The sequence below is a fragment of the Streptomyces sp. NPDC056486 genome (genome assembly GCF_042795295.1).
Classification (GTDB): domain Bacteria; phylum Actinomycetota; class Actinomycetes; order Streptomycetales; family Streptomycetaceae; genus Streptomyces.
This window is the reverse complement of record NZ_JBHTSF010000056.1, coordinates 1-52,783: the sequence shown is the minus strand read 5'-3', so window position 1 is coordinate 52,783 and position 52,783 is coordinate 1. Positions and strand designations below refer to the sequence as shown.

Here is a 52,783-nt window from a genome sequence, read left to right as displayed (position 1 = left end):
GGGGGGGGTGGTGGGGGGGGGGGGGTGGGGCCCCCCACCCCCCCCTACCAATAAAACTCACACGCCCCATCCGCTCCGCGGCCCCCCCCGCGGGGGGGGGGGGGGCCCGCCGCAGTGGGACGCGATCAGCCGCGAAGGCTACAGCTCCTTGATCCGGATGTCCCGGTACGAGATCACGTCCGTGACCCCGTGCACCTGCACCCCGACATAGCCGGACGAGTACCGCCGTCCGTCCGTGCCCGGGTCGTCGCCACGGGGCGGTGTGAACTCCTGGCCGCCCGTGTTGTCGAACTCGTTGATCAGGACGCCGTTGCGGTAGATCGAGTAGTGCTGGTCCACCACCTTGACCTCGTAGTCGTTCCACGTGCCCTTCGGGGTGACGCCGGCGCCGGCGAGACCCACCCGGTCGAAGCCGTAGATGGACCCCGTCTTGTACATGTCGCCGTCAGGCTTGTCGAGCGCCTGGATCTCGTGCCCGTACTTGATGGCGACCCACTCCGGACGCGACTCCTCCGGGTGGTCGTGGACCTGCGGGAAGCGCACGAAGACACCGCCGTTGGCGTTGCCGTTGCCCGGCGCGTCGTCCCGCCACTGGAGCTTCAGCGAGAAGTCGCCGTACTTGCGCTCCGGGAACCACAGCATGCCCATGCCCTCGACGGTGGTGCTGCTGGTGATCGAACCATCCGCGTTCAGGCCGAACTTGCCGCCGCCGACCTGCTCCCACTTGTCCAGGGAGTCCTGGGTGCCGTCGAAGATCTTGCGGTAGCCGTCCGTCTGGCCCGGCTTACCGATGCCGGACTGCTTGGCGGCCTTGTTGATCTTGTTGTACTCGCGCTGGTCGATCTCACCGGCCTTCAGGAGCTTGTCCGTGACGCTCTTGACGTGCTTGAGGAAGAGCGCGTGCGATGTCCACTCCTTCTCGTCCTCGATCAGCTCGTTGATGCGGCAGCGGTTGTTGGTGACCCGGTTCGGGATGCCCGTGTCGACGGTGCCGACGATGACCGTCAACCGCTCGTCGAACTCCGCGCAGTTGGGGGCCGGGACGCTGCCGCCCTCCTTGACCGTGAACGAGACGTTCTTGGCCGTCGACGTGTTGCCCGCCTTGTCGCTCGCGCGGTAGGCCACCGTGTGCCGGCCCACGCGGTCGACGACGACCGGGGTGGAGTACGCGAGGTACGGGCCGCCGTCGAGCGAGTACTCGACCTTGTCGACACCGGAATCGGCGTCGGTCGCGGTGACCGTCACCTTCGCCTTGCCGACGTACGCGCCGTCCGAGTTCTTGTCGCCCTCGACCTTCGCGGCGGTCTCCGGCGGCGTCTTGTCCTGGACCGGCGGCGTGACCACGGTGAACTCGACGGCCTTCTCCGCCGCCTGGTTCCCCGCCTTGTCGGACGCGCGGTAGCGGATCTTGTACGGGCCCGCCGCGTGGACCATGACCGGCGCGGTGTACGCCGTCCACGCTCCGCCGTCACCGATCGCGTACTCGATCTTGTTGACACCGGAGCCGGTGTCGGACGCCGTCACGGTGACGGTCGCCATCCCGAGGTACTCGCCCTTGTCGTTCTTCTCGCCGGTCACCGTGGCCGAGGTCTCCGGAGGCGTCTTGTCGTTCGTGTCCGGCGCGACCACCTTGAAGTCGACGGCCTTCTCCGCCGCCACGTTGCCCGCCTTGTCGCTCGCGCGATAGCGGATCTTGTGGGTGCCGACCTGGTCGACGACCACGGGCGCCGTGTACGGCTGCCAGGCGCCGTCGGCGCCGACCGCGAACTCGGTCTTGTCGACGCCCGAACCCGCGTCCGTCGCCGTCACCGAGACGGTGGCGGAACCGACGTACGCGCCGTCGGCGTTGGTCTGGCCCTCGACCTTGGCCGCCGTCTCGGGAGCGGTGGTGTCCTCGCCGCCGCCCTCGGTCACCACGAGGATGCCCTGCATCGAACCGTGGCCCGGGATCGTGCAGTGGTAGCGGTAACGGCCGGGCGTGAGGGTGACCTCCGCCGTGTGCTTGCCGCCCTGGTCGTCGTTCGGGTTGGCCAGGATGTTCAGCGGTACGTCGTTGTTGTACTCCGGGTCGGAGACGTCGAACGTCAGCGTGTGCGGCATGCCGGTGTCGTTGCCGGTCGCCTCGCTGTTCTCGAAGACGATCGTCGTCGCGCCCGCGACCGCCGTTGCGGGCGCGGAGGCGTACTTGTCGATTCCGTTGTTCGCGGTCCAGGTCAGGGTCTGGGCGGCCGCGGCGCCGGGGTTGTCGGGCTGGCTCGCCGCCGTCGACGTCAGGCCGAGCACCATGAGGAGCGACGCGACAAGCGCCGTCCAGAGTCTTCGCTGTCGCAGCGCTGGCATCATCCGGCCTTCCTTGCCAGGTCCTTGGCGGCCGGTGTGGCCTCGCCGCCCGAGTAAGTGACGCGCCACAGCGCCGACTTGGAGTCCGAGGTGAAGAACCCTCGGCCGTAGTCCAGGACGTACAGCGAACCGTCAGGAGCGAACTTCCAGTCCATGAGGTTCTTGATGCCGTCGTTACCGATCGGGATGATCTTCTTCAGGGATTCGGCGTGCGTGGGCAGGCCGCCGCTGCCGACCGTCTTCGGGTCGGTGAGGACCGCGTGCCGGGGCTGGTCGGCGTCGTAGAAGTCACCGACGAACCACTTGCCGTCCCAGTACGAGGGCCACTTGTCGGCGCTCGTGCTCGTCGCGTCGTAGCGGTAGACCGGGCCGTTCATCGTGGCCTGGCCGCCGCCCTTGAGCCACGGCAGGAGGATCTTCTGCTCCTCCGTCTTGTAGCTCGGGACGCCCTTCGCGTCGCGCGGGTAGTCGACGCCGCCGCCCTGCGGCGAGTACCAGATGTTGTTCGGCTCGGCGGGCGGGATGTTCACCAGGCCGTCGTTGTTGGGCGACTCGTTCTTGAGGTTCTTGCAGTCGTACCAGCCCAGCGGCTTCGTCGGGTCCGGCAGATTGCGGTCGCGGTAGGGCTGGTTGTTGCCCATGCAGTACGGCCAGCCGCGGTTGGAGGCGTGGGTGATCGCGGCGAACGTGTCGTACTTCGCCGGACCCCACGTCGTCGAAGGCGCACCGGCGTCGGGGCCGACCCAGCCCGCGTAGAGCGTGTCGGTCTTCTTGTCGACGGAGATGCGCGCCGGGTTCCTGACGCCCATCACATAGATCTCGCCGCGCGTCTTGCCGCCGCCCTCGTCCGGTTCCTTGCCGGTGAAGAGGTTGCCCGAGGGGAGTGTGTACGTCCCGTCGTTCTCCGGGTGGATGCGCAGGATCTTGCCGTTGAGGTTGTTCGTGTTGCCCGCGGTGCGGCGCGCGTCGGCGAAGGAGACACCCTTGAAGTTGGGCTGCGGGTTGTTGCCCGAGTAACCGTCGCTGAACTGCGAGGAGTTGTTGTCACCGGTCGCGATGTAGAGGTTGCCCTTGGAGTCCCAGGCCATCCCGCCACCCGCGTGGCAGCAACTGTGGATCTGCACCGGCCACTTGAGCAGGACCTTCTCGCTGCCCATGTCGAGCTTGTCGGTGGCGCGGTCGAGCGTGAAGCGGGAGACGTAGCGCTCGGCCATGTGCGTCTCGCGGTTGATCTTCGAGTGGGGTGTGTAGTGCAGGTACACCCAGCCGTTCTGCTCGAACTTCGGGTCCAGCTCGATGCCGAGCAGACCCTCCTCGACCTTGATCAGCTCATCGCCGCCGCCCTTGTTGCCGAAGACGGTGAGCGCTCCGGCGAGCGTCGACTTCTTGGTCTTGGGGTCGTAGACGTGGATCTCGCCCTTGCCCTTGCCGATGTCCGGGTTGTTCCAGTCGGTGATGACCGGCTGCGAGGAGTCCGCGCCGCCGCGCCCGATGTAGATGACCTTGCCGTCGGGCGCCGTGACCAGGCCGTGCGGCTCGCCGATCTGGTCGTTCTGGCCCGGCTGGTTGGCCTGGGTCAGGCGCTGGGCCTTGTAGTTGGCGGTGATCGTTGACTTGCAGTCGGCGCGTGAGATGCGGGTCGTCCAGTTCAGTGCGCCCCGCAGGTGCTGGCGGAAGTCAGTCTCGTCGTACGAGGCCGCCGTGCCGCCCATGCCGGTGTAGAAGGAGCGTCCGCCGTCGTAGTCACGGCACCAGGAGACCGGGTGGTCGGCGCCGTTCTTGCTCGCGCCCGGCTGGTACGTCGACTCCCGTACGCGAGCCACGGTGTGGACCTCGCCGGTCGGGTTCTTGGTCCAGTTCAGCCACTGGTCGGGGCGCTTCCACTGGAGGGGCAGATCCTTGGTGGCCGGGTTCTCCCGGTCGCCCACCTCGACAGTGGCGCGCTGCACGTTCGTCGGGCTGGAGTCGGCGGGACGAGCGCCGATCAGGCCGGTGAACCAGGTCGAGTACGGCTCGGCGCGGGCCGCGTCATGGATGCCGAGGAAGCCGCCGCCCGCCTCCATGTAGGCCTCGAGGCCCGCCTCCTGCTCGGAGTCCAGGACGTCGCCGCCGCCGGTCAGGAAGGCGACGGCGTTGAACTTGCCGAGCTTGGCCTCGTTCGTGAAGACCGCAGGATCATCGGTCGCCACGATCTTGAACCGCTCGGCGGCCGGGCCCGACTGGCCGATCTTCTCGATGGCCTCGATGCCGGCGTTCACGACCGGTGACTCGTCGCCGTCCGCAGCCGAGCCGTGGAAGACGAGCACACGGACATTCGCCTGGCCGGGCGGCGACGGCAGGGACATCGTTGTCAACGGCGGTTCGGGAAAGGGCCGCGCGGTGGCGGCCTGTGTGGAGAGCGCGCCGGTGACCATGGCTCCGGAGAGCAGGGCGGCGGCCCAGGCGCGGCGGGAGCCGACCCGGTTCCGTTGCTTGCTCCGGCTCTGGTTGTCGCTCTGGTTCTGGTCGTGGCGGTTCGATCTGCGTCTGGCTCTGCTCAACCCTCGTACAGCCAAGGGCTCTTGATGCGGTGTGAGCCGCATGAGTACACCCACCCCTCGTCGGTCACAGCAACAGGCGCGGATGAAGCTAGACCTCTTTTGGCCAGTCGCCAATAGGTACGGACGGAATTCCGCGAACTTTGTCCTGCGTGTGGATAAACGAGGATCCCCCCGATACCGTGTGGCCGTCTCGGGGGCCACCTGCGCCCCGTCAGTCTCGGTACCGCAGTGGGGAGTTCGGCATGGACCGACGGAGCTTCAACCGGCGGATGCTTGTGGGCGGGGTGGCCGCGACGGCCGGGGTGACATCGTTGTCCCTCGCTTCCGCGCCCGAGGCGAGCACGGCCGAGAGCGCACCGAGGACAGCGCCCGCGGGCGGCGAGGTGCGCCGCATCAAGATGTACGCGGAGAAGCTGCCGGACGGACAGATGGGCTACGGCCTGGAGAAGGGCAAGGCGTCCATACCCGGCCCGCTCATCGAGCTGAACGAGGGCGACACCCTGCACATCGAGTTCGAGAACACGATGGACGTGAACGCCAGCCTGCACGTCCACGGCATGGACTACGACATCTCCAACGACGGCACCAAGCACACCAAGAGCGATGTCGAGCCGGGCGGCAAGCGCACGTACACCTGGCGCACGCACGCGCCGGGCCGCCGCAAGGACGGCACCTGGCGGCCGGGCACCGCGGGCTACTGGCACTACCACGACCACGTGGTCGGCACCGACCACGGAACGGGCGGTGTGCGCAAGGGGCTCTACGGTCCGCTGATCGTGCGCCGCAAGGGCGACCTGCTGCCGGACAAGACCTTCACCATCGTCTTCAATGACATGACGATCAACAACAAGGCCGGTCACGACAGCCCCAACTTCGAGGCCACGGTGGGCGATCGGGTCGAGTTCGTCTCGATCACGCACGGCGAGTACTACCACACGTTCCACATCCACGGTCACCGCTGGGCGGACAACCGCACGGGCCTGCTCACCGGTCCCGACGACCCGAGCCAGATCCTCGACGACAAGATCACCGGGCCGGGGGACTCCTTCGGCTTCCAGGTGATCGCGGGGGAGGGGGTGGGGGCGGGCGCCTGGATGTACCACTGCCATGTGCAGAGCCACTCCGACATGGGGATGGTGGGGCTCTTCCTGGTGAAGAAGCCGGACGGAACGATTCCGGACTACGAGCCGCACCATGCTTCCGGGGCGGCCGAGAAGTCATCCGGGGAGGCCAAGAAGTCATCCGGGGTGGAGAAGGAGTCCGCAGGCGCCGGAGAGGCCGGGGCGTCCGGGGCGTCCAGCCATGATCACGATCACGGCTAGAGGTCGTTCAAGGTCTCCAGGAGGTCGGTGAGCAGCTCCGCCCGGTCGTCCGCGTCGGGGAGGACCGCGGCCGCGTCCCGCTCGGCCCAGCCCGTGGCGCGCAGTGCTTCGAGGCGCTCGATGAGCGCCTTGCGCACGGAGCGAGACGGGAGGGCGAATCCGGACCCGCCGGGCATGTTCATCAGACCGGACAGCAACTGCCAGTGCGCGTCCGGGGATTCGAGCCCGGTCAGCAGCCGCTCGTACGCGTCGGGTGCGCCCCGCTGCAGGGCGTCGGCGACGCTGTGCGCGCGGATCTCCGGGTCGGGCGAGTCCGCCTGGCGTGCCAGGGCGTCGGCGGCGATGCCGGAGTGCTGTTCGTCGCCGTACTTGAGCCACCGCAGCGCGGTGGCGGCATGCCTGCGTACGTCGACCTCCGGATCGTGCTCCAGGAGTCCGACGAGGCCCTCGACGGCACGGCCCTCCACGGGGGAGCCCGTCGCGATCGGGTCGAGGCCGTCGGCCGCGGAGGCGCGGACGGCGGGGTCGGGGTGGCGCAGCCCGTCCAGGAAGAGGTCGAAGGGCGGATCGTCCAGGGGCAGCGGGACGTGCAGGTGGCTGTAGCAGGCGAGAATCTGGCTCAGGAGGAAGGGGTCCAGGGCATCTTGGGCGTCTTGGTCTTGCTGTGCCCCGCGTGGCTCCTGACCTGCGGCTTGGCCTGCTGACTGGCCTGCTGCCTGTCCCGCCTGGCCTGCTGCCCGTCCCGCCTGTGCGACGAGGCGGTCGAGTGTCTCGCGCACCTGGTCACGCCGGACCACCTCGCGGAAGGAGAGCTTGGCCAGGGCCTCCGTGCCCAGCGCCACCAAGTCCCGCTCCCCGCCGGCGCACAGGGCCAGCGCTTCGTCGGCATACAGGCCCGCACGCGCGCGGTCGGTCCAGGACCGCACCGCCGGTGTCCGGGTCAACGGGGCCAGCACCGCGGCTCGTTCGTCGCTCCCCGGCGCGTGGGGCAGGGCCTTCTTGAGGGCCGCGCGCATCTCGGCGCGGACCTGGTTCGCCTCGGCCTCGGGCACCGGTGTGTTACGGCGCATCACGAGCGAGGCCAGAAGGGCCGTGATGTCGAACGCCAACTCGCGCGCGAAGGTGAGGGGCTGCCCGATGCCGGACAGCACCTCGGCCGCATGGCCCTCGTCGCGCAGGTAGGTGAGGCGGGCCCGCATGTCGTCGCGCAGTTCGCCCTCGACCTCCCGAACGGCCGGGCCGCCGCCCAGGTCCTCCGTCAGCTCGGTCCAGGCCCGCACGAAGCCTTCGGGATCGTCCAAGTGTGTCGCGAAGATCCGCTGCGTACGCTCACGGACCCCTTGGTCGCGGCGGAGCACGGTGACGAAGCCGACCACCACGGTCTCGTCGAAGTCCTCCGTCCACGGCTCGCGCTCCACCGCCCGCGTCAGTTCGCGCAGCGCCCACTGGAGTTCGCCGGCCCCGGCCGCGGCGATCGCCGCCTTCCGGCGGACCTCCGCGTCCGGGGCCCGCAGCGCGGCGCCCAGCTCCTCGTGCAGCTCAGCCTGCTTGCGCGCTCTCCGCTTCGTGAACATCCCGACAGCCTAGGTGCCCTGCCCCGGGTGCCCGATGCGGGTCGGACCGTCGGCGAACAGGCCCGCCCGAAGGCGCCGACGGAGCTGTGCTCGGCGTCGGCCCTTCTGGTCGTTATGTGGAGGTCGTGTAGGTGCCGCCGATCCACGGCGCCATCCCTTTACCCAGAGGTACACGTTGGGTGTACTCCTTGTACGCCTCATGCACGCGCCACGCCCGTACGTCCCCTGTGAGCATCCTCCGCGAACTGCCCTTCAAAGGAGTCGAGTTGAGCAAGGACAGCGTGTACGACTACGTCATCGTCGGTGCCGGTTCCGCGGGATGCGTTCTCGCCGCCCGGCTCTCCGAGGACCCCGCGGTACGGGTGGCGCTCGTCGAGTCGGGGCCGCGCGACCGGAAGCCCGAGATTCGTATCCCGGCGGCCTTCCCGAAGCTGTTCAAGACGCCCTACGACTGGAACTACTCCACCGCGAAGCAGCCCGCGCTCGACGGCCGCGAACTGTACTGGCCGCGTGGCCACGTCCTGGGCGGCTCGTCCTCGATGAACGCGATGATGTGGGTGCGGGGCCACCGCGACGACTACGACGCGTGGGGCGAGGCCGCGGGGCCCGAATGGTCCTACGACGCGTTCGAACGCTACTTCCGGCGCGCGGAGCGGTGGTCGGGCGGTGCGGGCACGGCAGGCGTCAAGGCGGGCGGGACAGGCGGGACAGGCGGGGCAGATGACGCGGGCGCGACAGGCGCCGACAGCGGATACGGAACCGGCGGCGGCAGCGGGAGCGGCTACGGAACCGACGGGCCGCTCTGGATCTCCCCGCCCCGCGCCCTCAACCCGACCACCACCGCGTTCCTTGACGCCTGCCGTGAGGCGGGCCTGCGCGAGCTGACCGAACTGAACGAGCCCGACCACAGCGGCTTCGCGCTCACCCCGGTCAACCAGCGCCGCGGTCGCCGCTGGAGCGCGGCCGACGGTTATCTGAAACCGGCAAGGCGCCGCCGCAACCTGCACGTCCTCACCCAAGCGCGGGTCCGCAGGCTGGAGTTCGACGGGACGCGCGTGGCCGGTGTCATCGCCGACGGTGTCCCGGGGAAGCTGATCGCCCGCCGCGAGGTGATCCTCAGCGCGGGCGCCATCGGCTCCCCGCAGCTCCTCCAGGCCTCCGGCGTCGGTGACCCGGACGACCTGTCGAGGGCGGGCATCGAGACACGCGTCGCGTCCCGGGGCGTGGGCCGCCACCTCCAGGACCACCTTTCCTACGTGGTCACCATGCGCTGCCCCGAGCCCATCACGCTGACCGGTGCGGACTCCCTCGCCAACGTCGGCCGCTTCCTGCTCGGCGGGCGCGGCCCGCTCACGTCGAACATCGGCGAAGCCGTCGCCTTCATCAAGACGAGGCCCGAACTGACCGCTCCTGACATCGAGTTGATCTATGCGCCGGTCCCCTTCGTCAATCACGGCCTGACTCCGCCCACCGAACACGGCATCACCATCGGCGTGGTGCTGCTCCAGCCGCAGAGCGAGGGCCAGATCACCCCGAAGGGCCCGGGTGTCGGCTCCGCGCCCTTCATCGATCCCGGCTACCTGACGGCGGAGGCCGACATCCGCACCCTCGTCGCCGGGGTGCGCCGCGCGGAGGAACTTCTCGCGGGCCGCGCCTTCGCCCCGTACACAACGGGGCCGCTGGCCCCGCATCCGGGCACGGTCGACGACGGGACCCTCGCCCGGGCGATCCGCGGGGCGTCCGAGACGCTCTACCACCCGGTCGGCACCTGCCGGATGGGCAGCGACGAGGATTCGGTCACCGATCCGGCGCTGCGGGTGCGGGGGGTGACGGCGCTGCGGGTCGTGGACGCCTCGGTCATGCCGCGGATCACGCGCGGCCACACGCACGCTCCCACGGTGGCGCTCGCGGAGAAGGCGGCCGACCTGATCAGGGAGGACGCGCGGAGGTGACGCGGGCGGGGGTATCTCCGCACCCCGCCCGCCGGTCGTATCCTGACCGGCGCACACCAGCAAGCCGCCCCCGAGGAGCCTTCACGTGACCGAGCCGTCCAGCGCCGCCCCGCGCCCCACCCTGGAGGCCGTGGCCGCACGGGCCGGAGTCTCCCGGGCCACGGTGTCCAGAGTCGTCAACGGCGACACGGGCGTACGCGAGGTGCTCGCCGAGAAGGTCAGGCTGGCGGTCGACGAACTCGGCTACGTGCCGAACCGCGCCGCCCGCAGTCTCGTGACCCGCCGCCACGACGCGGTCGCCGTGGTGATCGCCGAACCGGAGACGCGGGTGTTCGCCGACCCGTTCTTCGCGCTGCAACTGCGGGGCATCAGCAAGGAGCTGACCTCTCGTGACGTGCAACTCGTGCTGCTCCTGACGGAGGGACGGGACGATCACGAGCGGGTCGGCCGCTATCTGGCGGGTGGCCATGTGGACGGCGCCCTCGTCTTCTCCCTGCACCTGGACGATCCGCTGCCCGGCATCATCCAGGGCGCGGGGGTGCCGACGGTGTTCGGCGGTCGTCCGGGATGGCAGGACGGGGCAGTGGCGTCTCCGTACGTCGACTGCGACAACCGGGGCGGGGCGCGGGACGCGGTGCGCCACCTGGTCTCTCTGGGCCGCACCCGCATCGCGCACATCAGCGGGGCGCTCGACCAGACGTCGGCGGTGGACCGTCTCGACGGCTTTCGCGACGTCCTGCCGGAGGCGGGGGAGAGGTTCGTCGCGCAGGGCGACTTCACCCCGGCGGGCGGCGAGCGCGCGATGCGCGAACTCCTCGACCGCGTCCCTGACCTCGACGCGGTCTTCGCCGCCAACGATCTGACGGCGTCGGGCGCGCTTCGGGTGCTCCGCGAGCGGGGGATGCGGGTGCCTGAGGACGTCGCGGTGGTGGGCTTCGACGACATGCTGGCGGTGGCCGAACAGGTGGAGCCGCCGCTGACGACGGTGCGCCAGGACATCGAGGAGATGGGCCGGCTGATGGCCCGGATGCTGCTCGCACGGGGCGAGCTGCCGACGGAGAGCGTGGTCCTGCCGACGAAGCTGGTACGGAGGGGGTCGGCGTAAGGGGGCGGCCCTCTCTTACCGACCCACTGAGTCTTACCGACCCACTGAGCGGGCCGACTCCCGGGCCGGAGCCTCTCGCCGTCCTGCGAGTGTCCGGCCTGCGTCTTCTCGGCGACCGCGAGGTCGGGATGTGCCTCGGTCGGTCCCTGGAACGTGCGGACCCGTCCCTGTCGGGACGGGTCCGGCGCAGGGTATGCCGCCGCCCTGCGAGTGTCTGGCCTCGCGCCTTCCCTGTCGGCGGCGGGGCAGGCCGGGTCCCGCCATGCACGTCCCCGGAACGACCCGCACCTCCCTGGGCGAATCAGGGGCCCTCCGGCGTTCCGCCGTTGCGTGAATGTCTGGCCACGGGTCAGGGGCTCTCGCGGCCCCGCGGGGTGTCCGGGTTCCGCCCCGTTCTCCGGCGCTCCGAGGCTCAAAACCTCCCGGCGTTCCACGAACGGGTGTCCTCGTTCCCCCGCACGGTCCACCCGCGTTTTTGTCGGGCGGTGACCGGGTGAGGCTCGGATCAGTACTTTCCCTCATCGGAGGTAACACCATGCGCAAGCGCGCGATCCTGGCAGCAGCGGCCTTCGCCGCGGTCACCGTCATCGGCGGGGCCGGTTCCGCCATCGCCGACCCCGGCCCCGGCGCCAACGCCGAGGGCACGGCGCAGAACTCGCCCGGCGTCCTCAGCGGCAACCTCCTGCAGGTTCCCGTCGACATCCCCGTCAACGTGTGCGGTGACTCCGTGAACGTCATCGGCCTGCTCAACCCGGCCACGGGCAACAGCTGCAAGTAAGCCCAGCCGAACGGCACACCGCCGCCCCGTCGCGACCAGCGCGCGACGGGGCGGCGTGAGTGTGATGCGGGCCGGGGAATCGGCCCGGGCTACGCCCCCTACGCCCCCACGCTCACCGTGAACCGTCGCGGGTTGCCGTCGTGCGCCGCGCCGGACACATCAGGCTCCCCGTCAGGACGGACGTCGTCGTACGGGAACGCGTATCCGATGGGCGAGTTCGCGTGCACCACGCGGGACCAGTGGTTGGTCACATCGCCCTTGTAGTAGTCCCCGGAACCGGCCCCGTTCGGCTGCTCCGCGTGCGTCAGCATGATGCTGCGGTTGAACCCCGCCGCGAGCCGCGAGAGCAGGCCCTTCTTGTCGTCGTTGTCCCCCGGGTCATTGGTGAAGGGCCCGTGGTTGCAGGTGAAGATGTCCTTCGACGTCGGCTTCGAGAACGTGTGCCCACCGTTGAACGTCAGCGTGTCGCCACTCACCCGTCCGGTGAACACGCCACGGCCGCCCTGGAGGTCGATCTTCAGGTCGGTGCCGCGGTACTTCTCCCACACCTCGTCGATGTAGCTGCTCCACACGTCCCGGAACGGCATCTCATCGGGGCGGTCGAAGAACGGAGCCATGAGGTTCTGCGGCGAGATGACCCGCAGTACGTCATCGCCCTCGCCGCGGATCACCAGGTCGCCCCAGGGCTGCCCGTCCTTCTTCCCCTGGGCGACGAGGTCCGAGGCGATCTTGTCGACGGCTCCGTCCGGCAGTGGAGCCACCTTGTGCGTGTCGTCCCCCTCCAGGGTCAGGCCGATGGGGAGGGCCGTGACGAGGTCGACGTAGCTGATGTTGGAGTACAACTGGTCGTTGTTGAAGGTGAATTCGCAGAACGACCAGGTGCGCCCGTAGTTGGCGTCCTCCTTGGTCGCGAAGGCGGGCTCGACGAGCGAGGGCCCCGGGTTGAGGAAGAAGTCCAGCTTGTCGTCTCGCACGAAGTAGACCCGGGCGCCGTACATGTGAGGAAGCGTCAGGATCTTCGGCGCGGAACCGGCCGCGCCCAGCGGAATCGCGCAGTCGACGGGCAGCGGGGTCTCCGGGGCCGACGGCGAGTCGGGCCGGTAGACGCCGCCGTCCGGCTTCAGCAGGACCCAGCGGTCGGTGCCCTCCTCGTGTCCGGTGACGTAGGCGTTCACCTTGCCCGGCAACGACTTGTTCTGGAGGGCGAGTTCACAGGTCGCGGGGGCTGCCTTGGCGCGGGGGCTGAGGGCACTTCCCCAGACGGGGTAGGTGAGGGCTCCGGCGGCACCGGCGGCAGTGGACAGGAACACTCGACGCGATATCACGGAAGGTCTCCCGGGATGTGTGGGGGGATATGTGGGGGATGTTGTGCGGCCGTGGGGGGTGGTTGGCCGTGTGGGTGCGACCACTGTTGCGTCGGCGAATCCAAGCGTCAAGAGTTGTGGCTGAGAGCGCTCTCAGAATTTTGGTTCTTTCACAAGGTGGCAGCATGCGCGCACTGTCAGTGCCGAGTGCCAGACTTGGAAGGACGGAAGAGAGATGCGACAAAGGAGTCGATCATGCTCAATACCCGTTATGTCGTGGGCGCCCCCACGTGGGTGGACCTCGGCACCCCGGATCTGGAAGGCGCCCACGCCTTCTACCGCGCACTCTTCGGGTGGGAGTTCAGTTCGGGCGGCGCCGAATTCGGTGGATACGGCATGTATCAGGCGGACGGGAAGACCGTGGCCGGCGCCATGACCGTCACCGCCGATCAGGCCCCTCCGGCCTGGACGCTCTACTTCAAGACGCAGGACGCCGACGCGACGGCCAAGGCGGTCGAGCAGGCCGGCGGCAGCACGGTGTACGAGGCCATGGACGTCGGCGACCTCGGCCGCATGGCCGTCTTCAGCGACGCCCAAGGCGTCGGCTTCGCCGTGTGGCAGCCGGGCACGAACAAGGGCCTCGACCTGGTGGACGCGCCGAACAGCATGTGCTGGACCGAGCTCTACACGCCGGACATCGAAGCGGCCCAGGAGTTCTACGGCTCCGTGTTCGGCTGGGGCACCTCCACCCAGGCCTTCGAGGGCGGTTCGTACACGATGGTGCATCCGGCGGGCGGCACTGAGAACGACATGTTCGGTGGCCTGTGGCCGCTGTCCGAGGCCCCGGACGAAGCCGAGGCAGGGGCGTACTGGACTCCGTACTTCCAGGTGAGCGACATCGACGAGGTGCTCGCCGAGGTCGAGCCGTCAGGGGGCACGGTGCGGGTGGCACGCATGGACCTCGCGGGCGTCGGCAGCTTCGCCAAGCTCGCTGACCCGTCCGGGGCGCGGTTTGCGCTGATGCAGCCGGAGGCGCCGAGTACGGGCTGAGACGAGTACGGGCTGAGAGGAGAAGCCGGAAGGCCGACGGCTTGCAGGCCACGGCCTTCCGGGGCCGGCACCGGCGGGCCAGGAGGAGCTGGACACAGTCGCCCCGTGCCGCACATGATCCGCCCGTGAAACGTTTCGCTGTGTTCCCCGCGGGCAACAAGGAGAAGCTTGAAACAGTGCACGTCGCGGCGTTGATCGTTCGTTGATCCGTTGTTTCGCGCCCGCTGCCAGCATCGACCGCATGCAGATCCACACAACGGCCGAGCCGGAACTCGACTGGCAGAAGCAGGCCCTGTGCGCCCAGACGGGATCCGAGTTCTTCTTCCCCGAACCGGGCAGCTCGGTGCGCGAGGCGAAGTACATCTGCCAGCTCTGCGAGATGCGCACGGCGTGCCTCGATTACGCCCTGGCCAACGACGAGCGGTTCGGTGTCTGGGGCGGCCTCTCGGAGAAGGAGCGGCTCAGCCTCAGGCGCGGCTGACCAGGCGTACGCGACCACGCACACCGGACAGGCGTACGTGACCACGCGCACGTGATCAGGCGTACGTGACCGTGAACCTCCTCGTCCCCGCCGGAATGTGCACGTCGTCCCCCGTCACCGTCAGGTCGCGGCCGTCCGCCGTCACCCCCCGCACCGGGCCGAACCGGCACGGATAGACGTACCGCACGCGTTCCGGCGCCCGTGTGATGTCCACGGTGACCTTCCGGCCGCCCGCGTCATGGGTGAGCCGGTAGCCGAAGGGCGCGCCGAACAGGTTCGGGGCGTCGTCGACGGCCACCGACGTGCCGTCCGGCACCCAGTGGGGACGTACGCCCGGAGCGATGTAGAGATGCGGGTCGTGGTCCTCGTCGGCCTCGAAGAAGAGGATGTCGCGGATCAGGAGCAGATACTCGGCCGCCGCCCAGCCGTGCGGGATGTCCCCCATGTACCAGTGTCGGGAGGGGACTTCGCGGTAGTCGGAGGCGATGGGGAAGGCGTGCTGCTCGTTCCACGCGCCTAGCGCCACCGCCCTTTCCTCGGTCCGCGGCAGCGAGGCGCCCACGATCCAGCCGAGCAGCGTGTCCATCCGGGCGGCGTCGCCGGACAGCAGATAGGCGTGCGCCAACTGCGTCGTGAGATAGGGGCCGTAGGCGTTCCAGGCCGCCTCGTGCCGGTAGCCGCCGGTCACGAAGTGCGCGTACATCGTGTCGAGCGTCGAGCGGGCCGCCCGGTCGATGTCCTCGCCCAGCTTGCTGCCCATGTGCAGCCGCAGCGGGTGGAAGAACGCCGCCGTGCCGATCATCGTCGAGTCGAGCCGACCGACGTCACCAGGACCGGTCGGGATGTACGTCTCCCAGGCGCCGCGCCTGCGCTGTTCCTCCAGGACCCAGCGGATCGACGCCGCCGTCGCCCGCTTCAAGTCGTCGAAAGCGCCCCAGAGTTCGGTCACGTCGGGGGAACCGATCCGCTCCGCGAGCCGCGCGGCCTCGTAGAGACCCGCGAGGCCCCACAGGTCGTCCCAGTAGTGCGGCTTGTCGCGCTCGCCGAGGTGCTCGGCGCTCCACCCGCTGTGCAGCAGGCCGTACTGGTCGCGGTTGTCACGCAGCCACCGGGCGCCGTCGATGACGTACGGCGTGTAGAGCTTCGCCCCGAACGCGGTGGAGCGGCCGTGCGTCCGGTCGAAGCGGCCGATGGCCCACAGCGCCTGGCCGTTGCTGTCCCACTCGCGGTCGTCCATCTCGTGCGGGCCGCCGTAGAAGCCGTACTCGGCACACGGCCCGATCCGCCCAGAGCCGCGGTTGAACTTGAGCGGATAGTGCGTGCCCAACTGGCGCTCGGCCAGAGCCGAGTCGCCGACCAGTGAGCACGCGGTGGCCTCGACGGAGGAGTCACGGATCCAGAAGGAGTCGTACACGGTGGGGCCCGGATGGATCTCGCCGTGGTCGGAGAGGATCAGGAGCTGCGAGCGGCACTGACGGAACTGGTCCGCCAAGTGTGCGACAGTTCGGGGCAGTTCGGGCTGAACGCCCTGCGCGATCAGCTTGCCCGTCCAGAAGACGCGGTTGGCCTCCTCCAGAGCGACGGCAGGAGTGGCCCTGATCTCCGCCAGGTCGGTGGCACCGCTGTAGAGGTCGACGGGCAGCCGTACATCGAGCTCGAACAGTTCGTCGTCCACGACCCGGTAGGGCCAGGCGAACGCCGCACTGCACAGTCCCGCGATCTGGTCCTGCGCCTGAAGCGCGCCGTTCAGCTTGCCGCCCATGACGAGATCGTGGAACGGGCTGCGGGTCAGATAGGAGTCCGGGTCGTACGTGAAGTCCGGGTTGCCGTACATCCCGTACTGCTCGGGCGGCGTGTCGAACACCGGCCCCCAGCCGCTGTTGGTCTCCACCCTCCCCTCACCGGGCAGATGGCGCAGGAACGTCAGGCGCCGGTCCGTGATCTGGCGGCCGTTGCGGTCGTGCCGCTGGAAGCCGCTCGGCCCCGCGGGCATGAGGGCCGCGCACAGCCAGCCCTCGCGTGGCTGCCCGGTCGAGCTGCCCACGGTCAGGCGGGTCACGACGAGGTCCCGCTGCCGGGCGCCGATGGCCGTCCCGAAGGTCCGCTGCACGAACTCGGTGCCGTCGGCGGTGCGGAACGTCGTCAGGACCACCGGCAGATGGGGCGCCTCCATACGCTGGCCGACCACCCCGGCGTCCGCGAGCTGCGGCAGACGCACGGCACCGGTCGAAGGCGAGTAGAGGAAGAAGGAGAGGCAGTACTTGTCGTAGACCGGCTCGATCTCACCCGCCTGCCCGATCAGGGACTCCTGGCGGTGGTCCTTGACGCCCACCATGTGCCAGTAGCGGTACAGGGCGTTGGAGGCGAAGGCGGCCTCCTTGGAGTCGTACGTTCCCGAGTCGAAGTCGTCGCTCCAGCGCCGGAAGGCCGCTTGGGCCCACCACGGAACGGGATAGGGCACCTGTGCCCGCCGCGCCCAACCGCGCCACATGACCTCGTAGAACATCCACTCATGGGTCTGTGCCATGGGTTCCACCCCCGCTGCCCACCGTTGCACCGGGGTGGGCGGTCGTAAATCGGTTCGGCACGGCGGCCCTGCCGCGGTTACGCTCCTGGAGCGCGGGCGGACCTGAAGACTCCTGGTCCGCGTGTGTGTGGGGTCCTGTAGAGCAGAGGCAGACTCGCCGCTTTGCCAAGGCGGATACGCCGGTTCGAATCCGGCCGGGACCACGAGCGGACGGCGCGGGCGGGGCAGGACGGATGAGTGAGAGCGGCGGGATCAGCGAGGCGGACCTCGCGGTCTTCCACGACGTGATCGGCAGGCTCCGCGAGCTGCCGGTCGACGATCCGGTACGGCTGCGCGCCGAGCAGGTCGCCGCCTCCTTCGCCCGCGACGGACGGCTGCGCAGACGCAAGGCGCGCGGCGCCGAACTCTCCGCCGCCGACGCGGCGGTGATGGCCGCGACCGCCACCGGCGCCGACGGCCGCCGCGAGGACGCGCCGCTGGTCACCGAGGGTGCCGCCGGGGTCTTCCGACGGCCGAGGCCCTGCTATGTCTGCAAGGTGTCGTATCGACAGGTCGACTCCTTCTACCACCGGCTCTGTCCGGACTGCGCAGCCGACAACCGCTCCCGGCGTGGTCTGAGGACCGACTTGAGCGGGCGTCGCGCGCTGCTCACCGGAGGCCGGGTGAAGATCGGTTTCCAGCTGGCCCTGATGATGCTGCGCGACGGCGCCGAACTCCTGGTCACCAGCCGCTTCCCGCACGACACGGAACGGCGCTTCCGTGCGGTGCCGGGCAGCGAGAAGTGGCTCGACCGGCTCACGGTGCTCGCCGTCGATCTGCGCGACCCGCGCCAAGTCCTCGGCCTGTGCGAGGAGTTGCGGCAGGAGGCGGAGCCGCTCGACATCCTGGTCAACAACGCGGCGCAGACGGTCCGACGGCCACCCGAGTCGTACGCCGCGCTTGCCGCGGGGGAGTCGACGCAACTGCCCGCCGGGGCCCGTGGCGCGCCGGGATTCAAGCCGATGGGGGCGCTGGAGGACTCCACCGCGACGCGGGGTGCGCTCGCCCTGGTCCTGCCCGAGTCCGATTCCCTGCCCGAGTCCGACGCCCTCCGGGCGGCCGACGCCCTCCGCGCTGCCGACGAGGCGGGCCTGTTGCGCGACGCATCGCCGGAGAACTCCTGGTCGGCCCGGCTCGGCGACCTCGACCCCGCCGAGGTCCTCGAGACCCAGCTGGTCAACGCGCTCGCCCCGGCCCTGCTCTGCGACCGGCTTCTGCCGCTGCTCCTCGCCTCGCCCCGTCCCCGTACGTACATCGTCAACGTCACGGCGGTCGAGGGCCGCTTCGCGGTGCGCAACAAGATGCCCGGGCACCCGCACACGAACATGGCCAAGGCCGCCCTGAACATGCTCACCCGCACGAGCGCGGCCGAACTCGCCGAGCGCGGCGTGCACATGTGTGCCGTCGACACCGGCTGGATCACCGACGAGAACCCGGCCCCCAAGAAGGACCGCATCGCCGACGCGGGTTTCCGCACGCCTCTCGACGTGGTGGACGGAGCGGCCCGGATCTACGACCCGATCGTGCGGGGCGAGGCGGGCGCGCCGGTCTCGGGGGTCTTCCTGAAGGATTACCAGGAGGCGCAGTGGTGAACGGCCCCGCTGTCGGCCGACCTGACTGCTGTCCGCAGCGTGCATCGCTCGGCGCGCTGCTGGAAGCGCGGTGGGGGTCCGCGGGCCGGTGGGGGCTGGTCGCGCAGTTCCCCGCGCCCCTTACGGGGCGCGGCCGGATAGGATCCGCTCCAAGGGCGGGGTCGTAGCGCAGAGGCAGTCGCGGCGGTCTCCAAAACCGGAACACGCTGGTTCGAATCCAGCCGCCCCGCCCCCTCGTCAATCCGCGACGCGGTGCGGGGTTCGCCACCGTCGACGGGGTCATTCTCGGCGCGCTGCCCCGCAGCGCCGTGGCCGACGAGGCGCGGCGGATGGCCGAACGGGTCAAGGAGCGTGGCGGGCACTGGAGTTCCGTGCTGCTCGCCGAGTCGTTCCTGCCCTGCGCCGAGGTACGTGAGCGGCTCGTGGCGGCGACCCGGCGGCCCGCCGCCGACGACCGTGCGGAGGCGTGGCCACTGCTCGTCCGCAATGCCGCCCGCTCCGGGGAAGAGGCCCAAGTCACCTCCGTACTCGAAGAGATGACCCGGCTCGCGAACGAGCAGGACCCGGTGCGGGCCGCCGCCCTGTCCGCGCTCGCCGAGACCCGGCCCGCCCTCTTCGGGGCCGACGCCGAACCGTTCCTCGACCGGATCCGCGCGGACGCCGTCGCGGCTCGCTCTGCTGCACGAGGGGCGCCCGGCACTGGCGGTGCGGACCGCCTCGCCGAGGACGGCACGCACGCGTCCGGCCTCTTCGCCGTGGCGGCGGTGGAGGCGCTCGGGGAGCGGACGGACTGGGCGGGCCCATGGCGCGACCTGCTGACGTCCCTGCGGAACCACGGCATCCCGGATGTCAGGGACGCGGCACTGGCTGTTTCTACGTCGTACGTGTGAGTGCGGGGCAATCGGGTGGGTGGGTGGGAGAAATGCGCCGCGAAGCGGCGTTCAGGTCAGGCCCCACCCACCCGCAGGGTGCCTACTTCCCCCGAGCGGCCATCCGCGCCTTGCGAGCAGCAAGCTTCTCGTCGAACTTGGAGGCCTCGGTGTCGAGCCCGTTCATGTACAGGCCGAGCTCCTCCTGAGCCTTGAGACCCTCGGGGCCGAGCCCGCCGATCTCCATGACCTTCAGGTACCGCAGGACGGGCTGGATCACGTCGTCGTGGTGGATGCGCATGTTGTAGATCTCGCCGATCGCCATCTGCGCGGCGGCCCGCTCGAAGCCGGGCATGCCGTGTCCGGGCATCCGGAAGTCGACGACGACGTCACGCACGGACTGCATGGTGAGGTCGGGGGCGAGCTCGAAGGCCGCGCCCAGGAGGTTGCGGTAGAAGACCATGTGCAGGTTCTCGTCGGTGGCGATGCGCGCCAGCATGCGGTCGCAGACCGGGTCGCCCGACTGGTGGCCCGTGTTGCGGTGCGAGACGCGGGTCGCGAGCTCCTGGAAGGCCACGTACGCCACCGAGTGCAGCATCGAGTGCCGGTTGTCGGACTCGAAGCCCTCGGCCATGTGCGCCATGCGGAACTGCTCGAGCTTGTCGGGGTCCACAGCGCGCGAGGCGAGGAGGTAGTCGCGCATCACGATGCCGTGGCGGCCCTCCTCCGCGGTCCAGCGGTGCACCCAGGTGCCCCAGGCGCCGTCGCGGCCGAAGAGCGACGCGATCTCGTGGTGGTAGCTGGGGAGGTTGTCCTCGGTCAGGAGGTTGACGACGAGGGCGATCTTGCCGATGTCGGTCACCTTGGACTGCTCGGGCTCCCAGGCCTGGCCGTCCTCGAAGTAGCCGGGGAAGTTCCGGGCGTCGGAGAACGGCACGTACTCGTGCGGCATCCAGTCCTTCGCCACCTTCATGTGGCGGTTGAGCTCCTTCTCGACCACTTCTTCCAGGGCGAACAGCAACCGGGCGTCGGTCCAGTCTTCCGTGCTGCCGAGATGAGGAGAGGTGATCGTCACGGGGGCTCCAGGGGGACGGGAGTTTTTTTACGGATTACGTGCGTAGGGGTTACGCGGTAGCACGAGCGGGTGCTACCTACCTACGGTGTCGTAGGTTACGTTGCCGTAGGTTAAGCCCTCCGTAAAGTGGCCGAGAAGTCGGGGCCCAGCGGCCTCTCCCGCCCCAGTCGTCCCAGGACTGGTCATGCGTACAGCTCCCGGAGCCGCACTGAGAGGCATGTCACACAGCCTTCGAGCTTCTCGAACTCGCTGATGTCCACTATCACCGGATCGAAACCGAGGCCGTCGAGCAGCTCCGCACTCTTCGGCGCACTCGCCGCAAGCAGCAGTTTCGAGCCACCGAGCAGCACCACGTGAGCCCCCGACTCCTCGGGAACCGGCAGGAAGCGCGGGAAGAGCGAGGGCGTGTCCACGAGCGGCGGGTGGCCGATGACGGTGCCGTCGGGCAGGGCCGTCACCGCCGACTTCAGATGCAGGACCTTGGCCACGGGGACGGTCACGACCCGCGCCCCCAGCGGCTCGAAGACGGCCCGCAGCTGCCGGACACCGTCGGCGTTCGTGCGCCCGCCACGCCCCACGTAGATGGTGTCGTCGACCTTCAGGATGTCGCCGCCGTCCAGCGTGCCCGGCTCCCACACCCAGTTCACGGAGGCGCCGAGCCGGGCCACCGCCTCCTCCACCGCGGCTGTCTCCGCGCGCCGTGACTCGGCGCCGGGTCGGGCGATCAGCGCCACGTTGCGGAAGACGACGACCGCGTCCTCGACGAAGACCGCGTCAGGGCAGTCGTCGGCGGGCTCCACCTCGACCGTCTCCCAGCCGTGCGCCCGCAGTGTCTCGGCGTACGCCACCCACTGGTCGAAGGCGAGACCCGCGTCGACCGGGGTCCGCTCGACATGCGTGACCAGGCCTTCGGCGATGCGCGGTCCTGGCCGGCGGATCAGCGCTTTCCTGCTGGGCACGGGATGTTCTCCGTAGGGGGGAGCGGCGGGGGGCGCCCCGCCCGGCTGCGCGCCGGACCGGGGTGTTGCCGCACATCATGCAGCGTGGGAGGGGTCCAGGCCCAGGCCCCGCCGCAGATGAATGGCGGTGAACGACCCCTCCGCGTCGATCAGCTGCCCCGACGTGCCCTCGAAAACGATCTGGCCGCCGTGCTTGCCGCCGTCGGGGCCGAGGTCGATCACCCAGTCCGCGTGCTTGACGACCTCCAGGTTGTGCTCGACGACGATCACGGTGTTCCCCGCGTCGACGAGCCGGTCGAGGAGGGCGAGAAGGCCGTCCACGTCGGCCATGTGCAACCCGGTCGTCGGCTCGTCCAGGACGTACGTCGTGCCGGTGCGGTGCAGCTGCGTGGCGAGCTTGACGCGCTGGCGCTCGCCGCCCGACAGGGTGCTCAGCGGCTGCCCGAGCGTCAGGTACGTGAGCCCCACATCACGCAGGGCGCGCAGCCGGCGGCGTACCGCCGTGTCGTCGACGGCGGCCAGGAAGTCCAGGGCGCGCTCGGCCGTCATGTCGAGCACGTCGGCGACGGAGCTGCCGCCGACGGTCAGCCGGAGCACCTCCTCCTTGAAGCGGCGCCCCTCGCACGCCTCGCAGGTCGTCGTCACCGGATCCATGAACGCGAGGTCGCTGTGGATGACCCCGCGCCCCTCGCAGCTCTCGCACGCACCGGAGGAGTTGAAGCTGAAGAGCCCCGCCTCCTGGCCGGTCTCCCGCGCGAAGAGCTTGCGCAGCGAATCCATGATCCCGAGGTACGTCGCCGGGGTCGACCGGCCCGAGATGCCGATGCCCGACTGGTCGACGACCACGGCGTCCGGGTGTTCGGCGACGAACGCCCGCGACACCAGCGTGCTCTTGCCCGAGCCTGCGACGCCCGTCACCGCCGTGAGCACCCCCGTCGGCACGCGCACGCTGACGTCCTTGAGGTTGTGCAGGTCGGCGCCTTTGACCCACCGGCCGCCGATGGCCTCGCGCGGGCTCTCCTTGACGCCCGTGGAGCGCCGCAGGTGCCGGCCCGTGAGCGTGTCCGCGCGGCGCAGTTCGTCCGGCGTCCCCTCGAAGACGACCAGACCGCCGCCCGTACCCGCCGCGGGGCCCATGTCGACGACGTGATCGGCGACGGCGATCACATCCGGGTCGTGCTCGACGACCAGGACCGTGTTCCCCTTGTCGCGCAGGCGCAGCAGTAGATCGTTGAGCCGCCCCACGTCGCGCGGGTGCAGGCCGACGCTCGGCTCGTCGAAGATGTACGTCATGCCGGTCAGGCTCGAGCCGAGGTGCCGCACCGTCTTCAGTCGCTGACCCTCGCCGCCGGACAGCGTGGACGTCTCGCGGCCGAGGCTGAGATAGCCGAGCCCGATCGCCTCGATCCGCTCGAGGGCCGCCACGGCCGCCGCCGCGATCGGTCCGGCCACCGGGTCATCGATCGGCTCCAGGGCGGCGATGAGGTCGGTGACCTCCATGCGCGAGCAGTCGGCGATGTTCCTTCCGTCGATACGGGTGGCGAGCGCCGCCGCGTTGAGCCGCGCCCCGTCGCAGACATCGCACCTGCCCTCGACGAGGAAGCGCTGCACCAGGTCGCGGGTCTTCTGGGTGAGCGTCGACAGATCGCGGTTGAGGTAGAGCCGCTCGAAGCGGTCGGCGAGCCCTTCGTAGTCGATGTCCCGCGTCGCGCCGCCGCTGTTGTCGACGTTGACCTTGCCGCCGTGCTTTCCGCCGCGCAGGAGGAACTCCCGCTCCCGCGCGGTGAATTGGCCCACCGGTTTGTGCGTGTCCAGGTCGGGGGTGTTGGTGTAGGTCTGGCCCTGCCAGGTCCCCGCGGTGAACGGCGGGAAGAGGATCGCGCCGTCCGCCAGGGACTTGGCGGGGTCCAGGATGCGGTCGTAGTCGGGCCGTACGGTCTTGCCCAGGCCGTGGCACTCGGGACACATGCCCGACGGGTCGTTGAACGAGTAAGCCGTCGCCGGACCGGCACTCGGTGTGCCGTGCCGTGAGAACAGCACGCGCATCACCGAGTAGATGTCCGTCATCGTGCCCACCGTCGACCGGGAGTGGCCGCCGATCGGCCGCTGGTCCACGACGATCGCGGGCGAGAGCTCCTCGATGGCGTCCACGCGGGGCCGCTCGTACTTCGGCAGCCGGTTGCGGACGAACCACGTGAAGGTCTCGTTCAGCTGGCGCTGCGACTCGACCGCGATCGTGTCGAACACGACCGACGACTTCCCCGACCCCGAGACGCCGGTGAAGACCGTGAGCCGGTCCTTCGGAATGCGCAGGTCCACCTCCTTGAGGTTGTTCTCACGGGCTCCGGTGATCGTGATGTATTGGTGCATACACGCGAAGCTAGCCGGAATACCGGACACCTTCTGTCGTGTTTTCCTTCATTTCGCCGTCGAGGTGCAGCCAGCGTGTGATGCCGATCGACTCCAGGAACGGCACGTCGTGACTGGCCACGATCAGCGCTCCCTCGTACGACTCCAAGGCCGTGGCCAGCTGTTTCACGCTCGCCATGTCGAGGTTGTTCGTCGGCTCGTCGAGCATCAGGAGCTGCGGCGCGGGCTCCGCGAGCAGCAGCGCGGCGAGCGCCGCCCGGAACCGTTCGCCGCCCGACAGGGTCGCCGCCAGCTGATCAGCCCGCGCCCCCTTGAACAGGAAGCGGGCCAGGCGGGCCCTGATCCTGTTGTTGGTGGCGTCGGGCGCGAAGCGCGCCACGTTCTCGGCGACGGAGAGATCCTCGTCGAGAACGTCGAGGCGCTGCGGCAGAAAACGCAGCGGGACGTGCGCGAGCGCCTCTCCTTCCACGGCGTCGAGTTCTCCGGCGATGGTGCGCAGGAGCGTGGTCTTGCCCGCGCCGTTGCGGCCGACCAGCGCGATCCGTTCAGGACCGCGCAGCTCGAACTCGCCCTGGACCCGTGCTCCATAACGCAGGGTCAGCTCGCGCACGGTGAGTACCGTACGGCCCGGAGGGACCGCGGTGAACGGCAGATCGACGCGGATCTCGTCGTCGTCCCGCACCGCGTCGACGGCGTCGTCCAAGCGCTCCTTCGCCTCGCTGAGCTTCTCCTCGTGCATGATGCGGTGCTTGCCCGCCGACACCTGGGCCTGGCGCTTGCGCTCGCTCATGATGACCTTGGGCTCGCGCTTGGTGTCCCACATCTTCTGGCCGTACCGCTTGCGCCGGGCCAACTTGACCTGCGCGTCGGCGAGTTCACGCTTCTGCTTCTTCAGGTCGGACTCGGCGACGCGCACCATGCGCTCCGCCGCCTCCTGCTCGGCGGCCAGTGCCTCCTCGTACGCGGTGAAGTTGCCTCCGTACCACTTGACCTCTCCTTCCCGAAGGTCGGCGATCTGGTCGACCAGATCGAGGAGTTCACGGTCGTGGCTGACCACGACCAGGACGCCGGACCAGGCGTCGACGGCCGCGTACAGCCGCCGACGGGCGTACAGGTCGAGGTTGTTGGTGGGTTCGTCGAGAAGGAGTACGTCGGGACGGCGCAGCAGCAGCGCGGCCAGGCGCAGCAGCACGGACTCACCGCCCGACACCTCCCCGGTGGTGCGGTCGAGGCCGATGTGACCGAGGCCGAGCTGATCGAGGGCCGCGACGGCGCGCTCCTCGACGTCCCAGTCGTCGCCGACCGCCGTGAAGTGCTCATCGGCCACGTCGCCCGACTCAATGGCGTGCAGGGCGGCGCGCGTTGCGGCGATGCCGAGCACCTCGTCGACGCGCAGACCGGTGTCGAGAGTGACGTTCTGCGGCAGGTACCCGATGTCACCCGCGACACGGACCGCGCCCTCGCCCGGCGTGAGCTCACCGGCGATCAGCTTCAACAGGGTTGATTTTCCCGATCCGTTGACACCGATGAGACCGGTCCTGCCAGGACCGAAGGCCGCCTGGAGTCCGTCGAAGACACGGGTGCCGTCCGGCCAGGTGAAGTCGAGCGACGTACACGTGATGGAGGTGGGGACAGTAGACATGTGGTCCTCGCGGTTGCGTGAGATGAAGCGCGGTCAGGGGCAACGCGTTTCGGGACACCGCGAGGTGCGACAGCAGGACGGAAGCAGCGTCGTCAGGAGGCGAGGGCGGGAAAGTGGGCCCTGCGCCGAAGGACGGCTCGAACGCCGAGGTCGCACGCTACGCACACGGCCGAGCCGTGTGACGCGGTGACTCCAGACCTCAGACGAGCAACGTCCTACTCCTATCGGCGACAACAGAACCGATATACACCGTACGGTGCGACCCCACCGCCGTCAACGAATTATCGTGACCGCGAACAAGGAGGCCCCATGCCTTATGGCTCGCTCTCACTGCCGACCCGGATCTTCCTGCTGGCCTGGGACACCGGCCGGCACAAGATCACCGGCGCCCCCGACCTGCACCTCGCGGTGCGGGCCTGCGCGCTCGCGGAGCTGGCCCAGCGCGGACTCGTCTCGGATGTGGACGGCATCGTCACGCCGGTCCTCGGCGCGCGCACCGGCGATGCGGTGCTCGACGGCGTCCTGGAACTCATCGAGGAGTCCCGGCCCCGCAAATGGCGCGGCTGGATCACGCACAAGGCCCGCGACACACGGGACGACGTGCGCGACCAACTGGTGTCCGACGGCTATCTGCGGACCGAGCGCACCCGGGTCTTCGGGATCTTTCCCTCCCGGCGGTACGAACTGGAGCGCGCCGGATACGTCGAGGTCCTGCACGCCGAGGCGCTCGCGGTCCTGCGCGGTCCCGTTCCGGTGTCCGAGGTTCCCGCGGGCGACGCTGCCCTGGTCGTGTGCGCGGCGACGGGCAAGCTGCGCGGCGTCATCTCGGGCAAGGACCGCAGGCAGTACAAGGAGCGGCTCGACGCGCTCACCGAGCGCAGCGGGGCCCCGGCTCCACACCTGCCCGAGCTGATGCGGGGGTTGCGCAAGGCCCTGGCGTCGGCGGTGTCGTCGGCGGAAGACGCGAGGGCCGGCGGCGGGGGCGGCTGAGGGGCCCGCGGCACGTTCGTATACGGACGTACATGGCGGAATTTCGCCAGCTCCCGTTCACGCGGCGCTGGTTGAGTGTCCGTATGACGATGACCGACCTTCGCGATCACGCCCTGAAGTTCCGCGCCCTGCACATCCCGGGACGGCCGCTTGTGCTGCCGAACGCGTGGGACGTGGCCAGTGCCCGCATCGTCGAGGCCGCCGGGGCCGCGGCCGTCGCCACCACGAGCGCCGGTGTCGCGTGGGACCTCGGCGCCGCGGACGGCGACCGGCTCGGCAGGGACCGCGCGCTCGGCGCGGTCGCCCGGATCGCGGCCGCCGTCGGGGTGCCGGTGACCGCCGACATCGAGAGCGGCTACGCGGCGGACCCGGCGGGCGTCGCCCGCACGGTGGCGCAGGTGCTCGCCGCGGGCGCCGTCGGCGTGAACATCGAGGACGCGCTGCACGAGGAGGGCGCGCCGCTGCGCACGGTCGCGGGGCAGGCGGAGCGCATCGCGGCGGCCCGCGCGGCTGCCGACACGGCGGACGTGCCGCTGTTCGTCAACGCGCGCATCGACACGTATCTGCGGGGAGTGGGGGAGGGGGCGGACCGCGTCGACCTGACCCTGGAGCGGGCGGCCGCGTACCTCGCCGCCGGAGCGGACGGGATCTTCGTGCCGGGGGTCGTGGACCCGGGGACGGTGAAGGCACTCGTCGCGGGCGTCGGCGGGCCGCTCAACGTGATGGCGGGGCCCGGTGCGCCCCCGGTCGCGGAGTTCGCCAACCTCGGCGTCGCGCGGATCAGCGTGGGCGCGGGTATGGCGCAGGCAGCGCACGCCGTCGTGCGCGAGGCCGCGCGTGAGCTGCTCGCCGAAGGGACGTACACATCCCTGGCGGGAGGGCTCGACTACGGGGAGCTGAACTCGCTGCTCGCCCGGTGATGCCGCGGACGGCAGCTGGGACGGCGGTTCAGCAGGCGTCCCGCATCAGATCGGCGAGGTCCTGGTCCAGGTCGACGTGCAGATGCTCGTCGCCGGTGGGCACCAGGTCCAGGGAGCGCTGCAGGAAGCGACGCATCTCGCCGGTGCGGATGTGGACGATCGCGGTGCCCTCGGGGGCGTGGAACTCCACGACCGTGCGGTCGAAGCCGTACGGCCGCACGCGGACGTCGCCGTCGCCCACCGCCCGCTCCATGCCCTGGGCGAGCAGCTCGCGGGCGAAGGTCCAGTAGACCTCGACGCCCTCCAGGGTCGCCGGGGCGGGAAAACTCATCCGGACGGCGAACGGATCGCCCCGGTCGTAGTGCAGCGTCGCGGGAATGGTCGACATCCGCGGTGCGGCGGCGACGAGGCGGGCCTCTACGGCTTGCTCGATGCTGGTGGACAACGCCTGCTCCCTCACTGACGGCTGGATGACTCGGTTCGGTACTTGCATAGACGTCGGAATGACGGAATCCGTGCACGCGAACACAGAGTGACCTCGGTCACCGCGTGCTCTTCACCGTCTTCACAGAAATCCCGGAGGGAATCATGTGTTCCGGTGGTAACTTCGCCCGCCATGAGGTCTCTGGGGAAGACGAGAGGGGCGCGGTCCGTGGGACGCGCGATATCGGTGGGACTGTGCGGGGCGGCTCTCGCCGCGACGGCACTGGCCGCTCCAGGGCTCGCGCAGGCGGCCCCCAAGGCCCCGGAGAGCGGTTCGCAGCGGGGCGGCGGCTGGGATCTCAAGGACAGCGGCACCGACGCGCGCTTCCGCGGTCTCGCCGCCGTCGGTCACGACACCGCCTGGGTGGCCGGCACGAAAGGCACCGTGCTGCGCACCTCGGACGGCGGCGGAAGCTGGCGGAACGTCTCACCGCCCGGAGCCGCGGAACTGGAGTTCCGCGACATCGAGGCGTTCGACGGCCGCCGCGCGGTGGTCCTCGCCATCGGCGAGGGCGAGGCTTCGCGGGTCTTTCGCACGTCGGACGGCGGAGCGACCTGGACGGAGTCCTTCCGCAACACCGACCCCAAGGCCTTCTACGACTGCATGACGTTCTTCGACCGCGGCCACGGCCTGGCGATGAGCGACCCGGTGGACGGCAAGTACCGCATCCTGTCCACCGCCGACGGCGGCCGCTCCTGGAAGGTCCTGCCGGACAAGGGCATGCCCGCCGCTCAGGAGGGCGAGTCGGGATTCGCCGCGAGCGGGCAGTGCCTGGTGAGCTCCGGCTCCCGCGACGTGTGGCTGGCCACCGGCGGAGCGGCGCGCGCACGGGTCCTGCACTCAGCAGACAGGGGCCGCACCTGGACGGCCACCGACGCGCCGATCCCTGCGGGTGACCCGGCCCGCGGCGTCTTCGGCCTCGCCTTCCGCGACCGTACGCACGGCATCGCGGTCGGCGGCGACTACCGCGCCGACCAGCCCTCACCGAAGGCCGCGGCCACCACCGGCGACGGCGGCCGCACCTGGACGACGGCCACGCAGCCCCCGCCCGCCTACCGGTCGGGGGTGGCCTGGCTGCCGGGCAGCCGCCGGGGTGCGCTCGCGGTCGGGCCGACCGGCACGGACGTCACGTCGGACGGCGGGCGCAGCTGGCGGACGGTGGACACGGGGTCGTACGACACCGTGGACTGCACGCGGGCCCTGACCTGCTGGGCGTCCGGCGAGAAGGGCCGCGTCGCACGCTGGGAGCGGGACTAGAGCGGCTCAGCTCCTGCCGGTGGGGCCAGACGGGGTCCTGCCGGTGGGGCTAGACCGGGTCCTGCCGGTAGGGGGCGAGTTCCGGGGCCGTCTTCGTGGCGATGAACTCGGTGATGCGGTACTCGCAGACCTCCGCGAGCACGAAGGGGTCGCCCGCCGCGATCTTCTCGATCGCCGCCCGGTCGTCGGCCACGGCGAGGATCACGCCGCCGTCGCGCGGATTCTTGCGCCCCGACGCGATGAAGACGCCCTGCGCGTAGAGCTGGTCGAGCCAGGCGACGTGAGCCTCGAGCTCCTTGTCGACGGCGGCCACGGGCGCGGTGTAGGTCAATTCGAGAACGAACATGATCGCGAGGCTACCGCCGCGGCCCGCCGGGCGTGGCCGCGCTCCGGGGTGTTCGCTCTATCCTGATCGTTCAACCGGTCGCTCCATGGGGCGACTTCGTGGTGCGTGGCCGCCCCATTTCCGCCGGGAGATCGCTTTGCTGTACAGGAAGACCGCTTTGCGCGTCGCCGCGCCCGTGGCCGTGCTCGCCCTCGCGCTGACCGCCTGCGGGGGCGGTGGCGACGGCGACAAGGACTCCGCGGGCACGTCGAAGGGCGGGGTGCGCGGCACCGGCGAGAGCGCCACCGGCGAGGCGAACGAGGGCCTCGTCTCCGTCGTCTACGACGTCACCGCGCAGAAGGTCGAACTGGGCACGGAGGCCGAGACCGCGAAGATGGTGGCGGAACCCAAGTTGGCCAAGGGCCTGATCCCGGCCGTCGCCCACGTGAAGTACACGCACGAATCAGGACCGACCCTCACGCAGAACCCGCGTGCCAGCCAACCCGCCAGGGTCTGGGCGGACGGCAGGCGCGGGACCCTGATCGTCGGCGCCGCCGACCACGCGCCGGGCTGCGAGGCCCCCTCGTCCATCAAGGGCTGGAAGCAGGGCGAGTCCCACGTCCTGTGCGAGACCTACCTGGTCCCCAAGGACGCGAAGGACCTGGAGGTCCACTGGTCCCAGGAGAACGGCGAGCCGTTCATCTGGAAGTTCGCGGCGGCCAAGTCGACGACCAAGGCGACGGCCGAGCCGGCGACCAAATGACGACCTCCCACGCGCCCGCCGACTGGCCCGCCGACGAGACGGCCGCCCGCGCCGTACAGGACGGTCTCCGCGCCCGGGTCGTGCTCGACGAGGAGGGCCCGCGGCCGGGCACCGGGCATGTCACGGGAGTGGACGTCGCCTACGACGACGAGCGCGACATCGTCGCCGCGGCGCTCGTCGTCCTGGACGCCGCGACACTCGACGTCGTCGAGGAGGTGACCGCGGTGGGCCGCGTGGCCTTCCCGTACGTGCCGGGTCTGCTCGCCTTCCGTGAGATCCCCACCGTCCTCGCCGCCCTGGAGAAGCTCGAAGCCGACCCGGGCCTCGTCGTCTGCGACGGCTACGGCATCGCGCATCCCCGCAGGTTCGGCCTCGCGAGCCACCTCGGCGTCCTCACAGGACTGCCCACGATCGGCGTGGCCAAGAACCCCTTCACCTTCACGTACGAGGCCCCGGGCACCCCGCGGGCGAGCGCGGCACCGCTCCTCGACGGAGCGGAGGAGATCGGCCGCGCTCTGCGCACCCGCGAGGACGTCAAGCCGGTCTTCGTCTCCGTCGGCCACCGCGTGAGCCTGGACAACGCCTGTGCCCACACGCTCCGCCTGACGCCGCGCTACCGCCTCCCGGAGACGACCCGCCGCGCGGACGCCCTGTGCCGCGCGGCCCTGCGCGAGGCGACCGCCGACGCGGCTAACGCGACGCCGCCACCCGGAATCTGAGCCCCGCCGCCGTCAGCCGCGCCGTCAGCGCGTCGCCCATCGCCACGGCGGTGGTCAGCTGCCCGGCCACCGGCGGCAAGTCGTCGAGCGCCAGGCACAGGGCCGCCTCGCCGAGCATCTTCGCCGTCTCGTCGTACCCCGGATCACCGCCCGAGACCTCCGTGAACACCCGCTTGCCGCCGCCCTCGCCGACGAAGCGCACGGAGAACCAGCTCTTCGCGCGCCGCTGCTCGCTCGGTCCGTCGCCCGGCTTCATCCGGGACGACAACCACCGCCGTGCGGGCGGCAGTTGCGCCGCTGCCACCAGACCGCTGACGGCCGCCGCGCCCCCCACCGCGAACGGCAGGGACTTCACGGCCGCGTAGTGCCGGTAGCGGAAGTCGGGCCCGTAGCGTTCGAGGGCCCGCGCCGAGCGCTGCACCACCTGCGGGTCGATCGTCGGCAGGGGCAGGGCCCAGGCGCCGACCTCGCCCGCGTAACGGGGCGCGCTCGGCGGCGCGTACGCCTTGCGGCCCGCCAGGCGCGGCTCGTGCCGGCGCCGGTCCCGCGCGGCGGCCAGCATCTGCGGCCCCCGGGAGAGCTGGGTGAGCGTGGACGCGAACGTACCCCCGGAGAACGTCGCGTTGCTGCGCACGAACCCGTCGACGCGCAGCGGCACACCCTCCGGGAGCTGTCGCACCGTGAAGTACGCGCCCAGGTCGTGCGGGACCGAGTCGAAGCCGCAGGAGTGCACGAGCCGTGCGCCGGTCTCCCTGGCGCGGGCGTCGTGCCGCACGTACATGAGGTCGACGAACTCCGGCTCACCGGTGAGGTCCACGTAGTCCGTGCCCGCCTCCGCGCACGCGGCGACGAGCTCCTGGCCGTACGTGAGATAGGGGCCGACGGTCGTGGCCACCACGCGCGCGTGGCCTGCCATTTCCCGCAGGGACGCCGGGTCCGCCACGTCGGCGCGGACGAGCGGGAGTTTCGCGCAGGCCGGGTGGGTCTCGGCGAGCCGCTCCCGCAGACGCTCCAGCTTCCCGGTGTCACGCCCCGCGATCGCCCAGCGCAGCCCGTCGGGCGCGTGCGCGGCAAGGTACTCCGCGGTGAGCACGCCGACGAAACCGGTCGCTCCGAAGAGAACGATGTCGTACGTGCGGTCCGCCGCACGCTCCTTGCCGCTGCTGCTGCCGTTGCCGCTCTGACTGGTCATGGCACCTCTCTGCCGTGCGCCGCGCGCCGATGTCGGGGGCCGAGGCTAGCGTGCGAGGCGGGTGGCGCCACACGGACCGTCCCCCAATTTGTCTAAGCGCTTGCTTGCTAGGGTCTTGTGCGGAGTGGAACACGTTCTTAGCATCACTGGTGTTACATCAGTTGTGTCATAGCGCTGGGGGCTCAATGGCAGTGCCGGGCAAGAACGTTCACGGGCCGCTTGCCGGGGTGCGTGTGGTCGAGCTGGCGGGCATCGGTCCCGGCCCGTTCGCGGCCATGCTCCTCGCCGACCTCGGGGCCGACGTCGTACGCGTCGACCGGCCTGGGGGCGGCACTCTCGCGGTCAATCCCGAGTACGACATCACCAACCGCAACAAACGCTCCGTGATCGTCGACCTCAAGGCGGCGGACGGCGCGGACCGCGTCCTCGACCTCGTCGACCGCGCCGACGTCCTCATCGAGGGGTACCGCCCCGGCGTCGCCGAGCGTCTGGGTATCGGGCCTCTCACCTGTCACGCCCGCAACCCGAAGCTCGTCTACGGACGGATGACCGGCTGGGGACAGGAGGGGCCGCTCGCCCAGCGCGCGGGGCACGACATCGCGTACATCGCGATCACCGGCACCCTCGGCATGATCGGCAACCCCGGCGAACCGCCCACGGTCCCCGCGAACCTCGTCGGCGACTACGCGGGCGGCTCGCTCTACCTCGTCGTCGGCATCCTCGCGGCCCTGCACCACGCGCGCGAGCACGGCACGGGCCAGGTCGTGGACGCCGCCATCGTCGACGGCACCGCACACCTCACGTCGATGATCCACGGCATGCTCGCGGCCGGCGGCTGGCAGGACCGGCGCGGCGCCAACCTCCTTGACGGCGGCTGCCCGTTCTACGGCAACTACGAGACCGCCGACGGCGGCTACATGGCCGTCGGCGCCCTAGAGCAGCAGTTCTACGACGAGTTCATCGAGCTTCTCGGTCTGGCCGGCGAGGCGCCCCCGCGCAAGGATCTGGCCCGCTGGGGCGAGCTGCGCGAGGCGGTCGCCGCCCGCTTCAAGGCGCGGACTCGGGAGGAATGGACGGCCGTCTTCGAGGGCTCCGACGCGTGCGTCGCGCCCGTGCTCTCGCTGTCCGAGGCCCCCGGCCACCCCCATCTCGCCGCCCGCGGCACCTTCGTCGACCACGGAGGCATCACCCAGCCCGCCCCCGCGCCCCGCTTCTCCGCGACCCCGACGGACGTCCGCGGCGGCCCCGCGCAGCCGGGCGCGGACACCGAGGACGTGGCCCGCGACTGGGACGTACCGGCCCTCAGGGGCACCACCACGAAGGAAGACAGCTGATGGAGATCTCCGCACCTCTCGCCTACGCGGGCGACCCGCGGCAGGCCGCCGACGAACTGGCGGCCCTGGAGTCCGCCGGTCTGGACGCCGTCTGGGTGGCGGAGGCCTACGGCTTCGACTCGCCCACCATCATGGGCTACCTGGCCGCGCGCACCGAGCGTATGAAGATCGGCGCCGCGATCCTCAACGTCTACTCGCGCACCCCCGCCCTCATCGCCCAGACGGCCGCCGGACTCGACGCCATCTCCGGCGGCCGGGCGATCATCGGGCTCGGCGCGTCGGGCCCGCAGGTCGTCGAGGGCTGGCACGGAAAGCCGTACGACAAGCCGCTGGCCCGCACCCGTGAGGCGATCGAGCTGACCCGCCGCATCCTGCGCCGTGAGGTCATCGACCACCACGGCGTCACGGACATGCCGCTGCCCAAGGAGAAGGGCGGCAAGCTGGGCAAGCCGCTCAAGATCCTCACCAAGCCGGTCCGCTCCGAAGTGCCGCTGTACGTCGCCTCCCTGGGCCCCGCCAACGTGCGCATGACCGCTGAGATCGCCGACGGCTGGCTGCCCACCCTGTTCATCCCGGAGAAGGCCCACCAGGTGTGGGGTACCCCGCTCGCCGAGGGCAAGGAGAAGCGTGATCCGGCGCTCGGGCCGTTGCAGACGGTCGCGGGAGGACTGCTCGCCATCGGCGACGACGCGGCTGCCGCACGCGATTTGGCCCGGCCGCAAATCGCCCTCTACGTAGGCGGCATGGGCGCCCGGGGGAAGAACTTCTACAACGACCTCGCGGTCGCGTACGGCTATGAGGAGGAGGCGGCGCGCATCCAGGAGCTGTATCTCTCGGGCAAGAAGAAGGAAGCCGAGGCCGCCGTCCCGGACGAGTTCTGCGAGCTCATGACGTTGTGCGGGCCCGAGAGCTACGTCCGCGAGCGTGTCGAGGCCTTCCGCGAGGCGGGCGTCACCATGCTCAACGTCGTTCCCGTCGGCCCCGAGCCGGCCAAGTCGATCGAAACCGTCAAGGGCTGGCTCTAGGGCTTCAGGAGGCCGTACGTGAAGCGACAGATCTTCTCCGCCGAACACGAGGCGTTCCGCGAGACCGTCCGCACCTTCCTGACCAAGGAGGTGCTGCCCCACTACGAAGAGTGGGAGAAGGACGGGATCGTCAGCCGTGACGCCTGGCTCGCGGCGGGCAAGCAGGGACTGCTCGGGCTCGCCGTGCCCGAGGAGTACGGAGGCGGCGGGAACGCCGACTTCCGTTACAGCGCCGTCCTCGCCGAGGAGTTCACCCGCGCGGGCACGTCCGGGCTCGCGCTCGGCCTGCACAACGACATCATCGGCCCGTATCTGACATCGCTCGCCACCGAGGACCAGAAGCGGCGCTGGCTGCCCGGCTTCTGCTCCGGCGAGATCATCACGGCCATCGCGATGACCGAGCCGGGCGCGGGCTCCGACCTCCAGGGCATCCGCACCACCGCCGTCGACCAGGACGACCACTGGCTGCTCAACGGCTCCAAGACGTTCATCTCGAACGGCATCCTCGCCGACCTCGTCATCGTCGTCGCCAAGACCTCGCAGGAGGGCGGCGCGAAGGGCCTGTCCCTCCTTGTCGTCGAGCGCGGCACGGACGGCTTCGAACGGGGCCGCAACCTCGACAAGATCGGCCAGAAGTCCCAGGACACCGCCGAGCTGTTCTTCAACGACGTACGCGTCCCCAAGGAGAACCTCCTCGGCGAGCTCGACGGCGCCTTCATCCACCTGATGACGAACCTCGCGCAGGAGCGCATGGGCATCGCCGTCGCCGGGATCGCCGCAGCCGAGTACCTCCTGGAGATCACCACGACGTACGTCAAGGAGCGCGAGGCCTTCGGGCGCCCGCTCTCCAAGCTCCAGCACATCCGCTTCGAGATCGCCGAGATGGCGACCGAGTGCGCGGTCACCCGGACCTTCCTCGACCGCTGCATCGTCGATCACTCGAACGGGGAACTCGACGCCGTGCACGCCTCGATGGCCAAGTGGTGGGCCACCGAGCTGCAAAAACGCGTCGCCGACCGCTGCCTGCAACTGCACGGCGGATACGGCTACATGACCGAGTACCGCGTCGCCAAGGCCTTTACCGACGGCCGCATCCAGACGATCTACGGAGGTACGACCGAGATCATGAAGGAGATCATCGGCCGCTCCCTGCTCGCCTGACCCTCACCTTCGAAGTTCTTTTTTGCGAAAGGCTGCTGTCTTGACCACCGAAGCGTACGTATACGACGCGATCCGCACCCCGCGCGGACGCGGCAAGGCCAATGGCGCCCTGCACGGCACCAAGCCGATCGACCTCGTCGTCGGCCTGATCCACGAGATCCGGGCACGGTTCCCCGACCTGGACCCGGCGGCCGTCGACGACATCGTCCTCGGCGTCGTGGGCCCCGTCGGTGACCAGGGTTCCGACATCGCGCGCGTCGCGGCCATCGCCGCCGGTCTTCCGGACACCGTCGCGGGTGTCCAGGAGAACCGCTTCTGCGCCTCGGGTCTCGAAGCCGTCAACATGGCGGCGATGAAGGTGCGTTCGGGCTGGGAGGACCTTGTACTCGCCGGTGGTGTCGAGTCGATGTCGCGCGTCCCGATGGGCTCGGACGGCGGCGCCTGGTTCGCCGACCCGATGACCAACTACGAGACGGGCTTCGTGCCGCAGGGCATCGGCGCCGACCTGATCGCCACGGTGGAGGGCTACTCCCGGCGTGACGTCGACGAGTACGCGGCCCTTTCCCAGGAGCGCGCGGCGGCGGCCTGGAAGGACAGCCGCTTCGAGAAGTCCGTCGTGCCGGTGAAGGACCGCAGCGGTCTGGTCGTCCTGGACCACGACGAGTTCATGCGTCCCGGCACCACGGCCGACTCGCTCGCCAAGCTGAAGCCGTCCTTCAAGGACATCGGCGACCTCGGCGGCTTCGACGCCGTCGCGCTGCAGAAGTACCACTGGATCGAGAAGATCGACCACGTCCACCACGCGGGCAACTCCTCCGGCATCGTGGACGGCGCCGCGCTTGTCGCCATCGGCACCAAGGAGGTCGGCGAGCGCTACGGCCTCACCCCGCGCGCCCGGATCGTCTCCGCGGCCGTCTCCGGCTCCGAGCCGACCATCATGCTCACCGGCCCCGCCCCGGCTGCCCGCAAGGCGCTCGCCAAGGCGGGTCTGACCATCGACGACATCGACCTCGTCGAGATCAACGAGGCCTTCGCGGCCGTCGTCCTGCGCTTCGTCAAGGACATGGGCCTGTCCCTGGACAAGGTCAACGTCAACGGCGGCGCGATTGCGTTGGGCCATCCCTTGGGCGCGACCGGGGCGATGATCCTGGGCACGCTGGTCGATGAGCTGGAGCGTCAGGACAAGCGGTACGGGCTCGCCACGTTGTGCGTCGGCGGCGGTATGGGGATCGCCACGATCGTGGAGCGGGTCTCCGGCTAAGCGCCGTAGGGGCTGTCGTATGCCGCCGACCGCAGGTTCGTCGTGGCTGGTCGCGCAGTTCCCCGCGCCCCTGAAAGCTGCGGCTTCGCCGCGCTTTCCCCTGAGGAGCGGCGCACGAAGTGCGCGCCTCCTCAGGGGCGCGGGGAACTGCGCGAGCAACCCACCACGACCCGCAGTCGGCGACGGAGCGCGACAACCCACCCCAGTAGCCGCTCACCCCGCCCCCAAAGACCTCACGGAGACACGGACATGACCGAAAGCACCACCATCCGCTGGGAACAGGACGACACCGGTGTCGTGACCCTCGTCCTCGACGACCCCAACCAGTCCGCGAACACCATGAACCAGGGTTTCAAGGACTCCATCGCGGCGATCGCCGAGCGCGCGGAGGCCGAGAAGGACTCCATCCGCGGCATCATCTACACCTCCGCCAAGAAGACCTTCTTCGCGGGCGGTGACCTGAAGGACATGATGCAGGCCGGTCCCGAGAACGCGCAGGACGCGTTCCAGGCGGGCGTCGCCATCAAGGGCTCCCTGCGCCGTATCGAGACCCTGGGCAAGCCGGTCGTCGCCGCTATCAACGGCGCGGCCCTGGGCGGCGGTTACGAGATCGCCCTCGCCAGCCACCACCGCGTCGCGCTCGACGCGCCGGGCTCCAAGATCGGCCTGCCCGAGGTCACCCTGGGCCTGCTCCCGGCAGGCGGCGGCGTGACCCGCACCGTACGCCTCATGGGCATCGCGGACGCGCTCCTCAAGGTGCTGCTCCAGGGCACCCAGTACTCCCCGAAGCGCGCCCTGGAGAACGGCCTCGTCCACGAAGTGGCGGCCACCCGCGAAGAGATGATCGAGAAGGCCCGCGCCTTCATCGACGCCAACCCCGAGTCCCAGCAGCCCTGGGACAAGCCGGGCTACCGCATCCCCGGCGGCACCCCCGCCAACCCGAAGTTCGCGGCGAACCTGCCCGCCTTCCCCGCCAACCTCAAGAAGCAGACGAACGGCGCCCCCTACCCGGCCCCGCGCAACATCCTCGCGGCCGCCGTCGAGGGCTCCCAGGTCGACTTCGAGACCGCGCAGACCATCGAGGCCCGGTACTTCACCGAGCTGGTCACGGGTCAGACCGCGAAGAACATGATCCAGGCGTTCTTCTTCGACCTCCAGGCCGTCAACTCCGGCGCCAACCGCCCCAAGGGCATCGAGGCACGCCCGGTCCGCAAGGCCGCCGTCCTCGGCGCCGGGATGATGGGCGCGGGCATCGCCTACTCGTGTGCCCGCGCGGGCATCGAGGTCGTCCTGAAGGACGTCTCCGCCGAGGCCGCAGCCAAGGGCAAGGCCTACTCCGAGAAGCTGTGCGCCAAGGCGGTGCAGCGGGGGCGTACTACCCAGGAGAAGGCCGACGCGCTGCTCGCCCGCATCACGCCGACCGCCGACCCGCAGGACCTCGCGGGCTGCGACGCCGTGATCGAGGCCGTCTTCGAGGACACCTCGCTCAAGCACAAGGTGTTCCAGGAGATCCAGGACGTCATCGAGCCGGACGCGCTGCTCTGCTCCAACACCTCGACGCTGCCGATCACCCAGCTCGCCGAGGGCGTCACGCGGCCCGTCGACTTCATCGGCCTGCACTTCTTCTCGCCCGTCGACAAGATGCCGCTCGTCGAGATCATCAAGGGCGAGCGGACCGGGGACGAGGCACTGGCCCGCGCGTTCGACCTCGTACGCCAGATCAACAAGACGCCGATCGTCGTCAACGACTCGCGTGGCTTCTTCACCTCGCGCGTGATCGGGCACTTCATCAACGAAGGCGTCGCGATGGTCGGCGAGGGCATCGAGCCCGCGTCGATCGAGCAGGCGGCGGCCCAGGCGGGCTACCCGGCGAAGGTCCTCTCCCTGATGGACGAGCTGACCCTCACCCTGCCGCGCAAGATCCGCAACGAGACCAAGCGCGCCGTCGAGGAGGCGGGCGGCACCTGGACCGGGCACCCCTCGGACTCCGTCATCGACCGCATGGTCGACGAGTTCGAGCGTCCCGGCAGGAGCGGGGGAGCGGGCTTCTACGAGTACGTGGACGGCAAGCGCGCCGGCCTCTGGCCGGGCCTGCGCGAGCACTTCACCAAGCCGGGCACGGAGATCCCGTTCGAGGACATGCAGGAGCGGATGCTCTTCTCCGAGGCTCTCGACACCGTGCGCCTGGTGGAGGAGGGCGTCCTGACGTCCGTCGCGGACGCCAACATCGGCTCCATCTTCGGCATCGGCTTCCCCGGCTGGACCGGTGGCGTGCTCCAGTACATCAACGGCTACGAAGGCGGCCTGCCCGGCTTCGTGGCACGCGCCGTCGAGTTGGCCGACCGCTACGGGGAGCGGTTCACGCCGCCCGCGCTGCTTGTCGAGAAGGCGGAGAACGGCGAGAAGTTCAGCGACAACTGACCGGCGCACGGGAGTGGCTCAACGGGAGTGGCTGATGGGAGTGGTTCAGCTCTCCTTGAGCCACTCCCGCAGCTCCTCCTTGAGGGAGCGCTGGAACGCCGTCACCAGGGCCTGCACCACCATCGGCTGCATATGGGCCGAAAGGGACCGCATCGCCGCCACGTGCTCCGGGTCCGACTCCTGCTCGCGGTAGGGGCCCCACACCTCGTCGCGGAAGAGCCGGGACAGCTCGACGGCCGCCGAGCGGGTGTGCTCCATCAGGACCGTGCGCGCCGCCAGGATCGTCTCGTGCGCGATGGGTACGTCGAGCAGCTGCACCCCCAGGCGCAGCAGCCCCGGGTCGACGCGGTACGCCCCCGGGAAGTCCGTCGGCGTGACGACGCCCATCGCCGAGAGCCGCTTCAGGTCCGCATCGGTGAGCGGGCGCCCCGCCCTGCGCTCGAGCTCCGCGCGGTCGGTGTCCTCGGCCGAGTCGGGGGCCCAGGAGGCGACCACCGCGCGGTGGATGGCGAGATCGTGGGCGCTCAGGTCGGGCGGCAGCTGTTCCAGGTACCGCTCGATCGCGGCCAGCGTCATGCCCTGGTGCTGCAACTCCTCGATGAGTCCGAGCCGGGACAGATGCTCCTCACCGTAGTGACCGACCCGGCGCGGGCCGATCACGGGCGGCGGAAGCAGGCCCCTGGTGCTGTAGAAGCGGATCGTGCGGACGGTGACCCCCGCGCGCGCGGCCAGTTCGTCGACCGTGAGCGTCGGCTCGGTCGGCTCGTCGGTGTCCGACGTCGTCGTCATCGTCATGGCAGCGCTTCGCCTCCCCAGTCGTGCACCGGTGGTTGTGCACCGATCAGGTGCAACAGTATTGCTGTCTCACCACTGTTGTGAAAGCGTCCCGGCCAGTCACTTGCTTCGTCGATGACGCCAGGAGGCGGTCATGACCACGATCCTGCGACTCCCCGGGGAACCCGCCGACATCACGCTCCCCGCCCTGCTCCTGCGCAACGCCGAGGACCACGGCGAGCGCCCCGCACTCTCCTGGCGAGCCACCCCCGAAGGGGAGTGGACGACACTGACCTGGCGCGAAGCACGCCGCAAGGTCGCCGTTCTGGCCGCCGGGTTCACGGCACTCGGTGTGCGGCGCGGCGAGCACGTCCTCATGATGATGGGCAACCGCCCCGAACACTGGCTGAGCGATCTCGCCCTCGTGCACATCGGCGCGGTCCCCGTCACCGTGTACGGCACTTCGGCCCCCGAGCAGATCGCGCACATCGCCCGGCACAGCCGCGCCCGCTTCGCGATCGTCGAGGGCGCCCGCGAACTGGCCCGCTGGGAGCCCCTCCTGACGGACACGGAGGCTCCGCTGGAGCGCCTGGTGGTCGTCGAGGCGGCCGGTGCGGGCCCGCACCGCACGTACGGCTCCCTGCACGCCACAGGCAGCCGTCTCTTCGCCCCGGACGCCTTCGAGAAGGCCTGGCGCGAGTCCCGGGCCGACGATCCGCTCACCGTCGTCTACACGTCGGGCACCACCGGTGACCCCAAAGGCGTCCGCATCACCCACCGCAACGTCGTCCTCAACGGCGTCGCCCTGGACGCCGTCGTCGAACTCCCCGACTTCGTGGAGCACATCAGCTACCTCCCCTTCGCGCACGTCGCGGAGCGCATGCTCGGCATCTACCTGCCGGTGTTCCGCGCCTCGCACGTGTACCTGTGCGCGGATCCGACCGCCGTCGCCGCGACCGCGCGCGAGCTGCGTCCCGCGCAGTTCTTCGGGGTCCCGCGCGTGTGGGAGAAGCTCGCCGCGTCCGTACGGGCCGTGCTCGCGGGGCTGCCGGAGCAGCAGCGCGAGGCGATCGAGGCGGCGAACGAGACGACACGCGCGCGCGTGGAGTACGTCGAGCGAGGCGAGGACCCGCCGGCCGACCTGGAGAGCGCGTATCGCGAGGCCAAGGAGAAGATCCTCGACCCGCTGCTCTCCCTGGCCGGATTCGACCGCCTGGTGTGGACCGCGAGCGCGGCGGCGTCGATGCCGCTCGACGTCGTGCGCTTCTGGGCGGGCTTCGGCATCGTGATCATGGACGCGTGGGGTCTGACGGAGACGACCGGGGTCGTCACCATCAACACCCCGGGCGCCTTCCGGCTCGGCTCGGTGGGCAGACCCCTGGACGGCCTGGAGGTCCGCACCGGCGACGACGGCGAGATCCTGGTGCGCGGCGCGACGGTCTTCGGCGGCTATCTCCTGCCCGACGGCACGATCGAGTCGGCCTGCGACGCGGAAGGATGGTTCGCCACCGGCGACGTCGGGCGGATCGACGAGGACGGCTTCCTCTGGCTCACCGACCGCAAGAAGGAACTGATCGTGACCTCGACGGGCAAGAACGTCTCGCCCGTGCTCGTCGAGAACACCCTCAAGGAGCACCCCCTAATAGGTCAGGCCCTCGTCCACGGCGACGGCCGCTCCTACCTGGTGGCGCTGCTCGTCCTGGACGCGGAGATGGCCCCTGTGTGGGCTGCCGCCCGGGGGATCACCGGCGACCTGACGGCGAGCGATGCCGTACAGGAGGAGGTCGCGCGGGCCGTCGACGCGGCCAACGCGCGCCTCAACCGCACCGAGCAGGTCAAGCGCCACCGGCTCCTGGGGGAGGAGTGGGGCCCCGAGACCGGGGAGCTGACACCGTCCCTGAAACTGCGCCGCAGGGTCATCCGGGAGAAGTACGGGGACGCCATCAACGGGCTGTACACGCAGTGACGCACTCGGTGATCCACTGGCTCTACACCCTGTGATCATCGTGTGTACACCCCTCGCTCACCATGTGAGAAGACCCGCTATGTGACGTGCGCCACCGCATGCCGGGCGATCTCTGGGGGAAGGTGTCGCGTCGGTCCACGCACGTCAGGGGTGTCGTGGACCGGAGTACATCCGGACACCGGAGTTTTCCGGGCACCAGAGAGTAGACCCCCCACGTGAGCAAGGAAGCCGTAGACACGGCCGCTGCGGACGCATCCCGCACAGATGCGTCCCAGGCCCCCGCGGACGCGGGCGACGCCGGTTACAGCAAGGACCTCAAGGCCCGCCACGTCAACATGATCGCGATCGGTGGCGCGATCGGAACTGGACTCTTTCTCGGTGCGGGCGGACGCCTGCACTCCGCGGGCCCCGCGCTCGCCGTCGCGTACCTCGTGTGCGGCATCTTCGCCTTCTTCGTCGTGCGCGCCCTCGGCGAGATGGTCATCTACCGCCCTTCGTCGGGTTCGTTCGTCTCGTACGCGCGTGAGTTCCTCGGCGAGAAGGGCGCCTACGTCGCCGGCTGGATGTACTTCCTCAACTGGTCGACCACCGGCATCGCCGACATCACCGCGATCGCGCTCTACACGCACTACTGGAGCTTCTTCACCGACATCCCCCAGTGGGTGCTCGCGCTGATCGCCCTCGCCGTCGTCCTCGCGATCAACCTGATCTCGGTGAAGTACTTCGGCGAGATGGAGTTCTGGTTCGCGATCGTCAAGGTCGCGGCCCTGATCGCCTTCATGCTGATCGGCATATTCCTGCTGATCACCCAGCACAAGGTCGGCGGCGAGACGCCCGGCCTGAGCGTGATCACCGACAACGGCGGCTTCCTGCCGCACGGTCTGATGCCGGTCGTGATCGTCATGCAGGGCGTCGTCTTCGCGTACGCCTCGCTCGAGCTGGTCGGCGTCGCGGCGGGCGAGACCGCCGAGCCGCAGAAGGTCGTCCCGCGCGCGGTGAACTCGATCATGTGGCGCGTGGGCCTCTTCTACGTCGGCTCCGTCGTCCTGCTCGCGCTGCTCCTGCCCGGATCGGTGTACTCGGCCGACCAGAGCCCGTTCGTGACGGTCCTCTCCAAGATCGGCGTCCCCGCGGCCGGTGACGTGATGAACCTCGTCGTCCTCACGGCGGCGATGTCGTCGCTGAACTCGGGCCTGTACTCCACGGGCCGCATTCTGCGCTCGATGGCGATGGCGGGTTCGGCGCCGAAGTTCACGGCGAAGATGAACCGCAGCCAGGTCCCCTACGGCGGCATCCTGCTCACCTCCGGGGTGTGTGTGCTCGGCGTCGGCCTGAACTTCCTCATGCCGAGCCAGGCCTTCGAGATCGTCCTGAACGTGGCGTCCCTCGGCATCATCAGTACCTGGGTGATCATCATGGTCTGTCACCTGGCGTTCGTCCGGCGGGCCAAGGAGGGTGTCATCACCCGGCCCGGTTTCCGGCTCCCCGGCAGCCCGGTCACCGAGATCGTCACGATCGTCTTCCTGCTCTCCGTGCTCGTCCTGATGTGGAAGGACCCGGAGATCGGGCGCAAGACGCTCTACCTCATCCCGCTCATCGGGGCGGCACTGGTCGTCGGCTGGTACGCCATCCGTCGCAGGGTGGACCGCGAGACGGCCGGCCTCACGAAGTAACAGCTCAGGGGCCACTGTCAGTGGCAGCGCCTACGGTGGCGTCATGTCGGAGATCACTTATGTCCGAGGTGACGCCACCGCGCCATGTGGCAAGGGCGTCAAGCTGATCGCCCATGTCTGCAACGACCTCGGGGGCTGGGGCAAGGGCTTCGTCGTCGCGGTGTCGCGCCGCTGGCCCGAGCCGGAGGCCGCGTACCGCCGGTGGCACCGCGAGCGCGCCAAGAACGACTTCGGCCTGGGCGCCGTCCAGTTCGTCGAGGTCGGCCGCTATGCGTGGGTGGCCAACATGATCGGCCAGCACGGCATGCGTACGGGCAGCAAGGGCGTCCCCGTGCGGTATGAAGCGATCGACACCGCCCTGGCCGCGCTCGCCGACAAGGCGGCCGAGCTCGACGCCTCCGTGCACATGCCGCGCATCGGCTGCGGGCTCGCGGGCGGCAAGTGGTCCCGCGTCGAACCGCTGATAGCCCGGCGCCTGGTGGAGCGGGGTATCGCGGTGACGGTGTACGACTCCGGGGACTGAGCCGCCCGCCCGTACAGCGGGATCGGCTGATGTGGCGGGAATCACTCAACTGCCGTACAGGCGTGCGTTGTTGTGCACGGATGAGCGGGTAGATCGGCTGCATGCAGCTCATTCCCATGCCGTTAGGGCCGATCAACCCGGATGTTGAGAGTCTCGTCGTCGGGGCCGTGCTGTTCGGCCCCCTCTACTTCCTTGTGCGGCGCATGATCCTGCGCCTCAACCGCGTACTCGAAGAGCGCGCCACGCTCCTCGAAGGTGTCACCGGCGGACCGGCGGCGGAATTGCGGGACGAGGCCGAGCGCATACGCGCCGAGCACGAGGCGACACTGGCCGAGGCCCGCCGCGAGGCCGCGCAGGTGCGCCAGCAGGCCCGCGAGGAAGGTGCCGTTCTGATCGCCGCCGCCCGCGAGGAGGGTGTGCGCGAGCGCGACGAGGCCCTTGTGGGCGGTAAGAGCAGGATCGAGGCCGAGCGCGCGTCGGCGGAGATCGAACTGCGCCTCCAGGTATCGGAGTTGGCTTCCGAGCTGGCGAGCAGGATCGTGGGGGAGCCGGTCGCGGCGGGTACGGGTTCAGGCCGATAGGGGGCCTGTCGTCAAACTCCCGCCGTCCGCCGGGAGGACGGGCCTCGCGGCGCCCGGTGCGGCGAGAGTGCGGGCATGGCGCGCGGGGCAGACGGGAGTTCGACGGCACGCCCTGGAGGGGCACTTTCGCGTCTCGCAGGGGGCCGCGCGCCTCAGTGGCCTGGCGCCCGGGCCGGCGTCACGGCAGGCTCGCACCATGGAACTCATGGTGCCGGTCAAGGACGGCGAGGTCTGGGCGCAGGACTCGGGAGGGCCGGGTGGCCCGGCAGGACCGGGAGGTTCGGGCGGTGACGCGCTGCCGCTGGTCCTGCTGCACCCCGGAGTCGCTGATTCCCGCGTCTGGGACGGGATCCTTCCGCGTCTCACGGAGGGACGCCGGGTCATCCGCTACGACGCGCGGGGGTACGGCAGGTCACCTGCCCCCACCGCGTCGTTCTCCCTCGTCGAGGACCTGATCGCGGTCCTCGACCACTTCGACGTCGCCCGGGCGTTCATCGCCGCATCGAGCATGGGCGGCACCACGGCGATCGGCCTCGCGCTCAGGGACCCGGCCCGGGTGGCGGGGCTCGCCCTGCTGGTCCCCGGCATCACCGGCAACCCGGACTTCCTCATGGAGGAGTTCACGGCCGAGGTGGGCAGGCTCGCGCAGGTGGGCGACATGGACGGCATCGTGGCCCTGGTGAAGCGCACGTCGGCCGCCGCGGCGAGCGGGGACGACCCCGAGACGGATGCACTCATCAGGGCGGTGGTCCCGGCCTGGTTCGCCGTCCACCCCCATCACGTGCCCGACCCGCCCGCCTTCGACCGGCTCGGCGAGCTCACCGTGCCGTGTGTGCTCGCCCTGGGGGAGCACGACGACCCCGAGGTGGTCCGCTGCAACGAGGAGATGGCGGCACGCATCCCGGGCTGCCGGCTCGTACGGCTGCGGGACAGCGACCACTTCCCGACCCTGCGCGAGCCGGAGGCGGTCGCGGACATCATCGTCGGGGCATATACAGCGGCGAAATAGCTCACGCCCGCCCTCCCCGCACGGCTTGGACGCCGGGCAAACGGGTGGGCGGGCGTGAGGCATCCGCCGCGAAGCGGCGGCCAGGTGTCAGTTGTCAGTGACCGTGCACACCGTTGGTGGCAGCGATCGACTTCCAAGACTTCGGCGTGGCCGGAACGGCGGCGGACCGGGCGATCCCCGCACCCTTCGCCGCAGGCGCGTCCGGCCGCGACGGCTGGAAGAGCCAGGCGTCGAACAGCGAAGCGAGAGGCTTCCCGGAGACCTTCTCCGCGTACTTCACGAAGTCGCTCACCTTCGCGTTCCCGTACGCGTGCTCCTTCGGCCACCCCTTCAGAATCGCCGAGAAGGACTTCTCACCGACCTCGTTGCGCAGCGCCTGCAGGGCAAGCGCCCCGCGGTCGTACACAGCGATGTCGAACTGGTTCTCCGGGCCCGGGTCGCCCGGCTTGACCTTCCAGAACGGGTCGTCGGCAGGGTGCTGGGCGTACACGTAGTCCGCAAGCTCCTGCGCCGTGCCCTCGCCCTCCTTCTCCGACCACAGCCACTGGCTGTAGCGCGCGAAGCCCTCGTTGACCCAGATGTCCTTCCAGCCGTCGACCGACACGCTGTCGCCGTACCACTGGTGGGCCAGCTCATGGACCACGACGGACACGTTGGAGCCGTTCGCGAACTGCTTCGGGCTGTAGAACGGCCGCGTCTGCGTCTCCAGGGCGAAGCCGCTCGTCACGTTCGGGACGTAACCGCCAAGGGCGTTGAAGGGGTACTTGCCGAAGACGGTCTCCAGCCACTCGGCGACCTCGGTCGACCGCTCGACGCTCGCCCGCGCGGCCCCCGCGTTGTCGCCGAGGTCCTTGCTGTAGGCGTTCAGGACGGGCAGACCGTCGGCGGTCTTGTCCGTCGTGATGTCGAACTTGCCGACGGCGAGCGTCGCCAGATAGCTGGCCTGCGGCTTGTTCGAGCGCCAGTTGAAGCGCGTCCACCCGAGCTTCGAGCTCTGCGACTGCAGTACGCCGTTGGAGATGGCCTGCGAGCCGTCCGGCACGGAGACCGAGACGTCGTACGTCGCCTTGTCGAGCGGGTGGTCGTTGGACGGGAACCACCAGGCGGCCGAGTCCGGCTCCTGCGCCGCCACGCCGCCGTCCGGCGTCCGCGCCCACGCCGTGAAGCCGTTGATCTTCACCTCGGACGGCTTGCCCGCGTACCGCACGACGACGGTGATCGGCGTGCCCTTGGGCAGTCCTGCCGCCGGCGTGATCTCCAGCTCCTGCTCGCCGGACTTCTTGAAGGCCGCCTTCTTGCCGTTGACGCGTACCTCGCTGACCTTCAGGCCGAAGTCGAGGTTGAAGCGGGAGAGGTCCTGCGTCGTGGTGGCGTTGAGGGTCGCCGTGCCCTCGAGCAGGTCGGTCTTCGGCTGGTACTTCAGGCGCAGGTCGTAGTGCGACACGTCGTAGCCGCCGTTGCCGCTCGCCGGGTAATAGGGATCGCCGATACCCGGCGCCCCGGGGGTGAAGTCGGCGGCCGATGCCGGGATCGCCAGCAGCAGAGAGGCCGCGAGCGCGCCCGGGGCGATGAGTCTGCGGTGCACAAGAGCTCCAAGTCGTAGGGGCACATCGGTAGATGAGTCCGAAGATGAGTCCGACCTTATTGAGCCCGGTGGCCACGCGTCATGTCCATGGTCGCTCCTGTCACACGATCGCCATTCGGCCGACATGTACCAAAACGCCCCATGAACCTGTCGGCGCCGCGTATCGCCCTCTGTCGCGCGGGGGTTGACCCGTGTACCTTCCGCGCATGCCGATACGTGCGCGCCGCACGCGCTTGATCTGGAGATCACTGCTCACGGCGGCTCTTGCCGCCCTGTTGGCCACGCTGGTGGCCCCGGGAGCCGCCCAGGGGGCGCCGAGCGCCCCACGTGAGAGCAAACCCGTCTACTCGTACGAGAGCGCGATCCGCGAATCCGTCTGGGTCGACACGAAGGTCGACGGTGACGGCGACGGGAAGTCCGACCGCGTCGCCGTCGACATCGTCCGGCCCCGCGAACCCGCACAGCAGGGGCGGAAGATCCCCGTGATCATGGATGCCAGCCCGTACTACTCCTGCTGCGGGCGCGGCAACGAGAGCCAGAAGAAGACGTACGACGCGGACGGCAACCCCGTCCAGTTCCCGCTCTACTACGACAACTACTTCGTGCCCCGCGGCTATGGATTCGTCGCCGTGGACCTCGCGGGAACGAACCGCTCCGACGGTTGCGTGGACGTCGGGGGCCGCTCCGACATCCAGTCCGCCAAGGCCGTCGTCGACTGGCTGAACGGCCGGGCCCACGGCTACACCACCCGCACCGGGGGCAAGGACGCCAAGGCGTCCTGGTCGACCGGCGCGACCGGAATGATCGGCAAGAGCTACGACGGCACCATCGCGCAGGGCGTGGCCGCCACTGGAGTGCGAGGTCTCAAGACCATCGTGCCGATCGGTGCGATCTCCTCCTGGTACGACTACTACTTCGCCAAGGGCGCCCCCCTCTACGACAGCGGCCCCGAGTGGCTCTCGGACTACGTGGAGAGCCCCGAGGCGCGGGCCCGCTGCGCCGCCGTACAGAAACGACTTGTCGATGAAGCGCCCCGCACCGGCGACTGGACCCGGCTGTGGAGCGAGCGCGACTACACCCCGGACGCGGACAAGGTGAAGGCCAGCGTCTTCGCCGTGCACGGCGGGCAGGACCTGAACGTCCGCACGAAGCACCTCGGCCAGTGGTGGGACGCGCTCGCCGACGCGGGCGTCGACCGCAAGCTGTGGCTCAGCCAGACCGGGCACGTCGACCCCTTCGACTTCCGCCGGAGCGACTGGGTGCGCACCCTGCACCGCTGGTTCGACCACGAGCTCCTCGGCTACGACAACGGCATCGACCGCGAGCCGATGGCGGACATCGAGCGCGCCCCCGGGCAGTGGACCACCGACCGCGTCTGGCCCCCGCGTGCCACGGACACCGTGAAGCTCCGCCCCGGCAAGGGGACTTCACCCGGCGTCGGCACCCTCGGCACGCGCCCCGGCAGCGGCAGCGAGACCTTCACGGACGACCCGAAGCTGAGCGAGACCGACTGGGCCGCGCAGATCGACACCTCCACGCCGTCGAAGGCCGGGTTCATCAGCAGGCCCCTGGGCAGCGACCTGCGTCTTTCGGGCTCCTCCGAGGTGACCGTCACCGCGACCCCGACGACCCGCACCGCCCACCTCTCCGCGGTCCTCGTCGACCTCGGCCCCGCCACCATCCGCGACTACGCGGGCGCCGGCGAAGGCATCACCACGCTCCCCGAACGCACCTGCTGGGGCGCTAGCACCGGCGGCGACAGCTCCTGCTTCAAGGAGACGAAGGCGAAGACCGCCGACGTCGACTACACGGTCTTCAGCCGCGGCTGGGCCGATCTCGGCAACTGGGCCGACGACCACAAGGGCCGCCCCCTCACGCCGGGCAAGCCGCACACCATCACCCTCGACCTGGCCGCGAGCGACCACGTCGTACCGAAGGGGCACCGGCTCGCCCTGATCGTCGCGGGCACGGACAAGGACCTCATCGATCCCCCCGCCGACACCCCGACGCTCGCCATCGACCTGTCCCGTACCTCGGCGAAGGTCCCGCTGGTCGGCGGCGCCGACGCGTTCCGCACCACCAAGACCGTCACCCCCCGCGAGTCCCGTCTCGACGGCGTGGCCCCGCCGCGTTCGTTCCGCCCCGTACCTGGAGGCAGCACTTCATGAGACCCCGCACCGGCCTCACCCCCCGCATGCGCACCCTGACCCTCGCCTGCGCCACCGCCGCGCTCGCCGCGCCGCTCCTGACCGTGCCCGCGCAGGCGACGTCGACCCCGCCCCGCACCGGGTTCGAGGAGAGCAACGGCGCTCGCTGGACGAGCCAGCCCGAGGAGCAGAAGCTCCTGGCCGCGGTCGACAAGGCGACCGACCGGGTCTCCGTCTCCCGCATCGGCACCACCAAGCAGGACAGGCCCGTCCAGCTGGTCCGCATCGGCGAACGCCCCACGAAGAACACCGTGTTGCTGATCTGCAGCCAGCACGGCGACGAGCCGTCGGGCCGCGACGCGTGTCTGTCGACCATCCGCGATCTGGCGTACGCGAAGGACAAGAAGACCCGGAAGTTTCTCTCCCGCACCACGCTCCTCGTCGTTCCCACCGCCAACCCGGACGGCCGCGCCGCCGACACCCGCGGCAACTCCGACGGCGTCGACATCAACCGTGACCACATCTCCCTGAAGACCGCGGAGGCCCGCGCCATGGCCGCCGTCATCCGCGACCGGCAGCCCGACTCCATCTACGACCTGCACGAGTACGGAGCGACGCCCAAGTACTACGACAAAGACTTGTTCGACCTGTGGCCGCGCAACCTCAACACCGATGAGGCGGTGCACGACGAGGCGCAGACCCTGTCCGAGGCGTATGTCAGGCCGGCCGCCAACAAGTCCGGATACACGACGGGAACGTACGGAATCTGGACGGACCCCGTCACCGGTGACCCGATCAAGCAGACGGCGGGCGACGGCCAGGAGCGCATCCTGCGCAATGTCTCCGGCATCAAGCACGCGGCGGGCCTGCTCATCGAAAGCCGCGTCGATCCGCTCACGGACGCCGAGAAGGAGGACGAGGCGCTGAACAACCGGCGCCGCGTGAAGTCCCAACTCTCCGCGCTCGGCGGCCTGTTCGCCTACACCGACGAGCGGCGCGGCCGGCTGGAGGCGGCCACAGGTGCGGCCCGCCTCGAAGGCTTCCGTGACCGTGGGCCCATCTATGTGGGCGGCGCGGACAACGACCCCGCCGAACCGTCCGAAGTGATCCAGGACCCGCCCTGCGGCTACCGGCTCGACGCCGCCCAGTACGGCGACATCAAGGACGAACTCGCCCTGCACGGAGTCAAGGTCAAACGCGACGGAGCGGGCGCCTACGTGCCGCTGAGGCAGTCCGCCCGGGCCCTCGTGCCGCTGCTCCTCGACGAGCGCGCGACCTATCACCTCGTCGCGGGTTCACCCGACACCCGCTGTTGAGTAGTTCGTAGGTGCGTCACATGTGGTACTGGGTAGCGGAGCACAGAGACAGTACGAATGAGAGACCGTGAGAGGTGCACTTGTGACGCAAGACCAACATAAAGCGGACGGCGGGGGAGGGGACGGCCACCTCATGCATGCCGCGCACGGCGGCAGCCATCCCCAGACCGACCGCATCGTCTTCGGTGTGACCGCCGTGCTCACCCTGGCCTTCGTGGTCTGGGGCGCCGTCGCCACGGACTCGCTCGAGAGCGCCTCCACGAAGATGCTCAACGGCCTGATCCACAACGGTGGCTGGGCCTTCATGCTGACGGCGAGCGGGTTCGTGGTCTTCGCGCTCTGGCTCGCCGTCAGCCGGTACGGGAAGATCACCCTCGGTGAGGAGGGCGAGGAGCCGGAGTTCCGCACCGTCTCCTGGGTCGCCATGATGTTCAGCGCCGGTATGGGCATCGGCCTGATGTTCTACGGCGTGAGCGAACCGCTCGCCCACTTCACCACGCCCCCGCCGGGCACCGATCCCGCCGACTCCGCGGCGAAGATGGAAACGGCGATGTCCACCACCCTCTTCCACTGGACGCTCCACCCGTGGGCGATCTACGCGGTCGTGGGTCTCGCCATCGCCTACAGCACCTTCCGGCGCAAGCGCAGGCAGACCATCAGCGCCGTCTTCACGCCGCTCATCGGCGAGAAGCGCGCGAACGGCGCCTGGGGCAGGGTCATCGACATCATCGCCATCTTCGCGACGCTGTTCGGCTCCGCCGCGTCGCTCGGCCTGGGTGCCCTGCAGATCGGCAGCGGTTTCGAGGTCCTCGACTGGATGGACAACGCGAGCACGGGTCTGCTCGTCTCCATCATCGCCGTCCTCACGGTGGCCTTCGTGGCGTCCGCCATCTCCGGTGTGGAGAAGGGCGTGCAGTGGCTGTCGAACATCAACATGGTGCTCGCGCTGCTGCTCGTCGTGTTCGTCTTCATCGCGGGCCCGACCGTCATCATCCTCGACCTGGTGCCGACCTCGATCGGCGCCTACATCGGCGATCTGCCCCAGTTGATCGGGCGCACCGAGGCGTCAAGCGGCAAGGGCGTGTCGGACTGGCTGGGCAGCTGGACGGTCTTCTACTGGGCCTGGTGGATCTCCTGGACGCCCTTCGTGGGCATGTTCATCGCCAGGATCAGCCGGGGGCGCACGATCCGGCAGTTCGTGGGCGGGGTCATCCTGGTACCCAGCACCGTCAGCCTCATCTGGTTCGCCGTCTTCGGCGGAACGGCGATGAAGGTGAAGGAGAGCGGCGGTCTCGCCAACGCCTCGACCGCCGAGGGCCAGCTCTTCGGCCTGCTGCACGAGTATCCGATCGCCACGGGGACGAGCCTGCTCGTGATGATCCTCGTGGGCATCTTCTTCGTCTCGGGTGCCGACGCCGCGTCGATCGTGATGGGCACGCTCTCCCAGAAGGGCGCGCTCGAACCCGGCAAACTCGTCGTCGTGTTCTGGGGCGTCGTGACCGGAGCCGTGGCGGCGATCATGCTGCTCATCGGTGACGGTTCGGGGAACGCCCTCACGGGCCTGCAGAACCTGACGATTCTCGTCGCCGCGCCGTTCGTGCTCGTCATGATCGGGATGTGTGTGGCGCTGATGCGGGACCTGCGCCACGACCCGCTGATCGTCCGGGGCGAGCACGGTACGGAAGCCGTCGAGAAGGCCGTGATCGCGGGCCACGAGCAGTACGACGGTGACTTCGAGATCCGCATCGGCCCGACCGAGAACGAGAACGAGGAGGACAGCGGGGCCACGAAGGTCTGATTCAGCCCCACTTGCAGGAGGCGGCGCGCTTCGTCCGTGA

General features: G+C 69.9%; 40 protein-coding genes and 2 tRNA genes. 28 read left to right on the top strand and 14 right to left on the bottom strand.

The features are described 5' to 3' along the window. Positions 1 to 138 precede the first annotated feature (138 nt). Both ACFQ7F_RS22680 and ACFQ7F_RS22675 read right to left on the bottom strand, forming a co-directional pair. A complete protein-coding gene (locus ACFQ7F_RS22680) occupies positions 139 to 2,343 on the bottom strand; it encodes an OmpL47-type beta-barrel domain-containing protein (protein WP_383273148.1) in 2,205 nt (734 codons plus the stop codon). After that, the gene (locus ACFQ7F_RS22675; protein WP_383273156.1) at positions 2,340 to 4,754 is read right to left on the bottom strand and encodes a ThuA domain-containing protein; all 2,415 of its coding nucleotides are present in this window, start codon (positions 4,752 to 4,754) and stop codon (positions 2,340 to 2,342) included. Before ACFQ7F_RS22675 ends, ACFQ7F_RS22680 begins: the two co-directional genes overlap by 4 nt. 368 nt (positions 4,755 to 5,122) lie before the next feature. Between ACFQ7F_RS22675 and ACFQ7F_RS22670 the strand changes: the two genes are divergently transcribed. Continuing rightward, entirely contained in the window at positions 5,123 to 6,202 is a 1,080-nt protein-coding gene (locus ACFQ7F_RS22670; RefSeq protein WP_383273146.1) for a multicopper oxidase domain-containing protein, read from the top strand. Here the strand turns inward: ACFQ7F_RS22670 and ACFQ7F_RS22665 are convergent. Then, positions 6,199 to 7,776 carry a HEAT repeat domain-containing protein gene (locus ACFQ7F_RS22665; RefSeq protein ID WP_383273144.1) on the bottom strand — a complete coding sequence of 526 codons (1,578 nt, stop codon included), beginning with the start codon at positions 7,774 to 7,776 and terminating at the stop codon, positions 6,199 to 6,201. The two genes, ACFQ7F_RS22670 and ACFQ7F_RS22665, sit on opposite strands and share 4 nt — an antisense overlap. Before the next feature lie 266 nt (positions 7,777 to 8,042). On the opposite strand from ACFQ7F_RS22665, the gene ACFQ7F_RS22660 reads away from it, so the two are divergent. From ACFQ7F_RS22660 to ACFQ7F_RS22650, 3 genes are all read left to right on the top strand, one after another. Continuing rightward, entirely contained in the window at positions 8,043 to 9,728 is a 1,686-nt protein-coding gene (locus ACFQ7F_RS22660; protein ID WP_383273142.1) for a GMC family oxidoreductase, read from the top strand. A gap of 85 nt (positions 9,729 to 9,813) precedes the next feature. Next, positions 9,814 to 10,833 (top strand): LacI family DNA-binding transcriptional regulator, encoded by a 1,020-nt coding sequence (locus ACFQ7F_RS22655; protein ID WP_383273140.1) that lies wholly within the window; start codon positions 9,814 to 9,816, stop codon positions 10,831 to 10,833. Positions 10,834 to 11,368: 535 nt separating this feature from the next. Next, the gene (locus ACFQ7F_RS22650) at positions 11,369 to 11,611 is read left to right on the top strand and encodes a chaplin (RefSeq protein ID WP_383273138.1); all 243 of its coding nucleotides are present in this window, start codon (positions 11,369 to 11,371) and stop codon (positions 11,609 to 11,611) included. A 98-nt stretch (positions 11,612 to 11,709) separates the two neighbouring features. Here ACFQ7F_RS22650 and ACFQ7F_RS22645 read toward each other — a convergent pair whose 3' ends face one another. Then, entirely contained in the window at positions 11,710 to 12,936 is a 1,227-nt protein-coding gene (locus ACFQ7F_RS22645; RefSeq protein WP_383273136.1) for a glycoside hydrolase family 64 protein, read from the bottom strand. A gap of 234 nt (positions 12,937 to 13,170) precedes the next feature. On the opposite strand from ACFQ7F_RS22645, the gene ACFQ7F_RS22640 reads away from it, so the two are divergent. Then, positions 13,171 to 13,965 (top strand): VOC family protein, encoded by a 795-nt coding sequence (locus ACFQ7F_RS22640; protein WP_383273134.1) that lies wholly within the window; start codon positions 13,171 to 13,173, stop codon positions 13,963 to 13,965. 241 nt (positions 13,966 to 14,206) lie between these two features. Beyond that, complete coding sequence (locus tag ACFQ7F_RS22635; RefSeq protein ID WP_383273132.1) at positions 14,207 to 14,446, top strand: WhiB family transcriptional regulator; 240 nt, start codon at positions 14,207 to 14,209, stop codon at positions 14,444 to 14,446. Positions 14,447 to 14,501: 55 nt separating this feature from the next. Here ACFQ7F_RS22635 and ACFQ7F_RS22630 read toward each other — a convergent pair whose 3' ends face one another. Continuing rightward, positions 14,502 to 16,973, bottom strand: coding sequence for a hypothetical protein (locus ACFQ7F_RS22630; RefSeq protein ID WP_383273130.1), 2,472 nt, complete (start codon positions 16,971 to 16,973; stop codon positions 14,502 to 14,504). Between the two features lie 131 nt (positions 16,974 to 17,104). Between ACFQ7F_RS22630 and ACFQ7F_RS22625 the strand changes: the two genes are divergently transcribed. The 4 genes from ACFQ7F_RS22625 to ACFQ7F_RS22610 all read left to right on the top strand — a co-directional run bounded on the left by ACFQ7F_RS22625 (position 17,105) and on the right by ACFQ7F_RS22610 (position 19,494). Beyond that, positions 17,105 to 17,176 (top strand) — tRNA-Gly (locus ACFQ7F_RS22625). 30 nt (positions 17,177 to 17,206) lie between these two features. After that, entirely contained in the window at positions 17,207 to 18,604 is a 1,398-nt protein-coding gene (locus ACFQ7F_RS22620; RefSeq protein WP_383273128.1) for an SDR family NAD(P)-dependent oxidoreductase, read from the top strand. Between the two features lie 155 nt (positions 18,605 to 18,759). Then, positions 18,760 to 18,835 (top strand) — tRNA-Trp (locus tag ACFQ7F_RS22615). 98 nt (positions 18,836 to 18,933) lie between these two features. Then, complete coding sequence (locus ACFQ7F_RS22610) at positions 18,934 to 19,494, top strand: hypothetical protein (RefSeq protein WP_383273126.1); 561 nt, start codon at positions 18,934 to 18,936, stop codon at positions 19,492 to 19,494. A gap of 82 nt (positions 19,495 to 19,576) precedes the next feature. Here ACFQ7F_RS22610 and ACFQ7F_RS22605 read toward each other — a convergent pair whose 3' ends face one another. From ACFQ7F_RS22605 to ACFQ7F_RS22590, 4 genes are all read right to left on the bottom strand, one after another. Further along, a complete protein-coding gene (locus ACFQ7F_RS22605) occupies positions 19,577 to 20,548 on the bottom strand; it encodes an acyl-ACP desaturase (RefSeq protein WP_383273124.1) in 972 nt (323 codons plus the stop codon). 182 nt (positions 20,549 to 20,730) lie between these two features. Continuing rightward, positions 20,731 to 21,507 (bottom strand): dimethylargininase, encoded by a 777-nt coding sequence (gene ddaH, locus ACFQ7F_RS22600; RefSeq protein WP_383273122.1) that lies wholly within the window; start codon positions 21,505 to 21,507, stop codon positions 20,731 to 20,733. A 75-nt stretch (positions 21,508 to 21,582) separates the two neighbouring features. Next, positions 21,583 to 23,877, bottom strand: a complete 2,295-nt coding sequence (locus ACFQ7F_RS22595; RefSeq protein ID WP_383273120.1) for an ATP-binding cassette domain-containing protein — start codon at positions 23,875 to 23,877, stop codon at positions 21,583 to 21,585. A gap of 10 nt (positions 23,878 to 23,887) precedes the next feature. Then, positions 23,888 to 25,519 (bottom strand): ABC-F family ATP-binding cassette domain-containing protein, encoded by a 1,632-nt coding sequence (locus ACFQ7F_RS22590; protein ID WP_383273118.1) that lies wholly within the window; start codon positions 25,517 to 25,519, stop codon positions 23,888 to 23,890. Positions 25,520 to 25,828: 309 nt separating this feature from the next. Between ACFQ7F_RS22590 and ACFQ7F_RS22585 the strand changes: the two genes are divergently transcribed. Together ACFQ7F_RS22585 and ACFQ7F_RS22580 are read left to right on the top strand one after the other, a co-directional pair. Then, positions 25,829 to 26,509, top strand: coding sequence for a GPP34 family phosphoprotein (locus tag ACFQ7F_RS22585; RefSeq protein WP_383273115.1), 681 nt, complete (start codon positions 25,829 to 25,831; stop codon positions 26,507 to 26,509). Positions 26,510 to 26,598: 89 nt separating this feature from the next. Further along, the gene (locus ACFQ7F_RS22580; RefSeq protein WP_383273154.1) at positions 26,599 to 27,429 is read left to right on the top strand and encodes an isocitrate lyase/phosphoenolpyruvate mutase family protein; all 831 of its coding nucleotides are present in this window, start codon (positions 26,599 to 26,601) and stop codon (positions 27,427 to 27,429) included. 28 nt (positions 27,430 to 27,457) lie between these two features. Here the strand turns inward: ACFQ7F_RS22580 and ACFQ7F_RS22575 are convergent, their stop codons facing one another. After that, the gene (locus tag ACFQ7F_RS22575) at positions 27,458 to 27,874 is read right to left on the bottom strand and encodes an SsgA family sporulation/cell division regulator (RefSeq protein WP_383273113.1); all 417 of its coding nucleotides are present in this window, start codon (positions 27,872 to 27,874) and stop codon (positions 27,458 to 27,460) included. A 171-nt stretch (positions 27,875 to 28,045) separates the two neighbouring features. On the opposite strand from ACFQ7F_RS22575, the gene ACFQ7F_RS22570 reads away from it, so the two are divergent. Next, a complete protein-coding gene (locus ACFQ7F_RS22570; protein WP_383273111.1) occupies positions 28,046 to 29,170 on the top strand; it encodes a WD40/YVTN/BNR-like repeat-containing protein in 1,125 nt (374 codons plus the stop codon). A 49-nt stretch (positions 29,171 to 29,219) separates the two neighbouring features. On the opposite strand, the gene ACFQ7F_RS22565 is transcribed toward ACFQ7F_RS22570, so the two are convergent. Next, positions 29,220 to 29,516, bottom strand: coding sequence for a YciI family protein (locus ACFQ7F_RS22565; protein ID WP_383273109.1), 297 nt, complete (start codon positions 29,514 to 29,516; stop codon positions 29,220 to 29,222). A 136-nt stretch (positions 29,517 to 29,652) separates the two neighbouring features. Between ACFQ7F_RS22565 and ACFQ7F_RS22560 the strand changes: the two genes are divergently transcribed. Together ACFQ7F_RS22560 and nfi are read left to right on the top strand one after the other, a co-directional pair. After that, positions 29,653 to 30,258, top strand: a complete 606-nt coding sequence (locus tag ACFQ7F_RS22560) for a hypothetical protein (RefSeq protein ID WP_383273107.1) — start codon at positions 29,653 to 29,655, stop codon at positions 30,256 to 30,258. Beyond that, positions 30,255 to 30,977, top strand: a complete 723-nt coding sequence (gene nfi, locus ACFQ7F_RS22555) for a deoxyribonuclease V (protein ID WP_383273105.1) — start codon at positions 30,255 to 30,257, stop codon at positions 30,975 to 30,977. Before ACFQ7F_RS22560 ends, nfi begins: the two co-directional genes overlap by 4 nt. Here nfi and ACFQ7F_RS22550 read toward each other — a convergent pair. Then, positions 30,949 to 32,169 carry a saccharopine dehydrogenase family protein gene (locus ACFQ7F_RS22550; protein ID WP_383273103.1) on the bottom strand — a complete coding sequence of 407 codons (1,221 nt, stop codon included), beginning with the start codon at positions 32,167 to 32,169 and terminating at the stop codon, positions 30,949 to 30,951. The genes nfi and ACFQ7F_RS22550 overlap by 29 nt on opposite strands. A gap of 185 nt (positions 32,170 to 32,354) precedes the next feature. On the opposite strand from ACFQ7F_RS22550, the gene ACFQ7F_RS22545 reads away from it, so the two are divergent. The 5 genes from ACFQ7F_RS22545 (at position 32,355) to ACFQ7F_RS22525 (ending at position 39,371) form a co-directional block, all read left to right on the top strand. Beyond that, positions 32,355 to 33,503, top strand: coding sequence for a CaiB/BaiF CoA transferase family protein (locus ACFQ7F_RS22545; RefSeq protein WP_383273101.1), 1,149 nt, complete (start codon positions 32,355 to 32,357; stop codon positions 33,501 to 33,503). Continuing rightward, complete coding sequence (locus tag ACFQ7F_RS22540; protein ID WP_383273099.1) at positions 33,503 to 34,528, top strand: LLM class F420-dependent oxidoreductase; 1,026 nt, start codon at positions 33,503 to 33,505, stop codon at positions 34,526 to 34,528. Before ACFQ7F_RS22545 ends, ACFQ7F_RS22540 begins: the two co-directional genes overlap by 1 nt. A gap of 18 nt (positions 34,529 to 34,546) precedes the next feature. Continuing rightward, positions 34,547 to 35,689, top strand: a complete 1,143-nt coding sequence (locus tag ACFQ7F_RS22535) for an acyl-CoA dehydrogenase family protein (protein WP_383273097.1) — start codon at positions 34,547 to 34,549, stop codon at positions 35,687 to 35,689. 40 nt (positions 35,690 to 35,729) lie between these two features. After that, a complete protein-coding gene (locus tag ACFQ7F_RS22530) occupies positions 35,730 to 36,950 on the top strand; it encodes an acetyl-CoA C-acetyltransferase (protein ID WP_383273095.1) in 1,221 nt (406 codons plus the stop codon). Positions 36,951 to 37,199: 249 nt separating this feature from the next. After that, entirely contained in the window at positions 37,200 to 39,371 is a 2,172-nt protein-coding gene (locus ACFQ7F_RS22525; RefSeq protein WP_383273093.1) for a 3-hydroxyacyl-CoA dehydrogenase NAD-binding domain-containing protein, read from the top strand. A 45-nt stretch (positions 39,372 to 39,416) separates the two neighbouring features. Here ACFQ7F_RS22525 and ACFQ7F_RS22520 read toward each other — a convergent pair whose 3' ends face one another. After that, positions 39,417 to 40,160 carry a MerR family transcriptional regulator gene (locus ACFQ7F_RS22520; RefSeq protein ID WP_383273152.1) on the bottom strand — a complete coding sequence of 248 codons (744 nt, stop codon included), beginning with the start codon at positions 40,158 to 40,160 and terminating at the stop codon, positions 39,417 to 39,419. Positions 40,161 to 40,299: 139 nt separating this feature from the next. Between ACFQ7F_RS22520 and ACFQ7F_RS22515 the strand changes: the two genes are divergently transcribed. The 5 genes from ACFQ7F_RS22515 (at position 40,300) to ACFQ7F_RS22495 (ending at position 45,897) form a co-directional block, all read left to right on the top strand. Next, positions 40,300 to 42,111 carry an AMP-dependent synthetase/ligase gene (locus ACFQ7F_RS22515; RefSeq protein ID WP_383273091.1) on the top strand — a complete coding sequence of 604 codons (1,812 nt, stop codon included), beginning with the start codon at positions 40,300 to 40,302 and terminating at the stop codon, positions 42,109 to 42,111. 215 nt (positions 42,112 to 42,326) lie between these two features. After that, positions 42,327 to 43,784: an amino acid permease gene (locus tag ACFQ7F_RS22510; protein WP_383273089.1), complete on the top strand. Its 1,458-nt coding sequence runs from the start codon at positions 42,327 to 42,329 to the stop codon at positions 43,782 to 43,784. A gap of 43 nt (positions 43,785 to 43,827) precedes the next feature. Continuing rightward, a complete protein-coding gene (locus ACFQ7F_RS22505; RefSeq protein ID WP_383273087.1) occupies positions 43,828 to 44,307 on the top strand; it encodes a macro domain-containing protein in 480 nt (159 codons plus the stop codon). Positions 44,308 to 44,408: 101 nt separating this feature from the next. After that, complete coding sequence (locus tag ACFQ7F_RS22500) at positions 44,409 to 44,888, top strand: hypothetical protein (RefSeq protein WP_383273085.1); 480 nt, start codon at positions 44,409 to 44,411, stop codon at positions 44,886 to 44,888. 196 nt (positions 44,889 to 45,084) lie between these two features. Continuing rightward, on the top strand, positions 45,085 to 45,897 hold the full coding sequence (locus ACFQ7F_RS22495) for an alpha/beta fold hydrolase (protein WP_383273083.1): 813 nt from the start codon (positions 45,085 to 45,087) through the stop codon (positions 45,895 to 45,897). A 94-nt stretch (positions 45,898 to 45,991) separates the two neighbouring features. Here the strand turns inward: ACFQ7F_RS22495 and ACFQ7F_RS22490 are convergent, their stop codons facing one another. Continuing rightward, positions 45,992 to 47,482 carry a M1 family metallopeptidase gene (locus ACFQ7F_RS22490; protein ID WP_383273081.1) on the bottom strand — a complete coding sequence of 497 codons (1,491 nt, stop codon included), beginning with the start codon at positions 47,480 to 47,482 and terminating at the stop codon, positions 45,992 to 45,994. Positions 47,483 to 47,688: 206 nt separating this feature from the next. Between ACFQ7F_RS22490 and ACFQ7F_RS22485 the strand changes: the two genes are divergently transcribed. The 3 genes from ACFQ7F_RS22485 to ACFQ7F_RS22475 all read left to right on the top strand — a co-directional run bounded on the left by ACFQ7F_RS22485 (position 47,689) and on the right by ACFQ7F_RS22475 (position 52,743). Further along, entirely contained in the window at positions 47,689 to 49,650 is a 1,962-nt protein-coding gene (locus ACFQ7F_RS22485; RefSeq protein WP_383273079.1) for a Xaa-Pro dipeptidyl-peptidase, read from the top strand. Then, positions 49,647 to 50,945 (top strand): M14 family metallocarboxypeptidase, encoded by a 1,299-nt coding sequence (locus ACFQ7F_RS22480; protein WP_383273077.1) that lies wholly within the window; start codon positions 49,647 to 49,649, stop codon positions 50,943 to 50,945. Before ACFQ7F_RS22485 ends, ACFQ7F_RS22480 begins: the two co-directional genes overlap by 4 nt. Positions 50,946 to 51,078: 133 nt before the next feature. Further along, the gene (locus tag ACFQ7F_RS22475) at positions 51,079 to 52,743 is read left to right on the top strand and encodes a BCCT family transporter (RefSeq protein ID WP_383273150.1); all 1,665 of its coding nucleotides are present in this window, start codon (positions 51,079 to 51,081) and stop codon (positions 52,741 to 52,743) included. Positions 52,744 to 52,783 lie beyond the last annotated feature (40 nt).

Excerpts from the sequence above, each read along its gene's own strand:
- ACFQ7F_RS22665 (WP_383273144.1), bottom strand. The coding sequence starts at position 7,776 with ATGTTCACGAAGCGGAGAGCGCGCAAGCAGGCTGAGCTGCACGAGGAG.
- ACFQ7F_RS22485 (WP_383273079.1), top strand. The coding sequence starts at position 47,689 with ATGCCGATACGTGCGCGCCGCACGCGCTTGATCTGGAGATCACTGCTC.
- ACFQ7F_RS22475 (WP_383273150.1), top strand. The coding sequence starts at position 51,079 with ATGCATGCCGCGCACGGCGGCAGCCATCCCCAGACCGACCGCATCGTC.
- ACFQ7F_RS22500 (WP_383273085.1), top strand. The coding sequence starts at position 44,409 with ATGCAGCTCATTCCCATGCCGTTAGGGCCGATCAACCCGGATGTTGAG.
- ACFQ7F_RS22610 (WP_383273126.1), top strand. The coding sequence starts at position 18,934 with ATGGCCGAACGGGTCAAGGAGCGTGGCGGGCACTGGAGTTCCGTGCTG.
- ACFQ7F_RS22580 (WP_383273154.1), top strand. The coding sequence starts at position 26,599 with ATGACCGACCTTCGCGATCACGCCCTGAAGTTCCGCGCCCTGCACATC.
- ACFQ7F_RS22565 (WP_383273109.1), bottom strand. The coding sequence starts at position 29,516 with ATGTTCGTTCTCGAATTGACCTACACCGCGCCCGTGGCCGCCGTCGAC.
- ACFQ7F_RS22540 (WP_383273099.1), top strand. The coding sequence starts at position 33,503 with ATGGAGATCTCCGCACCTCTCGCCTACGCGGGCGACCCGCGGCAGGCC.
- ACFQ7F_RS22670 (WP_383273146.1), top strand. The coding sequence starts at position 5,123 with ATGGACCGACGGAGCTTCAACCGGCGGATGCTTGTGGGCGGGGTGGCC.
- ACFQ7F_RS22585 (WP_383273115.1), top strand. The coding sequence starts at position 25,829 with ATGCCTTATGGCTCGCTCTCACTGCCGACCCGGATCTTCCTGCTGGCC.
- ACFQ7F_RS22635 (WP_383273132.1), top strand. The coding sequence starts at position 14,207 with ATGCAGATCCACACAACGGCCGAGCCGGAACTCGACTGGCAGAAGCAG.
- ACFQ7F_RS22525 (WP_383273093.1), top strand. The coding sequence starts at position 37,200 with ATGACCGAAAGCACCACCATCCGCTGGGAACAGGACGACACCGGTGTC.
- ACFQ7F_RS22505 (WP_383273087.1), top strand. The coding sequence starts at position 43,828 with ATGTCGGAGATCACTTATGTCCGAGGTGACGCCACCGCGCCATGTGGC.
- ACFQ7F_RS22675 (WP_383273156.1), bottom strand. The coding sequence starts at position 4,754 with ATGGTCACCGGCGCGCTCTCCACACAGGCCGCCACCGCGCGGCCCTTT.
- ACFQ7F_RS22570 (WP_383273111.1), top strand. The coding sequence starts at position 28,046 with ATGAGGTCTCTGGGGAAGACGAGAGGGGCGCGGTCCGTGGGACGCGCG.
- ACFQ7F_RS22480 (WP_383273077.1), top strand. The coding sequence starts at position 49,647 with ATGAGACCCCGCACCGGCCTCACCCCCCGCATGCGCACCCTGACCCTC.
- ACFQ7F_RS22520 (WP_383273152.1), bottom strand. The coding sequence starts at position 40,160 with ATGACGACGACGTCGGACACCGACGAGCCGACCGAGCCGACGCTCACG.
- ACFQ7F_RS22595 (WP_383273120.1), bottom strand. The coding sequence starts at position 23,877 with ATGCACCAATACATCACGATCACCGGAGCCCGTGAGAACAACCTCAAG.
- ACFQ7F_RS22550 (WP_383273103.1), bottom strand. The coding sequence starts at position 32,169 with ATGACCAGTCAGAGCGGCAACGGCAGCAGCAGCGGCAAGGAGCGTGCG.
- ACFQ7F_RS22680 (WP_383273148.1), bottom strand. The coding sequence starts at position 2,343 with ATGATGCCAGCGCTGCGACAGCGAAGACTCTGGACGGCGCTTGTCGCG.
- ACFQ7F_RS22640 (WP_383273134.1), top strand. The coding sequence starts at position 13,171 with ATGCTCAATACCCGTTATGTCGTGGGCGCCCCCACGTGGGTGGACCTC.
- nfi (WP_383273105.1), top strand. The coding sequence starts at position 30,255 with ATGACGACCTCCCACGCGCCCGCCGACTGGCCCGCCGACGAGACGGCC.
- ACFQ7F_RS22495 (WP_383273083.1), top strand. The coding sequence starts at position 45,085 with ATGGAACTCATGGTGCCGGTCAAGGACGGCGAGGTCTGGGCGCAGGAC.
- ACFQ7F_RS22590 (WP_383273118.1), bottom strand. The coding sequence starts at position 25,519 with ATGTCTACTGTCCCCACCTCCATCACGTGTACGTCGCTCGACTTCACC.
- ACFQ7F_RS22620 (WP_383273128.1), top strand. The coding sequence starts at position 17,207 with ATGAGTGAGAGCGGCGGGATCAGCGAGGCGGACCTCGCGGTCTTCCAC.
- ACFQ7F_RS22545 (WP_383273101.1), top strand. The coding sequence starts at position 32,355 with ATGGCAGTGCCGGGCAAGAACGTTCACGGGCCGCTTGCCGGGGTGCGT.
- ACFQ7F_RS22515 (WP_383273091.1), top strand. The coding sequence starts at position 40,300 with ATGACCACGATCCTGCGACTCCCCGGGGAACCCGCCGACATCACGCTC.
- ACFQ7F_RS22650 (WP_383273138.1), top strand. The coding sequence starts at position 11,369 with ATGCGCAAGCGCGCGATCCTGGCAGCAGCGGCCTTCGCCGCGGTCACC.
- ACFQ7F_RS22630 (WP_383273130.1), bottom strand. The coding sequence starts at position 16,973 with ATGGCACAGACCCATGAGTGGATGTTCTACGAGGTCATGTGGCGCGGT.